Origin of the sequence: Nonomuraea ferruginea (assembly GCF_039540635.1) — a bacterium.
Classification (GTDB): domain Bacteria; phylum Actinomycetota; class Actinomycetes; order Streptosporangiales; family Streptosporangiaceae; genus Nonomuraea; species Nonomuraea ferruginea.
Map to the genome: position 1 here is coordinate 1 of NZ_BAABFD010000004.1, position 57,671 is coordinate 57,671.

The window sequence follows — 57,671 nt, forward strand, 5'->3', positions numbered from 1 at the left end:
ACTCATCTACCGGAGGCTCCACGCTCATCTCCGGCCTTCGACGACTCCTCCCGAAAGGCCCGATACGTCACCGCCTGCGTCCCAGAAATCCCCAATCGCCCTGAATTATTTCTCTGAGATCACCTCAGTGGCCGTTCTCTGGCCTGTAGCAGAAGGCATACGTCGATGCGCCGTTCACCAGTGCTCTTGTCCGCCGTACTCATCGGCCCCGCGGCGATGCTCGTAACGCCGGTTCCGGCCGAGGCCGCCATTCCTGATGTGGTGCGCGCCGTGCAGCAGCAGCTTGTCAAAGGCGCGAGTATGAAGTTCACCCAGTACGGCACCGTCACGTTCAACGGCAGAAACAGATCCGCCGACAACATGGCCCGCGTGTTCCGCTTCAACCCGATCCAGGACGGAAGGCTGCAACTGGGCAGGAACGGAGTCGCCGCGGTAGGGCTCACCCGCCGGGTGAACTTCGACAGGGAGAACCTCCCGCTCGCCAAGGAACACGCCGCCGAAGGCGATCTGGTCGCGAAAAGCCTGCTCACTCAGACTCGGCCGCACCGCTGGGTCAACACGAACGGCTGGTTCTACGACACGGGGCGGTTGTGGACCGCCGGCCTGCCTGAGGGAAAGACCTGGGCGCGGCGCGGAAAGGGCACCCCCGCGGCCACGGCTTTCCGTGACCAGGTCATCAACATCTTCGAGATCCGAACGCTCAAGACGCTGATTGCCGACGCCGACGAGCGGAAGTTCGGCCTGCCGAATCCGGCCGGCAAAACTCCGGCCATGAGGAAGACTGGATGGTATTCGGGCTCCATCACGTTCGGCGAGCTCTACAAATTGTCGCCCACATTTCGTGAGGTGGCCGGGAAGCGGCCTGACGCGAGTATCGCAAACAGGGCCGTCGGCTGGCGCATCATTTTCGATGCGAATGGCCTGCCCTTCCAGTTCGGGTCGGGCTGGAGTGTCGAGGACAAGCGGAAAGGGGCCGACGGCGGCGCTGTGATCAAGGCCGTGTCCTGGGGTTCCGCCACGACCATCGCACGGCCCAAGCCGGCTCAGGTCGGCGTCGTCCGCGCTCCCGCTGGAGGCCTGCCGGCGTTCGACACCATGGTCGACATGAACGAAGCCGCCCTGTAGCGCGGAATCGGATGCGGACGGAAGGCGTGCCGCTGCGCTCACGTCTGAACGCAAGGGATCGCGCGTCGGCGCGGCAACTTGCCGGCGTTCACCCCTTGGACGTGGTGCGGCGTCTGTCGGTCGTGCTTCAGCGCGGTCTGTTGGAGCGGGACGATCCATGGATAGTGGAGCAGTTCCGGCAGCGTATGCGCCTGCTGCGTGGGATGCCCGGCGCGGGCCACAGCAGGGTGGGCTCGTTGTAGAGGGGGATCTGGTGGAGGCCGGGCCAGTCCTCGATGGGGTTGAGCGCTGTAGAGGCGGGTCGCGGTCTGTTCGTCGGAGGCGGCGCTGCGGATGACCTGCGGGAGTCGGAGATCTTGGATGAGGTCGATGGCCGGCTGGGGACCGAGTTCGGGCCGAAGTCGCTGGAACGCACGATCGCGGCGATGGCAGAGCAGGTGATCGACCCCAACGAGGCGGCCCTGGTCGACTTGCGGAAACGCCTGTCCAAGTGTGATCGCAAGCTGGGTCAGTACCGCTCTGCCCTCGATGCCGGAGGGGACCCTATCGAGATCGCCGGATGGATCAACGAGACGAAGATTGAACGCGCCCACCTGGTGGGTGAGCTCAAGGCCGCCCCGGCCGCGCAGCGCATCAGCGTCGCGGAGATCAGGTCGATGATCGAGGAGGTCGGCGACCTGGTGCGGCTGGTCGGTGAAGCGGACCCGGACGACAAGGCCGCGCTCTACACCCAGCTCGGGCTGAAGCTCACTTTCTACCTGGAAAAGCAGTATGTGGAGGCCCGGATTGCTCCGGAGCCCCCACATGTGCGTTCGGTTTGTGTCCGAGGCCGGACTTGAACCGATCGCCTATCTCCTGAGTAACTTCGACGCTCCGTGGCTGGACGTCTCGTGCCCGGAATAGGCGTGCAGAAGGCCGCTCCCCGACCCACCCCAACGAGATCGGGTTCCACCGCGCGGCGCACGCATATTCACAGGGAAGTCCAGCACCTGCCCATCCGAGATCTTCAACAGCTAATCGCGCTGCGCCCGGACAGCGGCAGGACGGCGGCCAGGGCTCGGTGACTACAACACCGAACCCCGGCCTGTGACCCAGCACCCTGACCAAACCAGGAGCCAGGCCATGCGCCACCCTTCCACACAACCAATTGACGGCGAAACGATGTCCGCGAAAGCGGCCCCGCCCGAGCGCACCCGGCGCTTCTTCAGCAAGCTGTTCCAAGCCGATCGCGGAAAGACCGCGCCGGTCAGCGCACCCCCTTCCGGCCCCGGCACAGGTCGGCTCGGAGACCGGGTCATCCTCGGTTTCGCGGTGGCCGTCTTGCTGGCGGTCGCCGGCGCGGCCGCCTACGTGTCGTACCACCACTTCTACGCTCTGGCCATCGCTCTGGGGGAGCGGCACGACATGGCCATCCTCTACCCCGCGATGTCCGACGGAGTGATCGTCATGGCCTCCCTGGTGATGGTCTACTGCTCCCGCCGCCAGCTCCGTGTGCCAGTCCTGGCATGGGTCGCGCTCGCCCTGGGAGGGGCGGTGACCCTCGCGGCCAACGTGGCGCACGGCTGGTCCGGCGGACTCGGATCGCGCCTGATCAGCGCCCTGGCACCCGTGGCGTTCGCGGGAGCGTACGAGCTGCTCATGTGGATCGTCCGCAACACCCGACGTCCGGCGGACGAGTCCTCGGCCAATGAGCACGTGTGCCAGCCCGCCGAAACGGTCGTCGAGGTGGAACGCGCGGTGCCGGTCTTGCCCACTGACCGGTACGAGGCGGCCCGGCTCGCCTACATCGACAGCCTCAGCGAGGGTAAGCAGCGCCTTGGCCGACGCCCGCTCATGAACCGGTGGGGGCTGGAGCAGCGTGAGGCCGAAGAGATCATTGCCGAGGTGGAGCAGGAGCGGACTCAGGTGACCGAGACGAAAGGGGCCGAGACGTCAGAGGCAGAGGCCGCCGTACCACCGGCGGACGGTGTGCCCTTGGGCGAGGCGGCCGCGGCGTGAAGAACATCATCCACGCCATTCACGTGTGCCTATTCCTCCTCCATGGTGCGCGCGAGGCCACGCCGAACGTCCGGTGCACCGACCCGCAGTGGGGGGCGCCTGTGGATCGTCGGTCACTCGGGCGGAGGCGGAGGCGTGACGGTTACCGATGAGACGCGCGACAACGTCGTGGTCGCCTCCCCGGAGGAGATCGCGCCGGTCGACCGTGCGTACACCTGCGCGCCGGCCTCGGAGGAGCCGACAGGGGAGGTTGATAGCCAGAACGAGGTTCTTGAGGGCCGGGTTGTCCCGGTAGATCAGCCACATGAGTCCGGCCCGGTGGATGTGCTCGCTGAGCTGGCTGCACGCCGTCAGGAGCGCGCGCCGCTGGTCCCGGTGTGGCTGAGGTCGCGGGCGGATGCGGTGCAGGTGCTCGCGTGGCAGGCCGAGCACACCGGCTACGTGCTGGCCTATCACGCGCTCCGCCTCCCGAAGTACGCGGCCAAGCTCCTGGCCCGAACCCCGGCCGGTGCCTGGCGGGTGCTCGTGGAACTGGTCTCCTGGCTGTTCGATCTGGAAGGCCGCCCGGTCCGCCGAGCGGCCGTGTCGAAGGAGGAGTCCGCGGAGTACTTGGCGCTGTCGCGGCAGCGCGACAACCGGGTCAGAGCCCGGCTGTGGACCCTCCTCATCGGTGCCGTCACTCTGACGCTGGTGAGCATTTTCGTGGCGGTGGCCGCGCCGGCCTGGGCCCAGTGGGCGATCGTCGGCGTGCTCGTCGCTGCGGCGGGCCTGATCGGGACGCCTGCTGACCAGCCGCTGCTGGATCGGGCGGTCGTTCCGAGCCGGGTGCGGAAGCTCACCAGTGACCAGGTGCTGGACGCGCTCGGTTCACTCGGCATCTCCGCCATCAACCAGGCGCTCGGCAAGAAGGGACGCGGCATCACCTTTCCCGCTCCGATCATGCGGGACGGACCCGGCTGGCGGGCCGAGGTGGATCTCCCGCTCGGCGTGACCGTAGCGGAGGTGCTGGACAAGCGCGACAAACTCGCCTCCGGCCTTCGGCGCGCCCTGGGCTGTGTATGGCCCGAACCTGTGTCGGAGGAGCACCCCGGTCGCCTGGTGCTGTGGGTCGGCGATCAGGAGATGCGCAAGGCCAGGCAGCCCGCCTGGCCGCTGCTGAAGTCGGGCCAGGTCAGCCTGTTCGACCCGATCCCGTACGGCAACGATCAGCGCGGCCGGCCGGTGTCGATCCTGCTGATGTTCGCCAACGTGCTCATCGGCTCGATGCCGCGCTACGGCAAGACGTTCGCGCTGCGGGTCCTCCTGCTGGCTTGCGCGCTGGACCCGCTGGCCGAGCTGCGGCTGTTCGAGCTGAAGGGCACCGGTGACCTGTCGGCGCTGGAGAAGGTGGCTCACCACTACGCCAAGGGCGCCACCGACTCCGCGAAGGCGGCGTGTGTCGCCTCGCTGGCCGAGGTATACGCCGAGCTGGACCGGCGCGCAGAGGTCATCGACGGCCTGCCGCGCTATCAGGCGCCGGAGTTCAAGGTCACGCCCGATCTCGCGGCCCGCAAGGACCTGGGGCTGCACCCGATGGTGGTCGCGATCGACGAATGCCAGGAGTTGTTCGCCGACGACGAGTACGGCGAGGAGGCCGCCAAGTACGCGACCGCGATCATCAAGCGCGGCCCCGCTCTGGGGATCATTCTCATCCTGGCCACCCAGCGGCCGGACAAGGACAGCCTGCCCAAGGCCATCTCCGCGAACGCGGGCATCCGGATCTGCCTGCGGGTGATGGGCTGGCAGGAGAACGACATGATCCTGGGCACCGGTATGCACCAGGCCGGGGTCAAGGCCACCATGTTCACGCTGAACGACAGAGGCATCTCCTGGGCGGTCGGCATCGCCGAGGATCCGATCATCGTCCGCTCGGCCTACCTCGACGGCCCCACCTCAGAGCTGATCGCCGAACGCGCCCACCAACTCCGCCAGGCAGCCGGCACGCTGTCCGGACAGGCCATCGGTCAAGAACCGGCCAGGCGGGCCTCCTACGACCTGCTGGCCGACATCCTGACCGTGACCACGGCCAAGGAGGAAAAAGTCTGGAACAGCACGGTCGTGGACCGGCTGGCCGAGTTTCGGCCGGACGCCTACAGCCAGTGGGCGGACTTGGAGGACGACGCCAAGACCGCCACGCTGACCGCACGCCTCAAGGAATGCGGTGTCAGGACGGACGATACGTGGAGCCGCGACAGCTCGGGTAAAGGCCGCAACCGCAAGGGCTTCCACCGTGCCGACGTGGCCGGGGCGCTGCGCAAGAGGAAGATCTAGCGTTAGTCGCTCACGCTCTCCGGTGAACGCCTCTGGGCTCATCCAGGGGCGTTCGCATGGGGCGCTAGAACGCTAAACAGCAGGTGAGAGTGCGGGCCTTCCGCTAGCAGAGCCGCTAGACCTAGCGGGACAGGAGCTAGGTTATTTCGTAGAAGAGGCCAAGAGACGGGACTCAGTAGGCGGCCGCCACTTTGGGTTCGCGGGCTCCTCGAACGGCGCCCCTTCGCTGCGATCCTCGGCCGCCTCGAAGGGCGACCGCCACGCGGCGACCTTCGTGTTGGGGATGTGCAGGGTGCCGGAGTTGCGATCCTCGGCCGCCCCGGAGGGCGACCGCCACGGGCACCCAGTAGCACTTCGTGATACCGGGCCGGAAGTTGCGATCCTCGGCCGCCCCGAAGGGCGACCGCCACCGGAATCGGTGGTGGCCACGACTGACATCACCCCAGCGTTGCGATCCTCGGACGCCACGAAGGGCGACCGCCACCGTACCTGGTCACCCAGCACGTCTACGACCACCTGGAAGAGTTACGATCCTCGGCCGCCCCGAAGGGCAACCGCCACACATCACGGTGTACCGCGGGGTGCCGTCCGGGGTGTTGCGATCCTCGGCCACCTCGGAAGGTGACCGCCACCCCACTTGCCGCCGGACAGGTCAGCCGTCCACCCGGCGTTGCGATCCTCGGCCGCCCCGAAGGGCGACCGCCACCAGCTTCGTCTTCACGTCCCACACGCACGACGGGCAGTTGCGATCCCCGGCCGCCCGAAGGGCGACCGCCACCGAGCACCGCGTGCAGCAGGTCGTCGTTCGGGACGGTGTTGCGATCCTCGGCCGCCCGAAGGGCGACCGCCATCCGTGACCCTGGCCGCCTGGGGGTTCGGCAAGTTCGTTGCGATCCTCGGCCACCCCGGAGGGCGACCGCCACCCTCAGGGGCGGCCCAGCGTCCACGGAGAGCGGCGTTGCGATCCTCGGCCGTCCCGGAGGCGACCGTCACCGGAGACGACGCTCATGCAGGAGCACGAGGTGGCGTTGCGATCCTCGGGCGCCCCGGAGGGCGACCGCCACCCGACTCTCCTTGAACTCGATCACCACAAGACGATACGTTGCGATGCTCGGCCGCCCCGGAGGGCGACCGCCACTCGAGCAGGCCCCCGCCTACCAGGGTGCCGATCACGTTGCGATCCTCGGTCGCCCTGGAGGGCGACCGCCACGTGAATAGGTAAAGATCGTCGCCATAGCGTTCATAGTTGCGATCCTCGGCCGCCCCGGAGGACGACCGCCACCACAGCAGATGCAGCGTCCCGAAGACCGCAATCGCGTTGCGATCCTCGGCCGCCCCGAAGAGCGACCGCCACCCGGGCTGAGGGTGAGTTCCTCGCCGCAGTTTAGGCAGTTGCGATCCTCGGTCCCCCCGAAGGGCGACCGCCATGTCCAGCCAGCCACGATCGTCGTCAGCGTGTCGACATTGCGATCCTCGGTCGCCCCGGAGGGCGACCGCCACCAGTCGTTCCCGGGGCCTCGGGTGTCTTCCAGTTCTGGTTGCGATCCTCGGTCCCCCCGAAGGATGACCGCCACTTGGGAGCGGGGTAGCCGCCTTCGACTTCTTCGGCGTTGCGGTCCCGGCCTCCCCGACAAGCGGCCACACCTTCATCTCGTTCGGTGATCTCCCCTTCAGGGACGTAGTTGCGATGCTCGGCCACCTCCGGAGAGTGACCGCCACGTATCTGAATAGGGATTGCACTCCCTCGGCTGAGACAAAAGCATGTTCTCTGACTGAGAACTATATGGCCTGTTAGGCCGCCCTAGGAGTATCAGGGGCCCACCAAAGAGAGGAGTCCGGCGGCGTTACTGGAGGTGATCTTTCGGTGCCAGGCACACCTACGTGGAAAGTGCCTCTGATCTGCGTGGATAAGATCTAGGCAAGCCCTATCCTTCTAGATCAGAGGCACTTAAATGCGATCCATCGCCTGATGAAAGGCTCTGCGGGTCCCGCAGGTTAGCGGGCCCTCGTGTTCCATGCCATGCATAAGCCTCCAAGCGCGGTAGCAACCGTGACAAGTTCGCTGGGGCTGAGGCCGACGAGGGTGATCAGGGCGCCACCCGCAAGAAGAATCGCTATCAAGCCCGCCACGGCCGCCACGTCGGACGGGCGTCGATGCTCGGTGTCTGGGGGATACTTGGACATGGATCTCCTTGAGATCTGGGGCGCCGTCCGGCTTGAGAGGTGGGGCGGCGCCTCTTGGTTGGCAGGGACGAACGCGAGGCTACAGCCGCCAATCAGCCTCGTCTCGAAGTTGGCCAAGATGGTTCGCTCACTCCTAATAGACCCTCTCAGAACCAGAAGCCCCGTTGGCCTTCCCCAAAAGCCCTACTATTCGTAGCAGCGCAGGTTAGCCTGCTATATGGAGGCAGCGCGCTTGTGGAGAGTGCGCTGAGAATCGCAATTGAGACGGCCTCCCGGGCAATTACGGGAAGACTGTTTTCTGTTGCTGCGGGCTATTCCGGCCCGCAGCAAACAGAAGTTTCGGTTAGCCCGTGAAACCAGCTCCGAGTCTCGTAGGTTTTGTCGGTCGCCGAACGTAGAGTTCTCGGGCGGCAGTCGGTAGCCGATCGAATCGGGCTGTAATGGATGAAATGTGGGCACATAGTGCAAATCGAGCCGGAAGGCGACACGCCCTAACGGAACACCTTCGTGGTACATCGCTATTGGCAGGCGAATTCGCAGATGCGTTCGATGCGCGGAGCTTAGGGGCGTATCTAGGGCTGGTCCACGACGTCGGTAAGGCCGGGTGCGCCTGGCAGGAGGGATTGCTGAGGGCGGAAGCCGCGGGTGGACGAGTGGTTGATGCCGAGGGAAGGGGCATCGATCACAAGGCGGCCGGTACGTGGCTGGCAGCGCGCACAGCGGGGTTGGGCTTCTTTAGCATGCCGCTGCTTGGTCACCACGGCGGTCTTCCGGACACGCAGGACCTCAAGCGTTGTCTGTATCTGGCCGAGACCGAGGCGCGCGACCGGGTCCAGGAGGCGATCGACCGGGCTGCCGCGCTGATTCCTGAGATTCGTACGGCGCCGGCGCCGAAGATGCCAGCCTGGGTGGCCTCGGCCAACGACCTTCATGCGGTCGAACTACTGATACGGATGGCGTTCAGCGCCCTCGTCGACGCTGACTTCCTCGATACAGCTCAACACTTCAGGGGACGGTCATTGCCTGTAGCGACTTCTCTAGGCACGCTGTCCGAGCCTTTTGAAGAGGCACGGTCTGCTTACCTGAAACGGCGGATGGGCAGCTCGCCGACCCCGGTGGATGCGATTCGCGCAGAAGTTTATGAGCAAGCAGTTCAGACGGCGTTACAGCCGAGAGGCATCTTTCCCTTTCCTGCACCGACCGGCTCAGGCAAGACCATCGCTGCGGGTGGGTTTGCCGTGCATCACGCTGCTGAGCATGGGCTGCGTCGGGTAATCATCGCCGTACCCTACATGTCGATCACCGAGCAGAACGCTCAGGTCTACCGGGACCTATTCGGTGACACCCATGTACTGGAGCACCACAGCAGCATCGACCTGCATCGGCAGCCCCGCGGGAGGAAGTGGCAGAAGCTGGCGGCAGAGAACTGGGACGCTCCAGTCGTGGTCACGACCACGGTGCAGTTGTTCGAGTCGCTGTTCAGCCGTAAGCCGTCAGCGATGCGCAAGGTGCACCGACTGGCCGGCGCGGTGATCGTGCTGGATGAGGTGCAAGCCCTGCCCGACGCCATGCTGCTGCCGATCCTGTCGGCGCTGCGTCATCTGACCGAATACTTCGGGTCGAGTGTGCTGCTGGCGTCTGCGACGCAGCCGGCCTTCTTCGACCTGGACATCTTCCGCGGCTTGCAGGCAAGAGACGTGATTGCTAGACCCCAGCCGCTCTATGACCGGTTGCGCCGAGTCCGCTATCGCTGGTGGTGCGACCCAAAACCCACCTTCCGGCAAGTCGCCCAAGAGGCCGCTGGCGAGAAGCAAGTCCTGTTGATCGTCAACACCACAGGAGACGCTATGCGGCTGCATGAGGAGCTCGCCGCCGTTTGGCGACATGACGGACCGGTGCTGCATCTGTCGACCCGCATGGCGAGTGCCCACCGCCGGGCAGTCCTGGATTTGGTCCGCATGCGACTCGAGAACGGTCTGCCGGTCGCGGTGGTGAGCACGCAGTTGGTCGAGGCGGGGGTCGACCTGGACTTTCCGACGGTCTACCGCGCGATGGCCCCTGCTGAAGCGCTGCAGCAGGCTGCTGGGCGGGCCAACCGTAACGGCACTCTCAGCGAGGGCAAGGTCATCGTGTTCGACCCAGCCGACGGCAGTACTCGGGGCACAGAACTGGTCTATGGGGCCGCATTAGGTGTCAGTTGCTCCTACTTCGGACCGGACGGAGAAGATCCTGATCACCTGTCCACGCTGCGGATCTACTACCGGGACAGGTACGCGGTGAAGAACGTCGAGGGCAGCGGAACGGGCAGGCAGATACAAGATCGACGTGCCGAGTTCGACTTTCCGACCGTTGCCAAGCAGTTCCGCATGATCGACGAGCTGAGCGTTCCTATCCTCGTTCCGTACGGCGACGAGGCCGAACGCGACGAGTTGAAGGAACGCCTCCACAATCCGGAGCGCATCGAGCCGGCGGTCTTTCGCCGTCTTCAGCCTTACCTGGCCACCCTGCCCGCGCCCTTGGCCAAGTACGCCGTCGCGCGAGGACTGGCTGCCGAGCTCGTCGGTGACTTGTACGAGTGGCTCGGCCCCTACCACCCCGAGCGTGGAATCGAGTTCGCCTATCCGAAGCCGGAGGACTACAATAAGTGAGCGCACTTCAGCACCCGTACTATCCGCATCCTCCGCTGGTCGTCGAAGTAAGCGGCGACTTGGCCTGCTTCACCCGGCCGGAGCTCAAGGCGGAACGGTTCAGCTACGAGATCATGACCCCGTCGGCTGCTCGCGGCGTACTTGAGGCGATCTTCTGGAAGCCAGAGTTCCAGTACATCATCTGCAAGATTGAGGTGCTCAAGCCGATCCGTTGGTTCTCCATCCGCCGCAACGAAGTCAAGTCCGTGGTCTCCGAAGACTGGGTTCGTCGCGCCATGGTCGACCCCACGCTGCGCTATGACGTGGAAAACGACCGCGACCAGCGCAACACGGTCGCGCTGCGCGACGTCGCCTATCGCATCTACGCCCAAGTACAGCTGCGGCCGGACGTCCGCGACAGTGAGGTGAAGTATCGCGAACAGTTCCGTCGCCGCGTCGACAAAGGTGCCTGCTACTCCCAGCCCTTCCTGGGCACCCGAGAGTTCTCCGCCCAGTTCGGGCGCCCCAGTTCGGCCAAGCCGATCAAAGACGATCGGGACCTAGGAGTCATGCTGCACAGCATCGACTATCGGCCAGACGGCGAGGCCTACCGCTGGTTCCTGGCACGCCTTGACCTTGGCATCATGCACGTTCCCCCGCACGGCCTGGAGCTGCCATCCGCTGCCCCAGCCAAGAGCAGGACGTGAACCCATGCTCATCCAACGCCTGGCCGAACATGCCGAAACCGCGGTTGGTGACAAGACTCCCCGCTACTTCCGTAACCGCGCCGTGCGATGGGCCATCACACTCACCCGTACCGGGAAGCTCTCACTGATCAGCCGCGCCGACGCCGATCACAAGCAAGGCTCGCCCCTGCCTACGCCCTACCTGACCCGCACCAGCGGGGTGGCGGCAATGCTCCTAGTCGACACCCTCGAATATGGCCTGGCCGTCGCCAAGGACGACACCGACAAGGCCCAGGCAGGCGCCGACCGCCGCAACGACGCCTACCTCGACCTTCTTGAGGCTTGGGCTGAGGCGAGTGCCGATCCAATCGCCGAGCTGGTGTGGGAAACGTTCAAGGCAGAGCGGCACCTCGACCTGCTGCAGATCCTGCCCGAAGACGCGAAATCCTCTGACCTGATCGGCATCTTGGTCGATGGCGAATGGGCACACCTGCGCCCGTCTGCCATCGGCTTCTGGGCTCAGGTCGCCAGGGAGCGCAAGAGTTCCGGCCGCGCCGGCCTCTGCCTGGTCTGCGCGCAGGTGGGGCCGCTGCTGAAGACCATTCCGGAGATGGTCAAGAGCACCCTCATCCCCGTTGGCCTGGATCCGTCCGGGAGACCCAAACGCGGCCGGGACGCCGCACTGATCTCGGTGAATACTGCCGCGCAAGGCCGGATGAGCACCCTTCAGCTCGCCAACACCCCCCTCTGTGAACAGTGCGGCAGCGCGGCCATGGCTGGGCTCGCCGACCTGCTCTCGAACGATCAGCATCGACGCCGCGGTGACGATACTGTCCTCATTTGGTGGCTGCGCGACCCCGATCCGTTCAACCCACTCATCATCGACGCCCCGCACCTCAAGGACGTCGAACGGCTGCTCCAGGAGGTCTGGCGCGGCCGAACCGGAACGGTGGTCGACGACAACGCCTTCTATGCCGTGACTCTGTCAGCCAATCAGAGCCGCATCGTGGTGCGTGACTGGCTCGATGTTCCCCTCCCTGAGATCAAGAGAAGGATCGCCGCATGGTTCTCGGACCATGGCTCCACCCAGATGTGGGAAGACGGCGTGCACTATGTGCCCTTGCGGCAGATGGCCCGGGCGAGCGGCCGCTGGCACCGCGGGCGTAAGGCGTACGACCCAGGCAGTGCCGCCCACGGCCTGGAGCGCGACCTGCTGCACGCCGCCCTCCACCAGGCAGCGCTGCCCTCCAGCCTGGTACCGCACCTGCTTCACCGCATTCGTAACGACCACCACGTCGACTTGCCCCGCGTAGCCCTACTCCGGCTAGCGCTCAACCGGCCCCCGTACAAGGAGAACATCATGACGGGCCTTGATGAGACCTCCACAGACCCCGCCTATGTCTGGGGAAGGCTGTTCGCCGTGCTGGAGGCCATTCAGCGTCGGGCCTTGCCCGACACCAACGCCACCATCCGCGACCGCTACTTCGGTCTCGCCATGACCCAGCCCGCCACCACCATGCGCATGCTGCGCACCAACGCCAACGGCCATCTGAAGAAACTCATCGGCAAAGAGACAAGCCGTGCCGCAGGATTCGCACTCGATGGCCGGCTAGCCACCATCAGCCAGCTCATCGACCACCGGACCGGGCTGCCCGCCCATCTGGACGCCCGTGGGCAGGTTCAGTTCATCCTCGGTTACGACCACCAGCGCGCCCACGACATGGCCGCCGCCCGAGCGGCTAAGGCAGCCAAAGCCGCCACCGATGAGGCCCTCCAGTCCTGATCTCCCTGACTTCCCCGGAGAAGGAGCAACAGCTATGACCCAGCCGGTCCACCTCGACCCCACCCGCAAACACGACTTCGTGTTCCTCTTCGACATCCACGACGGCAACCCCAACGGGGACCCGGACGCCGCAGGCATGCCTCGCACCGACCCCGAGACCATGCAAGGCCTCGTCACCGACGTCGCCATCAAGCGCAAGATCCGCAACATGGTCACCCTGCTCGGCGAAGGCAAGCCCGGCTATGACATCTACGTCGAGGCTGGCGTCTCCCTCAACTCCCAGCACGAACGCGCCTACGAAGAACTCGGTCTGACCGACGGCAAAGCCGCTGAGGTGTCAGCTCAGCAGTGGATGTGCCGAACGTTCTTCGACGTGCGCATGTTCGGCGCCGTCATGGCCACGGGCACCAAACCCGCCGGCCGCGTACGCGGACCGCTCCAACTCACTTTCTCCCGCTCCATCGACCCCGTAATGCCGCAAGAACACGGCATCACCCGCGTCACCCGCACCCGGGAATCAGACAACAAAGAGACCGAGATGGGCGGCAAGCATGCCATCGCCTACGGCCTCTATCGCGGCATCGGCCACTTCAGCGCCCCGCTGGCCGCCCGCACCGGCGTTACCTCCGAAGACCTCGCCATGCTTTGGCGTGCCATGACGCTCATGTTCGAACACGACCGCGCAGCAGGTCGCGCCGAAATGGCACTTCGCGGCCTGTATGTCTTCACGCACCTGGACGGCTTCGGCACTGCCCCTGCCCACACTCTCACCGATTCGGTAAAGGTGGAGCGCGGCGCAGTCGATGGGCAACCAATACGCGACTTCGCCGACTACAAGATATGGGTTGACGAGGTAGCCCTCGCTGAAGGGGTAACCCTTACCCGGGTCGTCGCATGAAAGTAATCCAACAACCATTCACTAGTCGCACGTATGTGCTATTTATCGCCGGTTGGCGATTGCCCCCAGGTGATCGAGGATCGCAATAATCACACGGCGCCTGACGCCGATGCGACGGTGACAGCGTGGCGGTCACACCGGGGTGGGTGACCGAGGATCGCAACGCGCCCGTCGATGACCAGGCTGACAACCTATTTGACCACGTGGCAGTCGCCCTCCGGGGCGACCGGGGATCGCAACCAGTTTTGGGATGACATCACTGACAATGTTCCGAGGTGGCGGTCGCCATCTGAGGCAACCGAGGATCGCAACCGTGGTGAGCGGATCAATCCGGTCAAGTTGCGGATGGGTGGCGGTCGCCCTCCGGGGCGACAAGGATCGCAACAACGCGGATGCGACAGGGAGCGGCACCGCTGACTGACGGTGGCGGCCGCCCCCGAGGCGACCGAGGATCGCAACGCTGTGACGACCGAGGAGCTCACCCTCGAGATGAGTGGAGGTCGCCCCGGGGCGACTGAGGATCGCAACACCCGCGCCGCCCGGGAGCAGTCGAACCGTTCGTCGTGGCGGTCGCCCACCGGGGCGACAGAGGATCGCAACCCGCAGGTTCGGGCGATCCTGTGGCGGTACATCCGGTGGCGGTCGCCCTCCGGGGCGACCGAGGATCGCAACCGCACCCGGGCGTCGAACAGCTGGTAGGTGGACGTGGCGGTCGCCCTCCGGGGCGACCGAGGATCGCAACGGGTGGGAGTTGTCCGGGGTGGGGACGTTCACCGGTGTGGCGGTCGCCCTCCGGGGCGACCGAGGATCGCAACCGCGGTGACGGCGGCGCCCGCGTCCGCGTCAACGGTGGCGGTCGCCCTCCGGGGCGACCGAGGATCGCAACAGCTTGTCGATCTCCCGCTGAAGCATCTGGATCTGGGGTGGCGGTCGCCCTCCGGGGCGACCGAGGATCGCAACCCGGATGGGGACGTGGGGGCCGATCACAGGTGGCGGTGGCGGTCGCCCTCCGGGGCGACCGAGGATCGCAACGGCGTGATGGCCGTCTGGACCGCCATGGAGACCCGGTGGCGGTCGCCCTCCGGGGCGACCGAGGATCGCAACGACTCTTGCAGGGCGGCGGACTCCTCACCCCAGAAGGTGGCGGTCGCCCTCCGGGGCGACCGAGGATCGCAACTGTGCGAGGGCGCGGTGTCGTGGCGCGCATCCGTCGCGTGGCGGTCGCCCTCCGGGGCGACCGAGGATCGCAACACCTGGATTGGCCGCATGACGACCAAGGGCCTGGTCAAGTGGCGGTCGCCCTCCGGGGCGACCGAGGATCGCAACTGCACGCCGGGCCCGCCCAGCCAGTGCTTGTTGTACGTGGCGGTCGCCCTCCGGGGCGACTGAGGATCGCAACGTACAGGGCACGATGCCGGTGGTCGACGACGACGGGCAGGTGGCGGTCGCCCTCCGGGGCGACCGAGGATCGCAACGGCCACGTGGCCTACGTCGAGCAGTGGCTTAAAGCGGTGGCGGTCGCCCTCCGGGGCGACCGAGGATCGCAACAGCCTCACCGTGTCCGGGCAGACGCTCGGCACCACCCCGGTGGCGGTCGCCCTCCGGGGCGACCGAGGATCGCAACGGCCCCGTCATCACCAGGCCGCCGCCCCACCGCTCCGCGGTGGCGGTCGCCCTCCGGGGCGACCGAGGATCGCAACACCATGGGTTCGGATTATCGGAGCGTCTCTGCCCCACGTGGCGGTCGCCCTCCGGGGCGACCGAGGATCGCAACTACCTGACCGAACTGCGGTGGTGGGTCGAGGTGAAGTGGCGGTCGCCCTCCGGGGCGACCGAGGATCGCAACTGGACGTCTAGGACGTCTAGAGCATAAGTTCGAGGTGGCGGTCGCCCTCCGGGGCGACCGAGGATCGCAACCATGGGGTGTAGCGGCGCCGGGCGGGCCGGCGTCGGTGGCGGTCGCCCTCCGGGGCGACCGAGGATCGCAACAACCTGCTCTACACCGCCTCCCGCACCGTGGACGAGTGGCGGTCGCCCCTCCGGGGCGACCGAGGATCGCAACCCCCGAAGCGAGTGATGGAACTCTACGTTTGTGACCAGGTGGCGGTCGCCCTCCGTGGCGACCGAGGATCGCAACGAGATCAACACCGCGGTCACGTTGCCGATCGGCGGTGGCGGTCGCCCTCCGGGACGACCGAGGATCGCAACGCCGGACCGGCGCGACGAGCAGTGCCTGCGGGCGGGTGGCGGTCGCCCTCCGGGGCGACCGAGGATCGCAACGGCTGCTGGGCCGTCCACCACATCGCATGGCAGAGGGCGTGGCGGCCGTCCTTCAGGGCCGAGGATCGCAACCCCGAATACCGCGTCGCCGTCGACTTGAAGGACGGCAGTGAGCGCAGCGGCGGTGGCGCTGAGAGGGAAACGCGCGGCATTGGCCAGACCCGCGGTGCGTAGGTCGGCCGACATAGCGTGGTCGGTGCTGAGGCGGCGGAGGGCGGCGAGGTCGGCCAGGTCGGCGGCCAGCGCTGAGTCATTCAGGACTTCGACGAGGCCGGGCACCGGCCGATACAGCACCGGCAGGCCGCAGGTTTGGGCTTCGAGGGCGACCAGGCCGAAGGCTTCCAGCGTGCTGGAGGCATGATGAGCGCGTCGTGGTCGGCGAAGGCTTGCCAGAGCCGGTGCCGGGGCAGTCAGCCGAGATAGGTGGTGCGGCCTCTGGTACGTTCGAGCCCGCCCAGGCGTGCGGTGTACTCGGCGGGCGGACCGGCGATGCTCAGGTGCGGGCCGGGAATGCTGGTCAGGGTTTCGGCGCTGGTGTGGAGCCCTTTTTCGGGGTCAGCCGTCCGGCGTACAGAAGCCGCAACGGCTCGCAGGTGCGCGGTTGGGCCGGCGGCGGGGTGGCGAGGAGCGCATCGGGCACGCCCCAGGGGATGTGCTCGATGCAGGTGTGACCAGCGTGGGTGCCAGGTAGAGGAGGTGGTCGGTGATCGCGGTGGTGGGAACCACGATGGCGCGGCAGGCCCGCACGGTCTGATGCAGGACGGCGGTGCTGGGTGCGGCGGGCGGCGGCGAAGAGCAGGTCGGTGCCGTGGACCAGCGCCAAGCAGGGATGGTCAGGCAGAGCGTGGTCGCAGTCCAGATGAGTTGAGCTTCGGATCTTCCGAGCAGCGGATCAGAAGAGCCTGGCTAGGAGTTGACCGGCGTCGTCCAGATGCGGGTCTCGTTGATCCGTTCCTTGGCGCGCAGCTCTTCAGCGAGGTCGATCCCCGCGCGATTGGCGATGGCCGCGACATAGATCAAAACGTCGGCCAGCTCTTGGCCGACGGAGCCGACCTGGCTGGTCGGGTCGATCGACATGGCAGTCTGCTTACGCACCGCCTTGCAGACTTCGCCGGTCTCCTCGGCCAGCTTCAGGCACTGGTCGACGATGCTGCTGTGGGTGAAGCCCCGTTCCTGCTCCATCTCGGCGACGTAGCGCTGAAGTTCTTCCAGCGACGGTGAATGCGTGTTGGGAAGAGGGTGCATGGTGTTCCCACATGTGACGGATGAGAGCGCCACGCTAGCAGCAGCACCGGTTGTGGCTCGCCGGAATCCGCGATTTTCACAGCTGACCTGGTGCGATCCGGGGGCGGGGTGCGTGGTACAGGCCGGAGCACAGGACAGCCGTGTGCCGGGCGGCGGCTGCTCGAACCTCGGGGCGCCGGGCGGCTGGCAGCAGTCCAGGGATGAGCCGGTGGCGTACCCGCCCGGCGGAGGGGTCCCACCTCCAGGTGCCGACCACGCGGCCGTCCAGCACGATTGTGGGCAGGACCTCGCCGATCTGGTTGAACGCCGCCTGCTGGGCGAGGTCGCCCAGGTAGCGGCGCCGGGTCTCGAAGTACGCCTTGAGCGCGACATCTTCGTGCGCGAGGAGGTTCACCCCGCTGAGGTAGTCGGCGTCGGCGGCCACGGTGTACTCGGCGAACCGCTGGGCGCTCATGTACAGCGGACTGTGACTCCACGGGGTGAACAGCCGTACGAGCTTGACGCCCGACCGCTGCAGAGCTTCGGTCACGGCGGTGCGTGACAGTGCCGACCACCAGGTTGCGTCTTTGATGCTGATCGGGCCGTACCGGTCCAGGTAGGCGGCCATCAGGAGTTCGACCGCGGTGTGCGGGTCCAGCGCGGTGTCGAGGGTGGGGTAGGTGCTGGCAGTGAGCGTGAAGACGCGCACCTCACGGTTCCAGCCCGCGGCCTGGTTCAGGTAGGACAGGACGCCTCGCTCCCAGGCGAGCTTCAGCGCCAGTCGTGTCACCATCACCGGTGTCCCCGCCGCGCCCAGCTGGACCTCGATGGTGCGATGGAACAGCGGCCCTGACGCGCCCAGCAGCTCCACGATGGCGGCGGTGGCCGCGGTGATGGCGGCGTGGCCGTGGCCGGCGTTGACGATCGCGCGCAGGGCGTCTCGTTCGCGGAAACGCAGCGTGGCGGCGTGCGCGGCAGCGGCGAGGTCCAGGGGCAACGTGTGCAGGGTTTTGCGCATGCATCGCACGGTCAACAGCCGCGAGCGTACGGCGGGGTTGAACAGCTCCAGCGGGATGGACGGGTCGGCGGCGCGGGCCGCCACCGTGGCGAAGGGCGAGGGCAGCCGGGCGGCGTGCAGCCCCAGCCCTGCATCGGTGATCTCCTCCACCCCACTGCGGCGGGTGTGCGGGGCGAGTCCTTGGCGGGCCAGCACCCAGTTCCACAGTCGGCCGGCCTCCTGAGGGCTGAGGGTGTGGGTTTGCGCCGTCTCGGGGCCGGGGCTAGCCATGCGGGGCAGGCTAGCAACGGTCGTCATCCCTGCGGGCCCCATTCGTCTTCCACGAACCTGCGCAACTCTGCGTAGGACCGCTCGGTTTCGGCCCATGCCTCGTCGTCGCCCCACCAGCGGCGGGTGTTGTGGTGAATGTGGAATTTGCTCCAGTCGCCGTCCCAGTCCGGTTGCTGGTGGGTGCCGCGGATGCCGTGCAGCAGCGCGTTGGCGTACACCTCGGTGCCGGGCAGGGGCACGAAACGAAACAGCGACACCCGGCCGAGCATCGGCCGCAGCTCGCGCAGCAGGTCGATGGTCTGCCGCGTGGTCTCGATGTTCTCGCCGGGGTAGCCGTGGATGATGAACACCTTCGCCGAGATTCCGGCGGCCGAGGTCATCTCGACCGCGGCGCGGATCTTGGCCTGGGTGGTGTTCTTCCGCATCGCTTTCAGCAGGCGTTCGCTGCCGGATTCCATTCCGTACTTGATTTCGATGCAGCCCGAGGCGGCCATCGTCTCCAGCAGCGCCTGGTCGACGGTATCGACCCGGGACAGGGCCGACCAGCGCAGGCCCAGATCCGCGATCTGGGCGCAGATGGCGGCGACTTTGGTCTTGTTGACGATGAAGTTGTCGTCGACGATCGCGAATCCCTCGATGCCGTAGGCGTCGATCAGGTGGGCGAGCTCGACCCGGGCGCTGGCCCCTCCTCGGTACTGCATGCGGCGCTGGGCGACCGCGCAGAACGAGCACGGGAAGGGGCAGCCCCGGCTGAACATCACGTGCGCCATGCGCGTATCGGTCCCGGCGAGCCGGTCGGTCAGCACGATGTCCTCGCGCGGCAGCAGGTGTCGGGCGGGCAGCGGCAGGTGGTCGATGTCGCGCATGAGCCGGCGCTCTGGGCTCCGCGTGGTGCGGCCGTCGCGCGCGAACAGCACGCCCGGCACGCCGGTGAAGTCCCGGTCGTGGGCGTGGTCGAGGAGTTGGAGGATGGTGTCTTCGGATTCGCCGTCCGCGACGACGTCGGCGGCCAGTTCGTGCAGGACCTCGGTTGGGTAGAAGTTGGCGTGCACACCGCCGGCCATGACGAGTGTGCCGGGGTCGAGCTTGGTCTCGCGGCGGGCCTGGAGCATCAAGCCGTAGGTGGCGGAGGAGGCCAGGCTGAAGCCGACCGCGTCGAAGCCGGTCAGGTTCAGCGCGGTGTGGCCGGGGGCGACGCGGTGGATCTCCACCTGGTGTCCGGCCGCCTCGGTTACGGCCGCCAGGTAGAGCACGCCGAACGGCGGGAACTCCTTGCGCTGCTCGCGGAAGCGCGCCATGTCGTAGACCTCGGGGTACAAAAGTGCGACCTTCATGAAGTCACCTCGTTCGAGGTAAGGGGTGGGAGCGGGCGGCGATCGCCGTGGTGATCGGCTCGGCGACGGCTGCGGCGACCGCGCCGGCATCGGCGTGGCCGATCTGGTGGATCAGCGTTGGGGTGCCGGTGGCGCGGAAGTGCTCAGCGGTCTCGGTGAACAGGGCGCGCTCTGCTTCGGCGGCGGCCAGGTCGCTGCGGTGGAAGCGGCTGTAGGTGCCGCGCTGCTGGGCTCGGCGAAGGCACACTTGCGGGTCGCCGAGCAGGAACACCGCCAGGTCGGCGCGGCGGGCATGCCGGTACAGGTTGGTGATGAACGCGACGTCAGCGCCGTCGAGCCGGTCCAGAACGAACGCCGAGGGGACATACCGGTCGCACACGACGACTCGTCCGGCGCGCAGTTCGGGCTCTATCACGGTGGCGATGTGGTGGTAGCGGTCGGCGGCGACCAGGCACGTCAACGCCAGGTTGTGGAAGTCGTGGGTGCCGGAGCGGGCCAAGGCTCCGATCGGGGAGTCGGATGGCTGGGTGGTGCGGAGCACAGGCAGGCCCGATGCGGTGAGGATGTCGCGCAGGAGGCGGCTGCAGGTCGTCTTGCCGACACCGCTGGGGCCGTCCAACGTGATGAGGAAGCCTGGAAGATCTTCCGAGCAGGTAAGCGGCATGGCGCTTCCCTTCTCATGGGGTGTGTAGGCCGGGCGTGGTGCCGATGGTGGATCATCCATGGGGCTCTCCCCGCGATGAGAGGAAGAGGGTGCCCGGCACCAGCGAAAGACGGAGGGGCGGATACATGCCAGTCGCTGGGCCGTGAGGCTGCTGATGCCGCCCGCGAGTCGCCCGAGGCGACGCACTGATCTCCGCTCGCCGACTCTGGGCAGACACGACTGCCCAGAACGGCAGCGCGATCCACACACCGGCGCCCGCGCCGATGACGAATCCGCCGCCCCGAACAGCGCCGGCAGGAGCACCAGGCCGCTGCCCATGAGGGGATGGCGCATTCGGCGGACGGACGCCTCGCATATCTCCTGGAATCTGCTGCTGACGCGGTCGGCCTTGGTGCGGAGGCTCGCCGGGTGTGTGCCTGCGACGCGAGGTAAGCAGCATCGGCATGGTCAGCACTCCCGCTCGGGTGCCGGGCTGGCCACCAGCAGCGTCTGACCGCAGGGCAGGTGCGCGCACCGGTCGATGCTCAGCCCGGCCTGGTTCGCCAGCTCGCGCAGCTGCGAGACGCGGCGCACCCTGCCGCCCTGGAACAGGGACATCATCCGGATGTCGGTGCTGTACCAGGGGCTCGCCGTGCTCGGCCGCCGAGGCAGCGTCCCTTCGACGATCCAGACTTCTCCGCCGCCGTTGTCCTGCAGGGTCTGGCGTACGCCCGTCAGCAGGGTGACGCAAGCCTCGGGACCGTAGTTGTGCAGGATCGACGACAGCAGGTACCGGTCTGCGCCGCGGGGCACGTAGTCGAAGATGTCGGCCGCGATGATCTCGATCCGGCTGAGCAGGCCCTGCCCGGCCACGTAGGAGTGGGCGCGACCGGTGACGGTGGAGCGCTCGGCCAGGATGCCGCGCAGGTGTGGGTGGGCGTGGACGAGGGCGGCCAGGACGCCGCCCAGGCCGCCGCCGAGGTCGGCCACGAGCCGGACGTCGGCCCAGCCGTCGATGGTGGCCAGGTCCCGGCCGACAGGGGTGCTGCGGGCGGTCATGAACCGGTCGAACGTCTCGGCGAGCCCGTTGGTGAAGATCAGGTATTCGTACAGCGGATGGCCCTCTGGAGGATTGGAGTAGCCGCAGCGGATGGTGTCGGGCAGGTGGCCGAGCGCCTCCCGCCAGTACGTTGAGCCGGTGACCAGGACGGCGTGGCGCTGGGACGGGTTGGCATCAGCGGTGAGGACGTGGCCGTCCTCGGTGAGCCGGTATCCGGCGGGGTTGCCGGCGACGAAGCTGTGAGCCTGTAGCCAGCCCAGCAACCGGCCCATCATGGTCGGGTCGGCGCCGCAGGCTTCGGCCAGCTCGTCGCAGGTCATCGTCTCGGCCGCGAGTTCCTCGAAGACGCCCAGCTCGACGGCGGTGTACAGGGCGGCGAAGTCCGGCATGCCATTGAGCATCTTCTGGACGCGCTCGAAGCCGTCGATCGCGGGCACGGCGGGCGGGGTGTCAGGGCTCTGGTGGAGGGTCACGGCGCGGGCACCTTCGTCGCAGAGGGGACGGGCGTCGACGGGGTGGCCGGCGGGGAGGGTGGCGCCGGGGAGGCGACGATGTCCGGGAGCGGCATGAGGAACCGGCTGACGTCGAGTTCGGCCTTGATGTACTGATAATCCAGCATCATGTCCGCCACCCGCTGGATGCGGTCCGGGTGGAGGTCCATGGGGAAGGTGCCCAGGGTGATGGTCGCCGCCGTCGCGGGGCTGATCTTGGTGTAGGTGGGCAGGGTTTCCGTGATCACCTGCCGGTCCTGGGCGTCGGCCTGGGCCTTGAGGATGGCGCGCTGGAACGAGGTGACCTCGTGGGGGTGCTCCCTGGCGTAGTCGGCGGTGGTGGCCCAGCCGGCGATCGGCCAGCTCTCCGTCTGGCCCTGCATGACGTCGTAGAGTGTCGCGCCGCCGAGCATCTGGTAGGCGGTGATGAACGGCTCGGTCATCCAGGCGGCGTCGATGGTGCCGGCCTGCAGGGCGGGGATCATGTCCGGGAGCGGCATCTCGGAGATCCGCACGTCGTCAGCGGTCAGTCCGGCGATCTTCAGCGCCGCCTCGGTCGTGAGTGTGCCGACCGATTGCAGGGTCACGACCGCGATGTGCTTGCCCTTCAGGTCGCCCAGGCCCTTGATGGGCGAGTTCTTGCCGACCATGAGCTTGAAGGTGTTGGGGGCCGACTGGTAGGCGTCGGCGACGATGCGCAGGGTGCCGGGCTGGTTGGCCTCGGAGAGCACTGCGGCGGTGTAGTTCATGATCGCGAAATCCAACTGCCCGGACTTGAGCTTGGGCAGTGCGACGCCGCCGCCCTGCACGGTCTCGATCTTCACTTTCAGCCCTTCCGCCTTGAAGTAGCCCTTCATGTCCGCGATGGGGACGGTGGCGCAGTCGGGAATGGGCATGATGCCGACCTTGATGGTGCGCAGCGGGCCGCTGGTGGGGGCGGCGGGCAGCGGTGAGCCGCACCCGCCCACCAGCATTACCAAAAGCGATAAAGATACGACTCTGCGTAACTGTCTCATGGGTGTGAACATCCAACAGGACAGGGGGAGAGCAGGACACCGCCTGCCACCTCCCCAGGTGGGGGGTACAAGGGAACAGGATCAGAGGCTCGGGACACGCGAGGACGTGAACCCGGCCGCTCAGCTTCACGGGGGGCTGCTGAGCGGCCGGGCAGCTAACGTCCCCCGTCACCTTCAGGCGGATCAGGATCCCGCGGCTCGGCGCCGACACCCTCATCCGTGGACGTCTGCGCGGCGGGCTTACCCCGCGTGCGAACGCCGTCCCTGGTCAGCCAAGCCAGCGCAATGCCAGCGTCCATGAGTTCCCTCTCCTTCGGAGTCGGAGGAGAGGGCCGGCACGGTGGAGTGCTGCCCCGCCCTCCCTGCTGCGCGCCCGCGGCGTCCGACAGCGGGACACCGGCTGAATGGGCAGCGCAGGGCTCTGGATGGCAGCTCGTGGCCCGGCGAAGACCTCCCCTGCACCGGGCCACGAGCGCCTGGAGGCGGCGGAGCCCGTCAGGATGATGTCTCCCCGGGCGATCATCACGGGCGTGGGAGCGCACCCCGGGGAGTGACCGGCTCCGCCGCCAGTCTGGGTAGCCGCCGCCGGTCACTGTTCCGCCTTCCGGGCGGCGTCCAGCAGGAAGTACTGCCGGTTCTCGACGTCGTGGCGCACCTGGGCGGCAACGGCCATGAAGTACGGGGCGGGCGGGATCTGCGCGGGCCCGTACTCGTAGTCGGGGTGCCAGGCCGCGGTGGTGACGAGGCCGGGCCGCAGCGGGACGCAACCCGGTAGCACCAGATCGGCGATCTGCTGCACGCTTCGCAGGTAGAGCCGGGCCCCGGTCTGCTCTTCATAGGCCAGACGGGCGGCTTGGACTTGTTCGGGCTGGTAGTGGGGCTGGTCGCTCGTCGCGTGCGTGACCAGGAGGAGGCTGCCGGGCGCGAGGAAGTCGTCCAGCGCCTCCATCACCTGCTTCACCTCGTCGTCGGTGAAGAAGTGGAGGATGGCGCCGAGCACGACGCAGACCGGGCGGCCGGTCTCGATCACTGACAGCAGCTCATAGGTGCGATACAGCGCGTCGATGTCGCGTGCGTCGGCCTCGATCATGGTGACGCCGCCGCCTTGCAGTAGGGCGCGGCCGTGCGTGCACACCATTGGATCATTGTCGACGTAGATGAACCGCGCGTCCTTCACGGTGCGCTGGGCTACCTCGTGCAGGTTCGGCGGCTGGTCCGGCAGCCCGGACCCGAGGTCGATGTACTGGCGGATGCCGAGGTCCGCCGCGGTCGCGACCATCCGCCGCAGGCAGGCACGGTTGTCAGGCACGATGAGCCGCATTCCGGGCAGGATCTCGTCCAGCGCGGCAGCGTTGGTTTGGTCGACCTTGAAGTGGTCTTTGCCGTCACCCAGTGCCCCGTAGAGGCGGGCCGGCGTGGACGCTTCCGCGCTCAGCGGGGAAGCACCGGTGGTCTTCTCCTGGGGTTCATTGGTCATCGGGGCCTCGAAGAGTTTGTTTCGAGTGGAAGTGGGCGAAGCGGTATCGCGTGGGCATCTGTTCATTGGTCAGGTTCAGCTGCCGGACCCGCGTCGCTGCTGGCAGCCGGTCGACGAGTCGCCCGACACGTCCCGCGCGCTCTCTGGATTCGTCTGTGAGAGCTGACACGTGCTGGCGTGGCGAGTTTCGGCAGTCGCTCATCAGCGTCGGCTGCGCGTCGTCGCAGTCGATGCGTGCCTGGCCGTGCAGCCCCGCGATGCGAACGTTCCCGCGCGGCGATCAGCTTGGCGCGGAGTACTGCCTCTGACATGGCCCGGTCCCATCTGGTCGCTGTGACACTCAGATGGTTCTCCGGAGGCCGGAGCGGAAGTGACCCAGTAAGGGTCACCGGGATCAGGTGGCGTGACACCACTCGGCGAAGCTGGTCAGTTCTTCCGCACTAGCGCGCTTGAGCCTGCGCAGAGTCGCGGCATCCTCCCGCACCCACCGGTGGTCGCGCGCGTGCTGAGGGGCGGTCCGACGGGCGATCTTCAGCGACTCGAACGCGTCATTCGGGAAGCCAGACCACAGCTGGGCACGGGCCAGTTCGATGTAGAACCCGCTGCGCCGCTCCGCGGGCAGCTCAGGGGGCGGGGCCCACTCCCGGGCGACGTCCAGAGCGCGGTGGACGTGCGCGCTGCCGAGGCTGACCGCGACGGACACCTCGTGAATGCGCACCGACGACGGCCCGAAGGCCGTGCCGGAGTAGATGGCCTCGGGCACCTGGTCGCCCAGTCGGCGGGCCTCGGAAAGATGGGTGTCGGCAGCGTCGGCGTCTCCGGCACGGCCGGCGATGACCGCAGCCCGCATGTGTAGTGCGCCGCGTGCGGCGATGGCCGGCGGGGTGTCTGGAGGGCCCGCGGCGTCGAGGGCGAGCTCCAGCGCGCGCAGCCCCTTGGCGTGTGCGTCGCAGGCGAAGAACGTCTCGGTGCGGACATAGGCGACGCTGGCGGTCAGGATGGGGTCGTCGGCCTGGGCAGCGGCCCAGCGCATCAGCTCAACGAATCTGGCGGATAGGTCGTAGGCGCCGAACTTGAAGGCGACGGCGTCGGCCGCCCTGCAGGCGGACACGAGAAGTGCGGCCACCTCGCGATCGCGCTCGGGCGTGGCGCGGAACAGCTCCCCGAGCAGTTCGGGCAGCCGGCGGGTGATGCGCACGTACTGGGAGGCCAGCCGCCACGTGACCGCCTCGGAGACTGCAGCGCGGAGCTCCGGAAGCGGACGCACGGGTCCGTCGTCGGGCAGATCATAGGCAGCGATGGCCGCCGACAAGGCGGGGATCGCCGCCGCGATCCGCGAGCTGGCCTGTGCCCGATCAGCCACCAGCAGCGACGGGTCGATGCCGAGCGCGGCGGCGAGCGATTCCACAATGTTGTCACTGGCCCCTCGAGCTCCACGCTCGATCTTGCGAAGCGTGCCCACATGGATGCTGGCGGCGTCGGCCAGCTGTCGCTGGGTGAGGCGAGCGACGCTCCTGTGATAGGCGACACGCCCGCCTATCCCGCGGTGAGGGATTGTGGGCATGAGGGCTCCCAGTGTGCTCTTCTCGGACTGTAGCGAGCCGGTGACAGGTCTGCCCAGAGGTCCGCGTTACCCAGTGATGCCGACGAGTTCCTCCAGGCTGGTGATCCGCCAGTCGGCCGCGGCTGCGGCGGGATCGTCGGCCCACAGGTACCCCCACGGCCCGCGCCGTATGTGGGCGACGCAGAGGCCAGCTGCTTTGGCCGGGATGACGTCGTTGGCGGGGTGGTCGCCTACGTACACGATCCGCCTTGGGGGAGCGCCGGCGAACTCCACCAGGCGGGCGAAGAACGCCGGGTCCGGCTTGGCGACGCCCCACTCACCCGAGGTGGCGATCCCATCGGCCGGAAGGGCGAGAGCACGCAGCAGTTCGGCGACGCGTCGCGTCTGGTTCCCGGCGATGAGCACGCCATGGCCGGCCGCCCGCAGCGCGGCCAGCGCCGGACGGACGTCGGGGTAGAGGTCGGCTTCTTCGATGTGCTCACCGCGGCCCGCTGCTTCACGGGCGGCGTACTCGGCCCCGACATCGATGCCGGGTCGGACGAGTCGAAGGGCGTCGGCGTTGTCGCGGCCTTGAGCGACGACGGCGCCGACGAGCGCCGACAAGGTGTGTGTTGGTACGTCGAGCCAGTCGGCCCAAGATGCCCAGTAACGGTCGTCGCAGACGATGGTCTCGCCGACGTCGAAGACGAAGGTCTTGCTCACCGCCCGAGCCTATTGGCTCGGCTCGGACGCGAGAAGATGCCGGTGCTGGAGCTGCGCACACCCTGGATACCGTGTTCCCTGGCCCCAGGCAGATCCATCCGGGGCAAAGATCTGGATCCGCTAGCGCCCGTCCGCTGAGGTGAGCGGAGATTGCTTGCCGCCCGAAGGGTCAGTATCTGCACCCTCGCTCGAAGCCGACGAGTTGGGTATAACCCTCTGTGGAGCGACGCGTTCCTGACAGTGCGTTGTGGGCACGGGCGGCCCACGTGGCGCCGAAACGCCCACCTCGTGGTCATCTTCGCTCGTCATGACGGACGTTCTTGCATGGGTCGTTACATGGTCGTGCAACTGGCCTCGGCACCACCAGCGTCCGCTGCAGAACCGGCTCTCGCCTCGATTCCGGTCGGGCAGGTCGCCGTCGCCATAGTCATAGTCCGTCGAGGAGTAATCGGCCACGTTGTAGCCGATCACTAGGGTTATCTGCTGGCCTACCCGTAACCGCTTGCCCGCTTTCGGGGACTGCTTGATCACTCGCCGTTTATCGATCGGGACCTTCGAGCTCTCCCTCAGGTCCGTCTCGAAGACCTCCCCGATCGGCTCGAAGAAGCGGTCCACCTTCTCATCCGACCAGCCGACCACCTTCGGCATCTTCTTGTGGCGGTGGTAGAACTTCCGCTCCTCGGCAGTCAGGAACGTGACTGCCACCTCTTCACCGGTCCGGACTGCAGCGCCTGCTTTCGGCGTCAGCAAGTAACTTACGCGATCCGTAAGTTCCCTGGTGATATGGCTTGGCGCGAGATCGTCGGCCCCAGCTCGTACAGTGATGCTTATGTCGAGCGGCCTGGGCGGTAAGGGGTCTTGGACAAGAGAGCTCACGACGCTCTCTGAGATGCTGCTGCAGGTGGGCAACCAGCGCGCAGCACGGCTGTTGTCGCTGGTGCAAGACGCCGAGTCGGCGGACTCGGACCCCTGGGAACCGGACCAGACGCAGACCGTGGTGCTGCGAGTGCGTCCGATCTTCCTGGACTTGTTCCGGCCCGCTGACTTGCAGGCCATAGCCGCCCAGATGGACAAGATGGCGACCTTCAGCGGCGGTCCCCGCCATGAGGTGACGGTAGCCGCGATGCTGGCCGACCCCTTCGCCAAGGCCGAGTTGGGCGGCACCGGAACGCTGACCATTCAGCTGCGTGAAGCGGTCGCCGATGCACTCCATCCCGTTCGAGCGTACGACCTGCCGGCAATATGCCGAGCGTTCGGGCTCGAAGACGGCGACGGCGATGACGCGCACTACAGCAAGCGCGGGTACGTGCGCGCCCGCATCTCCGATTACAACCAGGACCAGCTGTGCGAGCTCGGGGCCCGTGTCGTAGAGGAGCACTATCTACCCCAACTCTGGGGGCTGCTGCAGATACTCACCGGCAAGCGGTCTGGGGTCAGCAGCACATTCAAGAACCTAATCTTTGCGGCGGACGGGCCGAAACCGGAGCTAGTGCTTGCTGACGCGGTCAGCAACACGATCGAGATCGTGGCTAACGCGCAGTTCTGCCTGGTGTACGACCGGCCACTCGCCGACTCCGGATTGACCTGGGCAGACCTGGTCACGTGGTGGGCGGAGACGCACGCACCCAAGGACATTGACGAGCAAGGTGCGGCGAACGGACTGTACTTCCGCTTACTCCGTTCGCTTGACGCCGGTCGTGCCGAGTCAGACGAGCCTGGCCCAGAGAAGCTGATGTTCCAGACATACGCCACGCTGCTCAAGCAGCACGGATTCCAGCTGCCGGCCCTGGTGCCGCAGGTGTACTTGCACTACGACCCCTACACCCGGGCACAACGGAAGACGGTGGGCCCGTTGCCCCGTCAGCGCATGGACTTCCTTCTCTTGCTCCGGGGCCGGCGACGGGTAGTCATCGAGATCGACGGCGTCCAGCACTACGCGGTCGGAAAGCAAGCCAGCCCCAAGTTGTACGGGCAGATGGTCGCCGAGGACCGGGAACTGTACCTGGCCGGCTATGAGGTGGTGCGCTTCGGCGGCGATGAGTTCCGCTCAGCGGATCGCGCGCGGGTTATGCTGCGCGACTTCTTCGAGCGGTTACTCACCGCACATGGGTACCTGAGTGAGAGTAAACGGGAGGCTGGCGCCTCCAAGTAATGGTTGGGCTGGAGAGCTGACTGTCGGCATGAATGCGTCTGTGGATCGTTCTGTGCCTGCTGCTTTCGGTCAGGCCCGGTTCTGGTCGGGCGGCGAGCCACCACAGGAGGGCTCGCTTGCTTCATGTCTGCTGATGATCGACCCCCAATCAGGGGGTGGAAACCGCTGAGCACTTTTATCCCGTATGGAGCAAGGCTTCCTCCAGCGCGGGGTAGCTGTAGTACTCACCTTCGCCCTCGATGGCCCGGACGCTGGTCAGGAACTCGCCGAAGACGGCGGCGCGTGCCTGGCCGAGATGTGATGTGCCCTGGAACAGGAGCACGGCGAGGCCTGGCATCTCCGCCGCCTGCCGACACTCCGAGTTGTCACACCATTTGCTCATTACATCGCGCAGGGTGTCGATAGTCAGGAAGGGAGCGTGCTGCACCAGGACTCGCCCAGCTTGCTCGCCCGAACGCCAGCTGCCCGCTTCCTGAATGAGTCGGAGCACCGCTGGAATGAAGTACGGGTCGGGACGCACAGTGGCTACGCCCAGCCGATGCTTCCACGCCAGCGTGGTGAACCGTGTTTCCAGCCCGGGCAGCCGGTCACGGGCGTACTGGCTCCGAACCAGGGCAAGGGCGGCGGCGGTAGTGGCGGGGAGGGGATCCCACTCCGCGGTGGCGGACAGCCTGTTCACCATCTCCTGGAGCCGTGTGGCCAGTGCCTGGTCCACCATGCTCCAGAAGAAGTCTTGATCTCCCAGCCGTGCCAGGGCACGCAACTGGGCCACGCCTTCCAATACTTGGAACCTCTCGCTTTGTGCGGCTACGGCGGTGCGGACCAACTCCCGGTCTCGCTGCGCGAAGGCGATCAAGGCAAGAGCCATCCGGTCGGCGTGCTCAGCGGCAGGCATGCGGCCGTCAGGATCGAGTTCCAGCAGGGCATGCTTGGCGGCGAAACCGATGATGGTCTTGCGAGTCGCGGTACGGACCCTGTCGAAAAAGGTGGCCTGCATGTGCGGGTGCGTTGGCACGAAGAACGGGTCGCAGATGTAAGCGCTGAACTCGTCGAGAACCTTGCGGCCCAGCGTTGGAGGATGGGTGAGCAGCGTCGTCAGCGCGACAGCCACATGTCCACGCGCGACTTCCGGGCGAGGCTCGTAGACGTCCCCGAGCATGCGCAGAGATGGATGCGCGCACAAATTCCGGTCCTCCCGGATGCGCTCCAGCTCACGCGAGCCGATCGAGTCGATGAGCTCGAACTCCACGGCCTTCTCCAGGAGACTCGCTTCAATCGCCTGCATGGCCCGCACGCCCTCCTTCGTCAGCCCTTTCTTCTGGGCCTCGGTAAGAGTGGTGCGAAAGGAGACGGCCTGGCCGTCGCCGTCGTCGGCCAGCCGCACGAGCTTGGTGATGATGTCTGCGGTGACCGCGCTCCAGGTCATGGTGATGCATGCGCGAGTAGCGCCGGCGTTGTAGCAACGCCAGGCCTCCTCCGCTAGCGGCCGTACATCTGGGCTCCACACCTGACCGATCAGGCTCTCTACGTCTGCCACTGCGCCATTCTTCACCGGAGCGCGCTGCACAAGGGACATCTTCTGGCATCACGCCCTGGTCCGTGATGTTGCCGGCGGCTCACGGGTGGTCAGTGGGGCCTCAGATCTTCGGTGTCACGGTGTCTGTGGTTTGCTTCGCGCCCCTTGCGGTCGGGCTGGTTCCGGTCGGGCGGCCAGCCAGCGCAGCAGCCGGAAGGCTCGCTCGCTCCTTTGCGTCGACCCGAAAAAGGCCACCCCGACGACTACCGTCACCCAGAGCATCTCCACAACGAGGATGGACACTCCGGGCGCCGGATGTACTCCCAGCCAGCTGCCGATCGGTGCACTGGCCCCCGCCAAGACGACAACCGTGCCGGGGGCGGCCTTGTAAGCGCCTATTCATAGGGGAGTCCGAGCCTCATGCCGTCGGTTCGCGGCTTGGAGCGGGCAGCGAATCGGCCTGCTCGGCCTTGCGGCGCCGGCGAAGCTACCGCTGCGCCTGGGCACGCGCACAGTCGCGTGAACAGTAGAGAATCCCCGAGGTGCGGTGCTGGCCGAATTCGGCCCGGCCGCGCTGACGGACGAAGGTCTTCCCGCACGGCTCGTTGGCGCACTGCCGGAACTCGACTTTCTCCACCAGGTGGTTGTACAGCTGCAGGAACGACACCGAGTACGCCCTGGGCCAGCGCGAGCCCAAGGGACGGAGCCCGACGCTGAACTTGCTCAGCCCGTCGTCGATGACCTCTCCCAAATCGCCCAGCCGGCTCCGCAGGCAGTAGAGGCGGAACTCCGTCATGGATGCCAGCTTGTTGTCGGCGTTGAACCGGACCAGTGCTTCTTCGGTGGCTTCCTCCTCGGGCAGTTCCTCCAGGCCGGTGGGTCGTTGGATCGCGATCCAAGTGGTGACGCCGTCTGCGCGGCCTCAATGTGCAGGGCGAGGAAGTCCCGGTGAACGCCGAGGTGGGCGACTCCGTCGATCCTTTCGTAGAAGTGGCGAGGGATCGCCGCGAACTCGGCGAGAGCTTACGCGCCGTAGCTGCTGGGAGCCGGTGCTGTTGATCTCCTTGCCGTCCGTGTCGAACAAGCGGCCGTATTGACGCATCAGCGCGGGGCCGCTTCCAGATCGCCAAGGGGAAGGTCCATGAGTTCTTGCAAGTAGAAGTCCTCAGGAAGCCCCACACCAGGGTCGGACGGCGCTGGCTCCGCAGACTGGGGCAACGACATGGTGACCGGCCAAACGATCCACTCGTCATCCAACACCCAGACGCCGGGCATCGGATGGAGGCGAAGGGGCGGGATCGGCACCCCCGGCTACGGCGTAGGACGAAATCTCGGATCAAGGTACGCGCTCACACTCCGGGAGTGTAGAGCACGCACGAGACTCATGGCGTACTACGAAGAACTAAGAATTCGTACTACGCGCGCCGCCGCGCCGGGTTCCCCGGATAAGGCCCCTTATCCGGGGAAACCCGCTACGATTCCCCGGATAAGAATGCTCATTGTGTGACTTTGAGTTTTTAATGGCGTCATAGTTTCGGGCATACGTGCCGTGTCAGGTCCAGCCGCTGATCAATGCGTGGCGCCAGGTTCGGCATCCATGGTCGTCGGCGAGTGCACGAACTGGTCCCCACTCTATTCCTTCTGCGTCGTTGGGGTGGGCAGCGCGCGGGTTTGCGTCCATGATGGCGACATGGTGGGGGTTGGAACGTCTTGGCGTAGATCGTTACTGCTGGCCGCCTCGGTGCTGTTGCCGGTCGCGGTGGCGGTGGCTAGCAATCAGATCCTCAACGATGGCGTGTGGAACTCGTGGTGGATCGTCATCGCGGTGGCGCTGACCACGATCAGCGCGCTAGTCACTTATGCACTGACACGCGCGGCCACGAGTGGCATGGGACAGGACGACCCCCCTCAGGCTTCGCCCGCGGGTGACCAGTCGCCATCCGTCGCGCCGCCGGTCCAGCTTCCGCAGGCACCGGGCACGCAGATGCAGCTGAACATGCCAGGCGCGGGTGGGATCGTGAACGCGGTCCAGGGCGGCACCATGAACATTACCCCCTCAACCCCACCGGCCCAGTCTCCTGGTGGTGGCGGGGGTTCGTCCTCGTGACCGAGCCGCCCCCGCCCGCCGCGTCTTCCGCCGTGGGCGGCGACCCTGCCGTGCCGCAGGACGCCAGTCAGGTGCAGGTGAATGTGCCGTGTACGGGCGGTGTGGTCAACGCCGTCCAAGACGGGGTGCTGAACGTCTATCAGTGGAAGCCTGCCTACCGAATCGAGGAGTTCCCTGCGGCGCCGCGGCCGGTATGGCCGGCCCGCGTGCGGGCACAGCCGTCGATGCTGTTGCGGGCCGGCTCTCGGGTGGTGCCCTTCACCGGCCGGGGCGAAGATCTGCAGAAGCTGACCGACTGGCGTGACGATAAGGCCATGCCCAGGTTGGGGATGCGGTTGCTGCACGGGCCGGGGGGTCAGGGCAAGACCCGACTGGCTGCTCATTTCGCTGAGCTGTCGCGCGAGGCCAGGTGGCAAGTGTGGCAGGCCGGCACTAACCCGCCGGGCGCCGCGCCGATCGACGCTACGGCGGAGGCGGGTGAGCGCGGGCTGGGGCTGCTGGTGGTAGTGGATTACGCCGAGCGCTGGCCGGTGCCGGCCCTGTATGAGTTGCTGCAGGAGCGGGTCCTGCATGCAGGGCGGGTGCGAGTGCTGCTGCTGGCTCGTCCGGCCGGGGTGTGGTGGGATAGCATCGCCACCTGGGTCGAGCGGGTGCTGGACGTCGATGCCGACGCTCAGGCGTTGCCACCGCTGGTCGCCGAGCCAGCGATGCGGCAGCGCCTGTTCACCGAAGCCCGAGACCACTTCGCCGCCCACCTCGGCCTGCCGCCCGAACAGGCGGCGACGATCGCTGGGCCGGCCGACCTGGCCGACGATGATGAGTACGCCCAGGTGCTGACCATTCATATCGCGGCGCTGGCCGCAGTCGACGCTCACCGCCAGGGCGAGCAGGAACCGGCCGATCCGGCCCGCGCCTCGGCTTATCTGCTGCGGCGTGAGCGCGAGCACTGGGCCGAGTTGCATCGTCGTCTGCCTGAGCCGCTGGCCAGCGACCCCATCGCCATGGGCCGGACGGTGTTCACCGCAACGTTCACCCGGCCGCTGGGCCGCCCGGACGCCCGCCAGGCCTTGCGGCACGCCGATCTGGCCGAGACCGTTGAGCGGGCCAACACCCTGCTCGACGACCACGCGTATTGCTATCCGCCGGCCCAACTCGGCACGGTGCTGGAGCCGCTGTATCCGGACCGGCTCGCCGAAGACTTCGCCGCCCTGGCCATCTCGGACCCCGCCTCGGCCGAGGCCGCCGGTGATGACTGGGCCGATCACGCCTTGTCCGGCTTGCTTCCCGACCTGGCCGGACAAGCCGGCCAGGCGCAGGTGCCGCCGTGGACTCGGCCAGCCCTGACCATGCTGATCGAGACCGCTCGCCGGTGGCCACATGTTGCTGCCATGCAGCTGTATCCACTGCTCGCCGCCCGGCCCGGGTTGATGTGGCACGCCGGCGGGGCCGCCCTAGCCCGCCTGGCCACCCTGCCTGACATCGAACCAGCTCTGTTGCAAGCCATCGAAGCCCACCTACCGGCCGACCGGCATATCGACCTGGACATCGGCATGGCCGCGCTGTCCACCCGCCTGACCGCGCTCCGCCTGGCCGCCACCACTGACCCCGCCCAGCACGCCAGGCTCCACGCCGGCCACGCCGTGCGCCTGGCCAACGCCGGCCAGCACCAGGCCGCCTCGGACGTTAACCAGCAGGCCGTCAAGCTGCTCCGGCGTCTGACCGAGCTTGACCGGGACGCCTACCTGCCCGGCCTGGCCATGTCGCTGAGCAACCACGCCGCTGGGTTGGCGCAGGCGGGGCGGCAGGCCGAGGCGTTGCCGATCTCGCAAGAGGCCGTCCAACTACGCCGGGAACTGGCCGCGCTCAACCGGGACGCCTACCTGCCCGGCCTGGCCATGTCGCTGAGCAACCACGCCCTCCAGCTGGCGGAGGCGGGGCGGCGGGCCGAGGCGTTGCCGATCTCCCAAGAGGCCGTCCAACTACACCGGGAACTGGCCGCGCTCAACCGGGACGCCTACCTGCCCGACCTGGCCATGTCGCTGAGCAACCGCGCCGTCCTGCTGGCGGAGGCGGGGCGGCAGAGCGAGGTGTTGCCGATCTCGCAAGAGGCCATCGAGCTGTACCGGCGTCTGACCGAGCTCAACCGCGCGGCCTACTTACCTGACTATGTACGCAGTCTCGCCGTCCGAGGATGGACTTTGAGTCAGGCACAACGATACGGCGAAGCCGTCGCCCCGTTCGCCGAGGCCTTGTCCGTCGGACAGGAGTTGCCGGAATACACCGGTGAACTCCTCAAAGCCGTCGTTGCGCTCCTGCACGAGGCGCATGAGGCGAGTCCCGAAGAGGTGGACACAGCCTTCAAGGCCAACATGGGTGAGACCTTCAAGAAGTGGATCAACGCATGAGTCACCGCCTCATTGGGAGTTGAGGCTGTCGCTGACGGGGGTGTCGGAAAATCGAACGTTTCTCGGCAAGATCATCAAAGAGTCGCGAGCGCGATGTCGACCTCGCCAGAGTGTCCAAAGAACGTGTCGAAAAGTCTGAGCGTTCAACAATCTTCCCGGGACCGTATCTCAAACAATGAGGCGGTGACGATCACTCCGTCGGTCGCCGGAAACGCCGACGCTCCCGCTAATGATCTTGTCGTTGACGATCCGTTGGCCGCCGAACCCGCCAACTCCTCCGGCGCTCTCATCGGTTACGCCCGCGTCTCGACCGCCGGCCAGCTTTTCGACCGACAGATCACCGCGCTCAAGGCGGTCGGGTGCATGCGGATCTTCTCCGACATGAAGTCCGGCAAGAACGCCGAACGCGACGAAATGGCCAAGGCGCTGGACTACCTGCGCGGAGGCGACACCCTCGTGGTGGGAACCTCCCCCCGAGGTGTGGACACCTTGAGTACCGGATGATGGAGATCCGGAGACAAGGAGTTCCACGTGGCGATGAAGTCGTATCCGCCGGAGTTCAAGGCGGACGCCGTCGCGTTGTACCTGTCCGATCCGGACCGGACGTTGGCCTCGGTGGCCGAGGACCTGGGGATCAGCCGGGAGACGCTGCGTAACTGGGTGCGTCAGACGCAGGCGTCCTGCACCGCTGGCGCGAAGGAGCGGGACCCGGGCAAGTGGCCGGCGCGTGGCCCGCTATCGTCCGACGACGTGCTGGAAGAGGAGAACAAGCAGCTCAAAGCCCGAATCCGGGAACTGGAGCTGGAGCGCGACATTCTGCGCCGGGCGGCCAAGTATTTCGCGGGAGAGACCAACTGGTGAGGACCCGTCAACTAATTACTGCCTGATTTGATGTTGTTCTCGTAGATGTTGATCGCGTTCTGGAGGGCTTCGATCGCGCGGGGCGGGTGGGTCCGCCGCCGGGGCTGGGCGAGGACGGCGACGAGGTCAGGGGTGGCGAAGGCCAGCAAGGGCATGGTCCGGTGGGCGTGGTAGCTCAAGGTATTGCGGTCTCGGCCGAGTAACCGGGCTGCCAAGGTCAGCGTCACGGTGTTGCGGTGGCTCAGGACAGCGGCCAGGACACGGTGGCGGTGGTCGAGGAAGCCGAATCCGGGGTTGTATCCGCGCCGGTTGATGCCTTTCCTTTTCTCGCGCTCGGCCTCGGCCAGAGTCCGGCGCCACGGCTCGAGTTCTTCCACGAGCCGGGCGAACTGGTCGCGGGACATACCGGTCAGGGCGGGGTGGGTGAGCAGGTGAGTGGCCTCGGCCGGGATCGGGGGCGCCTTCGCTTGTTCCGGCTCCAGCGGCGGTGCCTTGCTGGGGTCGTAGGGGGCGATGGTGTAGTTCCATTCGCCATGGAAGTCGTCGCGCTGGACGCGCTGAAGGAGCGCCTTGCGCTGCTCCTTGGTAAGCGTGCGGCCTGTTGGGTAGTCGTTATCGTCCAGGACGGCGCTGACGGTCAGTCCGGTGCTGGTGCGGGTGGCCGAGATGCTCTGCAGCAGCACTTCGTAGCTGTTCAGGGGCCGTCCGCGCAGGCTGTGGGTAATGCGGGAGAACAAGCGGTGCTCGACCTTGTTCCACTTCGAAGCCCCGGGCGGGAAGTGCAGGACGGTGATGGCCAACCCACACTCATCGGCGAAGGCGGCCAGGTCGTTCTTGAACAGGTGGGAGTCGGCGGAGTTCGCACCTCCAGAATCAGCGGTGATCAGTAGCCGGGTTGCGTCGGGGTAGTCGCCTCGGCCTTGCTGGTTCCACCAGCGGCGGATGGACTCCACCGCGAACGCCGCGGTGTTGCGGTCGGTGCCCACGTTCACCCAGCCGACGTCCTGCCCCAGGTCATAGACGCCATACGGGATCGCGACCGGGGTATCAGCGAAGGTGAAGTCGTGATCTGGGGCTGTGATCGGCTTTCCCCTGGGGCGGTAGGTGCGACCTGCCCGGGCGAAGTCACCGATCGGTTCCTTCTTCTTGGCGTCCACGCTCACCACCGGCAGGCCGCGGGCCAGGAACTGCTCGACCGTGGTGTTGATGTGCTGGAACTGGGCGTCTCGGTCAGGGACCTGGCTGCCAGCACGTCTCTTGGCCATGCCCTGGAGACTGAAACCCATCGAGCGCAGCAGATCGCCCACCGCTGGGGCGCTGATCGGATGGCCCGCCGCGGTCAGCTCCCTGGCCAGGTCCCGCAACGAGGCCGTAGTCCAGCGCAGCGGAGAAACCGGATCGCCGACCTCTCGTGGCTCGATCAATGCCTCGAGTGCCGGCATCAGGCCAGGGTCACGCTCAACAGCCGACTTGCGCCCGCCACCGGGACGGCGCGCCCGCCCCAACACCAGTGCCCCGCCCGCGAGCTCGAGACGTCCCCGCGTGACGGTCGACTCCGATACCTCTGCTAGCCTGGCCACCACCGCGATTCCGCCGTGCCCGAGCGCATCGGCTTCTGAAGCCAGATATAGACGACGCTGCCGCTCGTCCAGATGTGGCAGCACGGCCGCGAACTTCACATCCAGGACCGCCAGGACCGCCTCTGATATGGCCATGGAAGTCCACCTAGCACGCCACTCACCGAAGTTGCACTGAAACCGGCAGTAATTGTCTTACGGGTCCTGAGCCGCTTCGAGTTCGTCGAGGACCATCAGGGCGCCTTCGGCGTGAAGCGGCTGTGCCGGGTGCTGAAGGTGTCCCGTTCGGGGTTCTACCGGTGGCGCAAGGCGGCGCCGGCCCGGGCGGAGCGGGCCGCGGCCGATGCCGTACTCGCCGCGGAAATCAGGCAGTCCACGGGGAGTTCGACGGCGCCTACGGCAGTCCGCGCGTCACCGCCGAGCTGCGGGCACAAGGTCGCAGGGTCAACCACAAGCGGGTGGCGCGGGTGATGCGCTGCTTCGGCATCGTCGGGCTGCACCTGCGTAAGAAGGTGCGCACCACGGTGCCGGAACCCTCGCATCACAAGGTGCCCGACCTCATCGGGCGGGACTTCACCGCGCCGGCTGCGAACCTGCGCTACGTCGGCGACATCACCTCATGGGAGAGCCACAGGGTTGATCGGGCAGGGTGCAGGTCGAGCTGTCGGCGGGTGACCACTCAGACATCACGGACTTCCGGTAGAGGTCTTCATGTAGACGGTGGCCCCGTCGGCTGCTGGGTCTGCAGCCAGCTGGTGAGGTGTCGCGCCATGAGCGCTATCCATGAGGGTGCTGCGCAGGCCCTGTGCTCGAACGTCCGTCACATCGCTGAAAGAGGGGCCTGATGCGGATTACCTGCGGAATCGACTGGTCGGAGAAGCATCATGACGTCGCGTTCATGAACGCAGACGCCGTGATCGTGGCACGCGCCAGGATCAGCGATGACCTCGCGGGCTTTCGGAGGCTGATGGAGCTGCTGGCCGAGTACGCAGGAGAGGAAGGGCCGACCAGCGTCGAAATCGCCATCGAGACCGATAAAGGACTGCTGGTCGCAGCCTTGGCCGCGGCCGGTTTCACACTGTTTCCGATCAATCCGCGGGCGGTGGCTCGCTATCGAGAACGGCATGGTCAGGCGGGTGGGAAGTCCGACCCCGGAGATGCTGCGGTGCTGGCTGACGTTCTGCGAACCGATCGGCATCAGCATCGGCCGCTGCCCGCGGACAGCACGCTGGCCCGCGGGATCAAGGCAACTGCTCGGCAACATCAAGAGGCCATCTGGGCACGTCAGCAGACGGTCAACCGGCTGCGTTCGCTACTGCGTGAGTACTATCCGGCGGCTCTGACCGCCTTCCCGGTTTTAACCCAGCGGACAGCCCTGGCGGTGCTTCGGGCCGCACCCGATCCGCGCAGCGCGGCCAAGCTGACGCCTGGGCGGATGGAGGCCCTACTGCGCAGGGCCGGTCGACGAATCGACGCCGGTCTGCCCCAGCGTCTGTCGACCCAGCTCCGCCAGCAGCAACTCCGTCAGCCTGAAGAGGTAGAACATGCCTTCGGCGTCGCCGTCGCGGGCCTCGTAGATGTCATCAAGGCCATGAGCGGCGCCATCGATGCCCTTGAGGAAGAGCTGGCTGACCTGTTCGCCCGCCACGAGCAGGCCGCGATCATCACTAGCATGCCCGGTCTGGGCACCGTTCTCGGCGCTCGCATCCTGGGCGAACTCGGTGATGACGAGCAGCGGTTCACCGACGTCGCAGGCCTGCGTGGCTTCGCCGGCACTGCTCCGATCACCCGAGCCTCCGGCAAGATGAAGATCGTCTCAGCCCGGTATATCCGCAACCAGCGGCTGGCCGACGCCTGCCACTGGTGGGCCTTCGCCGCCATCACCAAATCACGCGGAGCGCGAGCCCACTACGACCAGCGACGAGCCACCGGAGACAGCCACAACGCAGCCCTAAGGAACTTGGCCAACAAGATGCTGGCCAAGCTCTGGCATTGCCTCCGCAACGGCGTTCCCTACACCGAAGCCATCGCCTGGCCCCGACCCTTTGAGGAAGAAACCCCTACCGCCGCTTGACATCTCACTCGCGTGAGGTGTCTACCTGCCCGTCGGTGACGGTCGGTTCCTGTATCTGGCGACCGTGCTGGACTTGGGCTCCCGCCGGCTGGCGGGCTGGTCGATCGCCGATCACCTGCGCATCGAGCTGGTGACCGACGCGCTGCGGGCCGCAGCCACGACGCGGGGCAGCCTGCACGGGGCGATTTTTCATGCCGATCATGGGGCGCAGTACACCTCGGCCGAGTTCGCCAAGGTCTGTGCTGAGCTCGGGGTGCGCCAGTCCATGGGAGCGGTCGGCTCGTCCCTCTTAACCGGCTAATGCGATTGTTTCCCCAGGTCAGTGACACGCCGTGATCTGGTACCTCCTGGCCGGATGGGGCCATCGCGGATACATCTGTTCTCATGATCGAACAAGGACTCCGGCTGGAAGAGCGTGAGGGCAGCTGGATGCTGGCAGGACCGTCCGCCGGGCAGTTCGTCCTGGTCGATGAGTATCTGGCGTATCTGGCCGACCGGAACTACTCGCCCAAGACCGTCCGCGCCTATGGCTATGACCTGCTGGCGTTCTGCCGCTGGCTGGCGGGCGAGGACGTGTCGCTGGGCGAGGTGACGACCGAGACGCTGCTGAAGTTCTTGCACGCCTGTCGTGAGGCCAAGGTTCCCGGGCGTCGCGGCGGCCCGAACGTGGTCACCTTGTCGGGCCGTCGGATGGATCAGTACGCCGCCACGACGATCAACCGGCGACTGGCGGCCATCTCGGGGCTGTTCACGTTCGTCACGATGCGCGACCCGGAGTCGATCAACCCGGTCCCGAAAGGACGCGAGGCGCGCTGGCGGGTGGCCGGCGAGCGGTCCGGGATGCTCGCGCACACGATCCGCCGCCCCAAGAATCGCTCCTCGCTACGGCTGCGTGAGCCCCGACGCCTGCCCAAAGCACTGTCCCAGACCCAGGCGGCGGAGCTGTTGGCCAGCTTCCACACCTGGCGCGACCGAGCGATCGCGGGCCTGATGCTGTATTGCGGGCTGCGCTCGGCCGAGGTGCTCGGCTTGAACGTCGCCGACGCCGACATCGGTGGCCGCTGGGCGAGCGTGCTCGGCAAGGGTGATCGGCAGCGGCGCGTCCCGTTGGACGCCGACGTCGCCTCGGTCATCCAGGTATATCTGCTGGCCGAGCGTCCCGAGTCGACCGAGCAGCGGCTGTTCCTGGTGGTCAAGGGCCCCAACCGGGGACGACCGCTCACGGCGGCAGGGCTGCGCACGATCTTCCGTTATCACCGCGCCGTCAGCGGGATCACCGCAGGTCATCCCCACGCGCTGCGGCACACCTTCGGCACCGCACTGGCCGAAGCCGGAGTCGACCTGGCGGTGATGCAGGCGTTGCTCGGTCACGCGCACGTCGACACCACCGCCCGCTATATCCATCTGGCACCCGCCCACGTGAAAGCCGAGTTCGATGCCGCACACAGCCGCATCCGCGCCCAGCAATAGCCTCCACGCCGACTACCTCGACTATCTGCGCCGGACCGGGCGAGGCAACCGTCCCTATCAGCAGGCCGCGCGAGTGTTCTTCGAACGTTGGCCCGACCCCGGTCGCTGGGCCGCCGAACCGCTGGAGATCCGCTTGTCGGCCGATGCGCACACTCGGCCGATCATCACCTTCCTCATGCTGCACCGCGGACTACGACCCGGCTACGACTATCTGCTGGAACGCAAACTGTCCACGTTCTGGCGAGAGATCGAGGACTCGCCCATCGCTGCGGGAGTGCAGCGCTTCATGACCGCCGCCGAGCACCTCGGCTTCTCCTTGCGCGTGCGTCTGGCCACCGGCTCTCAGGTGCCGGCCCGGCTGCTCATCCAGGCCGGACCCGTCCTCCAACAGCTCACCCTGGCCGACCTGGAAGAGTTCGCCGCCGCCTGCGTCGCCCGCAGCGCCCGCACCGGCAAGGACCACCGCCACTACTTGTCCGCGCTCAGCAACGCCCAGCGGGTCCTGTTCCACCTGGGCATTATCGACACGCTGCCGAGGACGGGCGGGCCGGTCCCCTTCGAGGAGCGGCTGGCCGAGGTGGCAGAACCGATCCGCACCACGATGATCGCCTACCTGGAACGCAAGCGCGCCACTTGCCAGCCCAAGACCGTCTCCGCGATCGCCACCCGGCTCAAGCACTTCGGCCTCTTCCTCACCCACATCGATCCCGGACTCACCTCGATCGCCAAGCTGGACCGGCAACGTCACATCGAGCCCTACCTCACCGCACTGGTCGACGCACCGTCGCCGACCGCTCCCGCCGGGTGATCGCGCTGACCGGCTTCCTCACCGACATCACCGAGTGGGGCTGGGCCGAGGCTCCCGCCCGCAAGCTGGTGTTCCGTGATGACAACCCCAAGCTCCCGCAGGTGCTGCCCCGCTACCTGCCCGTCGATGCCGATCGCCGCCTGACCGAAGAGCTCCGCGACCATCCCGGCAACCAACTGGCCGCCTGCGCCCTAAGGTTGCAACGCGCCTGCGGGCTGCGCATCGGGGAACTCCTGGACCTGGAGCTCGACTGCGTCCATGAGGTTCCCGGCCACGGCAGCTGGCTGAAGATCGGCCTCGGGAAGCTGGAGACCGAACGCATGGTCCCCCTCGATGAGGAGATCCTCGACCTGATCGACCGCATCATCCAACTGCGCACGCACGGCAGACCCATGCCGCATCCCCGCTACCGGCGTCCGGCTCAGTTCCTGTTCACCCACCACGGCCGCCGCCTGGGCCAAGGCGCCGTCCGCGCCGAACTCGATCGCGCTGCTCAGCAAGCCGGACTCGGTCACATCACCTCCCACCAGCTCCGCCACACCTACGCCACGGCCCTGGTGAACGCCGGGGTCTCGTTGCAGGCGCTGATGGCGCTGCTCGGACACGCCTCCGCAGAGATGAGTCTGCGCTATGGACGGTTGTTCGACACCACCGTCCGCGCCGAATACGAACGAGCCCTCGACCTGGCCAAACAACAAGCCCGCACCCCGGCCCCCGGCCGTGTCCACCTGCCCCTGGCCGACATCACCGGCGGCAAGGACTGGAAGGACACCCCGCTGATCAAATCCAGAATGGCCGGCGGCTTCTGCCTACGCGCACCCGCCCAGGGCGCCTGCACCTACGCCAACATCTGCGAGCACTGCCCCAGCTTCCACACCGAACCCAGCTCGCTGCCCATCCTCGCCGCCCAGCGTGTCGACGCAGACGCGCTCGCCCAAGACGCCGAAATCGAGGCTGGATCGCCGAAGCCGAACGACACCGGCGACTCATCACCCGACTCGACCACCTGATCAGCGAGGCCCACGCCGGATGACCACCAGCGACACCCTCCACCGCGTCGAGAAGGCATGCGCCCAGCTCCACCGCGACGGCCAACCCGTCACCTTCACCGCCGTGGCCAGCCTCACCGGGCTGGGCCGCACTACCCTCTACCGCAGCCCCAGCCTCCGCGCCGTCATCGAGGAAAACCGTCACCGCGCTGCCACCAACGGCACCCTCACCGGCCTCCTGGACGAGATCCACACTCTCCACACCGCCTTGGAAGCCATCGCCGCTCGGGTCCGTCACCACGAAGAGCAACTCCGGCGACTCGCTACTCGGGTCGGCTGAAAGCGTTAACCGGCCAACGCCGGCAACCGGGGCCATTAGCCGGTTAAAGCGCCGACAATGCCGCGGCGGAGGCGTTCAACGCCACCCTGAAACGCGAGACGCTGCAGGGAGCCACGCGGTGGTCCTCGGCGCGTGAGGCCCGCCTGGCGGTGTTCAAGTGGATCACCCGCTACAACACCCGCAGGCGGCACTCCGGCATCGGTTACCTCAGCCCGATCGACTACGAGCAGCAGACCATCGATAGGGTGCAGCTCGCCGCATAACGACCGGTGTCCACACTTCGGGGCGAGCCCCCGTGCCCTCCCTCGACCGGCTCGGCCGCTCCCTGCAAGACCTCATCGCGATCGTCGCCGAACTGCGCAAGCGCGGCATCGGCTCCCGCTCCCTGCACGAAGCCCTGGACACCACCGCCCCCGCGGCCGGCTGGTCTTCCACGTCTTCGCCGCCCTGGCGGAGTTCATCCGCGAACTCATCGTCGAAGGCACTCGTGAAGGTCTGGAGGCCGCTCGCGCTCGTGGCCAGCGCCTGGGCCGCCCGCCGGCCATGACGCCCGAGCAGATCCGCCACGCCCGTGACCTGCTCACCCACCCAGGTAACAGTGACCACCGTTGCCGTTGACGGCTGGGTCAGTGGCTGGAGCCTCGGACCAGCGTGGATAGGAATCGAATCGAGTCTTCGACGCGGTGCTTGATCGTGCGAAGGGTGGGGATGTCGAAGCGTCCTGCCGTGCCGTGTGTGCCCTTGTTGAACTGGGAGAATAGATTCATTATGTCGTTGATGTTGGTCTCTACGAAGTCGCCCAGGGCCTCGTAGCTGGCGCCGTTCAGCCTGAGCAGGTAATTGATCTTCTCTCGCCGCGCGACCGCCTTGCCATCCGGTCCTCGCTCGCAGTTCGGCTTGGCTTGCAGCACCGCGGCGTCGGGAGCCTTCATGTTGATCAGCTCCACGATGACCTCGCGGGCGCTGGTGCAGAAGTGTCGCGCAGCGTCGGGGTTTCGCGGATTGATCGCGAAGCGGGCGCCCTCCCAGCGTTTGTGCAGGTCTAGTGATAGGGCGGACAGTTCGTCGGTGAGCGACGTTTCCTCGGTCTCCTCCGCGTCGGCGGCTGTCTCGCCCAGGAGGGTGTTGGCGACGTGCGCGCTGTTGGCCGTCTCGGCTTCCGCCAAGTCGGCCAGCTCTTGGCCGCGCTCGTTCCACAGTTCGGACTGCTCGTCGACGTGGGAGTACGCGGTGTGCAGCGCGATGGTGGAGGTCTGCACCGTGACGTAGCGGGTCGTCGAGCGCTGGCGGTTGAGTCGCGCGATCTCGGCGTTGAGCCGCTGTTGATTGGAACGCACGCGCGCGTTGTGCGCGCGCACGTCGCGGTTGTAGTCGTCGATGGCGCGCTTCACCTTGCGGTTGTGCGCCGCAGCCTCACGGTTGTGTTTGTCGACGGCCTGCTTCAGCTTACGGTTGTAGGCGTCAACCATGCGCTTGTACTGGGCCGGGGTGACCTTTCGTGGCAATTCAACCTCCGCGCGCAAGCGAACCGATCAGGACCACCTGCGATTTCGTGTGCGATGCCGTCTGTGGGCGGGGGTCGCGGGGGGATTCGCCCATGACGGCATTCTTCCGTACGGGGCGGTGAACTCCGCCGGTGTCACGACCCGGCCGCGGGCCTGGCGCGGCCGTCCGGCCCTGACTCCTGGTCGTCGAGGGTGAAGCCCTCCTGCGCGCGGCACGTCGTCGGGCGTGCTTGCCAGCGCGCTGGCGCCGTGCCCATTCCTGGCGGTCTTGGCGGCGGCGGGCGATGGCCAGGGCTTGGGCGAGCATCGCGCGGTCGGCGGCGACCTTCTAAGGCGTCCGGCGGCGCGTTCGGGGTGAGCGCGGAAGTGACGGTGTGCAGGCAGGCCTGCGGCAGTGAGAGCCCCATGCGGTGCTCGGCGAAACGTACGCGGGCGGCGACGGCCTGGCAGCTGCCCCAGTCCGGCCGCATGACCGTCAGCAGGCTGACCAGGCTGTCGCGTATCGGGTGGGCGTGGCTGTCCTCGGCCGGGTATGGCAGAGCGGTGTCCATACTGTCCATTCGTCTGAGCCTTCTCGCTTTCCGAGCCGAGCCAGTGCCGGACGGTAGAGCAGACCTGGAACGTCGCCCTGTTCCCTGTGTTTGCGCGCCGCCTGGAGTCGAGGAGGGCGCACCATACGCGGCTCAATGTGGCGCCCCGCAGATCCAGGCCAGTGATCCTTGCTCAGTTCCGATAGAAACCGATGTATATCCCAATACGTTCATACGGCCACTTCACGACCAGCCGCATATGCACTGGAACTCTCTAGTGCATGTCGACAAAATATGTCAAACTACATGACAAGATCGTTTTACACGGTAGACGAAAGGTATCTGCGATACGTCTTGGGGCTGCTGCCGCTGTCTGAACGGGGGACCGCATGGCCTGGGTGAACGCGCTCGGCCCCTGCATCGAGCAGGTGGATTACCGATTACAAGAGGGCGCTGGCTGCGGCGTGCCGCACGCTGACGAGCACGGCCACGAACCCCCTGAAGAGCCGGACAGGCAGCTGAGCTACCGGCTGGGCGGCGGCCGCGCCCTGGCATGGATTGGCGAAGGACTGCGCGAGTTCGGCATCGCCCCTGGCAGCCCGCTGGCGGCCGACCAGCATGACAAGGCGCGGGCCCTGATGAGCGGTGAGGACCCGAACACCGGCGAGCTGCTGATGAAGGCCAAGCACGTTGTCGATCCACGCGGCAAGCTGCCCGTGGCCCCGCTGCACGAGGCGCTGGAGACAGCCGCAGCCGAACGCGGCACCACCGTTGCGAGCCTGCTGGCCGACCGCCCGGCGATGGTCAAGCGGGCGGCGCAGATGGCGCGCGGTGTCGCCCGGCAGGGTGAGGCGCACCTGGTGCGCATCGGCGATCTGGAACAGCTGGCCCGCGCCGCCGGCGCCGCCGGCGTCGACCTAGCCGAGGCGTACGAGCCAGAGGCGTTGGCGTACGCGCGCAAGTGGCGCGATGCCCGGGTCAGGATCGGCAACCGGGGCTATGACCTGACGCTGGACGTGACCAAGAGCATGTCGCTGCTGGCCGGCATAGCCGAGCCGGACCTCGCAGCCCGTCTGGAAGGCATCGTCGTCGACGCGGCGTTCGAGACGGTCGCGGCGGTCGAGCAGTGGGTGGGCTATGGGCAGCGCGGCCACCAGGGCGACGGCAGGGTGGCCGGGCAGATGGCCGCGACGGGCTTGCTGGGCTGGATGATGATGCACCGCACCGCGCGGCCGGTCGGCGCGGCGGCGCCGGATCCCCACCTGCACGCGCACATCGTCATCGCCAACGCGGTACGTGGCCTGGACGGGAAATGGTCGGCGGTCGCCTCCGGCGGGCGGGACCTGTACCGGCACGCGCACGCCGCCGACGCCTTCTTCAAAGCGCGGATACGGCGCGAGATGATCGACCGCGAGGCCATCGCCTGGATGCGGGATCCGGACAACGGCGCGTGGGAGATCGCGGCCATCCCCGCCGCGGTGCGGGCGCTGTTCTCCAAACGCGACGGCCAGGTCAAACAGATCCTGGCCCGCCTCGGCTTCACCGCGGGGGAGGCCTCGCGCCAGGCCAAGAAGGTGGCCTCGGCCGAAAGCCGCCAGCACAGGATCGACCCCGGACAGGCCGAACTGCGGGCCGACTGGTACCGCCAGCTCGCCGCGGCCAGCGTGGACGCCGCCGCGCTGGTCGAGGCCTGCCGCAGCGGCGCAGGATTGCCCGCCCGGCCTTCTCCGGCGCAGATCGCGGCATGGATCTGGCGGCCCGAGGGCGGGCTGACCTCGCATCGCAAGGAAGTCTCCCGGGCCGATGTGCTGGCCGCGGTCCTGGACGCCCTGCCCGACGGCATAGCCAGCCTGGCAGAAGCCGAGGCGCTCACCGACGAGGTACTGACGCTGGCGCCGGCGGTCCGCCTGCCCGACGCCGGGGCGCGGCACATGGCCAACTCCGCCCGCTACACCAGCACCGACATCCTGCACGCCGAACGGATGCTCCTGGCCAGCGTGCGCCGCCGGTACCACCGGGGCGTGGCCGTGCTCGACGCCGACGCCGTACGCCTGGCCCTGGACACCTTCCAAGTCGGCCACCAGCTCACCTTCACCGCCGAACAACGCGCCGTGCTGGAGCGCATCCTGCACGCTGGGCATGGGGTGGAGGCGATCATCGGGGTTCCCGGCGCGGGCAAGACCACGTTGATGGCCGCTGCCCGCACCGCGTACGAGAGCCGCGGCCTGGTGGTGCGGGGCGCGGCCACCGCGGCGGTGGCCGCCGCCACGCTGCGCGCCGAATCCGGCATCGGCACCGACACCATCGCCACCTGGCTGCTGCGCATCCAGGGCGGTGCGGGTCTGGCCGGAGTGGACGTGCTGGTGGTCGACGAGGCCGCGATGGCCGACGACCGGCAGCTGGCCACGCTGCTGGCCGACGCCGAACGGCACGGCACCAAGGTGGTACTCCTGGGCGACCCCCAGCAGTTGCGTGCGATCGGGGTCGGTGGCGGGTTCGCCGCCATCCATCGCCAGGTCGACGGGCTGGTGCTGCGGCACAACCGCCGTCAGCGTGATCCGCTCGAACGCCGCGCGTTGGAGTTGTTCCGCGCCGGTCAACGTCGCCAGGCTCTGCACACCTGGGCGGCGGGTGGCCGCGTCCGCGCGGAGGCCGGCGCTGACGACACGATGGCGCGTCTGATCGCCGACTGGGCGACCGCCCGGCAACCGTACCGGAGCTCCGAAGGCCTCCGGACGCATGACGAGTTGGCCGACCTGCTGGTGCTGGCGGGAACCAACGAGGCCACCCACCGGCTCAACCTGGCCGCCCGGGCGATCCGCCGCGAGCTGGGCGAGCTGTCCGGTCCCGACCGCGTCTACCACCTGGCTGGCGGCGCCACCATCGCCCTGGCCGTCGGGGATCACGTACGGGTACGCAAGAACGACTACCGGGCCCGCCGCGGCGAAGGCCCGGTGGACGTGCTCAACGGCTACCGCGGCCACATCACCGCCTTCGACCCCCGGCGCGGCGTTCAGGTCGCATGGCGCCGGACCGGGCCGGACGGGTCCGCCCTGGCACGCGAATGGGTCAGCCCCGCCTACATCGCCGCCGGCGGCCTGTCGTACGGCACCGCGATGACCGTGGCCTCCGCCCAGGGCATGACCAGCCAGTACAGCCTCATCTACGGCCTGGGCCTGGACCCGCACACGCTGTACACGGCCATGAGCCGCGACCGGCACAGCGCCCGCCTGTACCTACCGCGCGAGCTCCTGGAGAGCGACGCCGACCGGCTCCGGCACGGTCCCGTCCACGGCCCGGCCGACGAACTGCAGCGTGCCCTGGCCGCCTACGCCGCGACCCTGCACGGCGACCGCGCCGACCAGCTCCTGACCCCGGAACCCGCACCCATCGCCCACCAGCCGAAACCCACCCCACGCGCCGGCGAGACTCCTGAAGGCGAGCTTGAGCGGGCACAGGCCGAGCTGCAGGCCGCCGACGGCGAAGCTCACCAGGCGGTGCCACGCCCGCGCCCCCTGCGGTCCCTCACCGACACTCCGTACGGTGTCGGGCTGATCAGCGACGCCGAACTGCATCAGCGCATGGTCCAGCTCGCCAACCGGCTGTCCGCGACGGCCGCCCACATCGAGGCCGCCGACCAGAGCACGCGACGTCTCACCGTCGAGGGCGGCGGTCGCCACGAACGCCGCCTGCTGACCGAGCGCGCCGACCTTGAGGAACAGAACCACCGGATCGAGACGGCCGAGACCGCCGCCCACCGGCTCCGGCAGGCTCGCCAGATCCTCGCGGAGGGCCGCCAGCGTCTGGCCCGGCTGCGAGGGCGAGAACGCGCCATCGAGAGGGAGCTGGCCGATCTGCGCCCCTGGCACCGTGCCCGCCGACGCACCCTGACAACCGCCCTGACCGATCTCCACGAGCAGCAGGACCGCCTCACCCAGCAACTGGGGCCAATCCTCGCGCAGGCTGCGGAGCTGGAGGAGTACGCCCGCCAGACCGCCACACAGGCTCCGCCCCGAGGTGCTTGGCCACAGGTACGGAGCCGCCACTCCGAACTGACGCGCACCTTCGACACCGCCCTGCGCACGGCACGAGAACGCGATGTCGCGGTTACGCGGATGCTCGCCGCTGAGCACCGCCGCAAGCTTGCCGCCGCCCAGCGCGAACTCACTGCCTGCCAAGGCGAGGCCGTGCTCCGCATGGACCTGATCCCGGACCAGCGCAACCTCGAACAACTCCTCCGAGCCGGATACGCGGCCCGGCGCACGGACGCGCGGCAGAAGCCAGGCCAGCGCATGCGTGATGGTGTCGAGCAGCGCGGCCAGTCGCAGGGGTACCAGCCACCCGGCCACCGCTCCGACAGCGAATCCCATCATGGGCAAGGGCTCAGCCGATAGGCAGGGATCGGGCAGCCCCGGGCTGGCGAAGGCGTCGGTCCCGTTGGTGAGTCAAGAGCCGGGTCGAGGCCGGCTTCGCACGTCATTTCCGTGAGCGGGCGGGATACGGGAAGAGGATCGAGGGCACCCGTCCTTCCTCGCAGGCCTGATTATGGCCGTCGCTCGCCGCGCTTCCAGGTAGTCGGCCCTCGCTGCGCTCGGTCCGCTCCACCTGGACCCGCGCCTTCTCGACGGCGGATCGGCAACTGGCGAGGAAGGATCACAGGAAAGAAGGCCTGTGCGGCGTCGGGAGCGTGAAGGTGATCAACGGTCTTCGAGTTCCTTCACACGGACCTCCAAGCTCACAAGACGCTCGGTCAGCCGCCGTACCTCGTCCATGACCTGTTGCAGCTCGGCAGGCGGCTCAAGTTGATCAGGAGTCTTGACCACATAGGTACCACGCGTTGACTGCGTACTGATCAAGCCGTCACGCGTGAGTTCGTCCAAGGCGCGACGGATCGTCTCGACAGCCACGCTGTAGCGCTGGGCCAACTGCCGTCGAGCCGGCAGTCGCTCACCCACCTTGAGCTGCCCTTCCGTGACCTCACGACGCAGGTCGTCGGCGATCTGAAGGTACGCAGGCTGGGGATCGCTGAAATCAGGCACTGACACGACACCAAGGCTAAGCCCTCTAGCTGAACCAGGAAAGCAACATTGAACTAGACTTATCTTGTACTAGTACAATAGTCTTCAACCAGTCTCGTTGGCCTGGGAGAGATGCAGGCGCTGTGTGTTGAGGTGAGATCCGCCCTTGCGGGTCGACGGCGCCAGCCCGGACGTCAAGCCGCAGGTTGGGCAAGAATTTCTGACAGTTCATTCAACTCCAAGTAATGGCCACTGTGTAATCATGGGGTTGATGCATCCTCAATCGACCCGAAACGTGAGGGGTGAGACATCGGGACAAACGCCGCTGGCTGTGGCGCGGAGAGATGGCAACGCCGCCGATGAACAGCCTTTGGCCGAACCCCAATAAGGGGATCCTCTGCAACCTCATCACCAGGGAGGACCCGGCGCCACGTTGCTTGGCGGCTCGGGCGCCGGGCCTCCTCGTCAGACCTACTCGAAAGGAGTTGGTCATGTTCAGCATGCCATCTCTTCTCACGGGCTGTCTTCTCCACTCTGACTTCCGAAGGGGCCACTTGACAAGATCTTGGTCACCCCAGTCAGGGTCGGTTGCCGAGATAGCGCAGTCCTCGTCGGCCCGCCCTAGTGCTCACGGCAACCCCTCCGAGGCCCGCACCTCCTCCTTTGCGGCGCGAATGTTGGCGGCCCAACAACTGGGCTCTGCTCATGGTGGCACCGTCGGTCGACTTGACACGGCCTTGTCAGAACTGGCTGCACCTCGTAAGACAGTTCGTATCTGCTCGGCCCGCATGGATTGCCTTCGCAACGCCGCCGTCAGCATGCACATGACTGGTCGAAATCAAGCTTTCACCGGCGCTGTTGGGGACCGGAACGGCTCGGCCACCCAGTTCACCGTAGGAGAGCGGGGATGAGTCTCGAAGCGCTGAATTGGGCACTCAACCTTGCCCCTGTCCCGATGGACTCCAACGGCAAGCCCAGTCCTTCGTGCGCGTCGGTGCTGGTCGGACTGGCCAACCATGCTGCTCCGGACGGTACAGGAGCCTTCCCAAGCACCAGGCGGCTCGTGCGCTACACCCGCCTGAGCGAGCGCACCGTCCGCACAGCCCTGGACCGTCTCGAAGCCGATCACATCATCAGCCCCTGTAATCCGGACATCGTGGCCGCGTACATCAGTCGCTCGGACCGGCGTCCGCAGGGTTGGGATCTGGCGATGGAGCGTGTACGTACTGATCTGGATGCCGTTGACCTCAAAGCGCTGGAGGTCCAGTTTCCCGGCATCTCTGCTCGTGTGGCCGCAGCGAAGGCTGCGGAAAGAGAGGTCTCTGTGTACTTCTCTCAGCATGCCGGGGATGACCATGAAGACGAGGTGCAGCCGTTGCACCCCGGGGCAACGGGGTGCAACCAGCATTCGAACGGGGTGCAACCAGCACGGTCACGGGGTGCAGAGGCTGCACCCGAACCGTCCAAAGAACCAGACAACGAACCACCACCTCCCGCGAAGGCTCGGGCCCGCCCCAGCGTGTCCGGCAACAATCTAGGGCCTGGCGGCGGGTCTCCCAACAGTCGGCAAGAGCCACGCCACGTCACCTTGATCAAGCAGTTCTTCGCTGATCTTGGTTCGGGCTGGCCGCTGTCGGATAGGCAGGCGCGTCGTCTAACCCCCGCCATCTCGGATGCGCTTGCCAACGGGTGGGATGCCACCGTTCTCGCCGAGCACGTGGGAGGCAACAGCAGAGGAGTTCGTAACCCTTACGCCGTCCTATCGGCACGCCTCGCCGATCTTCCTGCTCCACCGCGCAAACCGCCGGGAAGTCCACATGGTCGAACCGTGGCAGAGGCAACCACTCCTGTCTGCGCACACGGCGACCCTCGCCCAGGAGAGTGTGCCCTGTGCCGCCGTGGGATCGCTCCTGAGGATGTCCCATGAAAATCCGCCCGAGGCGTGCACCGTCGCCATTCGTGTGCAAAAGCGCCAGCTATGTCCTGGGCCTCTTCGCCGAGGTACGGCTTACAAACGGCCCCGACGCCCATACCGCCAAGCATGTCGCCGGGGCCGCACTCCTACCGCCCAGCAACGAACGCATAGGAGCGCCTCCCATCATGACCGCATCCAGCACCCGTAACCAATCGACTCCGCGCGTTGTCGTTCCCAGCGGACCGCCGCGCCTGACGCCCGGCGCAGCCGCCGAACTGCTCGCCCTGCTGTTAGAGGCTCACCGAGACAAGCCGGCCAGCCGTCCGAATGCCGCGTAAGGAAACCATGGACCCCATCCCCTTCGCCTTCTACGGCCGGGTCTCCACTGAGGACAACCAAGACCCCCAGTCCTCGCGGGCCTGGCAGATCACCCGCTCCCGCGCGCTCATCGAGGCGCGCGGGGGCGTGATCGTCGCCGAGTTCTTCGACATCGACAAGTCCCGTTCGATCCCCTGGCAGCGCCGCCCGCACGCGGCGGCGCTGCTCACCGCACTGCGCAACCCTGATCGCGGCTTCGACGCAGTGGTGATCGGTGAACCACACCGGGCCTTCTATGGCAACCAGTACGGCCTGACCTTCCCCGTCTTCGAGCACTTCGGGGTCCCGCTCTGGGTGCCGGAGGTGGGCGGCCCGATCGATCCGACCAACGAGGCTCATGACCTGGTCATGAGCGTGTTCGGCGGAATGAGCAAAGGCGAGCGCAACCGCATCAAGGTCCGTGTGCGCACCGCCATGTCCGCCCAGGCCCAGATGGAGGGCCGCTTCCTGGGAGGTCGGCCACCTTACGGCTACCGGCTGGCCGACGCGGGTCCACACCCCAACCCGGCCAAGGCCGCCGACGGCAAGCGTGCCCACCGGCTGGAACTCGATCCCGCCGCCGCGCCCGTGGTGGAAGAGATCTTCGCAGCCTTCCTCGACGGCTACGGCCTGTTCGCCATCGCCGAAAGATTGACCCACAGCGGGATTCCATGCCCGTCAGCTCACGACCCTGGCCGGAACCGCCACCGCTCCGGCATCGCCTGGTCCAAGAGCGCGATACGGGCCATCTTGACCAACCCCCGCTACACCGGCCATCAAGTGTGGAACCGCCAGCGCAAGGACGAGGTCCTCATCGACGTCGACGATGTCGGCCTCGGCCACACCACGAAACTCCGGTGGAACTCCAAGCATGAGTGGGTGTGGTCGGAGACAGTCGTCCACCCGCCGATCGTGTCCAAGGGCGACTTCGACGCCGTGCAGGCGACGCTGACGGGGCGCGGCGACCGGCACACCGACAAGACCCGCAAACGCACCCCGAAGCCGTACCAGCTCCGGGGACTGTTGTACTGCGGGGTCTGCGACCGCAGGATGCAGGGCCAGTGGGTCAACGACGCGCCCTACTACCGCTGCCGCTTCCCCGAGGAGTACGCGCTGGCCAATCGCGTCATGCATCCCCGCAACGTCTATCTGCGAGAGGACCGGGTCGTCCCGCGGCTGGACCGCTGGCTCGGCCGGCTGTTCGCGCCACACAATCTCGACCGGACCCTCGACGCTCTGACGGCCGCGCAGGATCTGGTCCCGCCGGAGGCTCATGCATTCGCTGGGGCACGCCGGCAGATCGCCGAATGCGATCGGAAGCTCGCCCAGCATCGGGCGGCCCTTGAGGCGGGCGCCGATCCGGCGCTCGTCGCGGGATGGATGCAGGAAGAACTCGATCGCAAGGCAGCGGCTGAGCAACGTCTCCAGCGCGCGCACGTCCCGCCGCAGCAGAAGCGGCTGGGCCGTGACGAGATCGCGGAGATCACGCATAGGCTTGGAGACATGGTGCGAGTCCTGTCGAACGCCGACCCGCTCCGGAAAGCCAAGATCTATGCGGGCATCGGGATGCGGTTGACCTTTCATCCCGTGAAACAGAAAGTCCTGGTCACGAGTGCTCATGACCAGGACCCCATAGGCGACCGGTTTGTGTCCGAGGGGGGACTTGAACCCCCATGCCCCGCAAAGGGCACTAGCACCTCAAGCTAGCGCGTCTGCCTATTCCGCCACCCGGACGTGGTGCCTGCACGCGAGACCGTCATCCCGCGTCGGCTCCGTAAGGTTAGCAAACCTTTCGGGGTGCGTCATACCAGCTATGGGGAGAGACGCCATGCGTGACGCACAGGTCGCCGGGAGCAGGCCGTGTCATGGGGGGCGAGGGTGGTTCGAGAGGGTTTGGGCGGGCGAGCTTGACCAGTTGCTGGATCTCCGGTGAAAAGCGCTTGCGACAACCTTGAGTACTGCTACGGTTACGGACCGTTGAGGGGTTGTCATGCGACCGGCCCTTGCGCCGGTCGTCCTTTCGGGAGGTCACGTGGCACGCATGACCGCACAGCGGCAGAGGGAGCGGTCCCTCGCTGTGCGGAGCGTGCCCACCGGCGCCCGCCGGGTTGACCGGATGGCGCGGTTCGCGGCCGTCGCTCGTCGGGTCCTGGTGCGTGCGGTTGCAGTCGGCGGTCTTGTGGCCGCCGGCTGGCTGCTCGCCGTGATCTTCCAGATGCTCACCGCCGCTCCCGCGGCCGCGGATTCCATCGCGGCGACAGGGACGGCGATAGGAGCGGCGTCAGGAAACGGCTCATCCCTCGCGGTCGTGGCGTCCGACGACGCCGAGGCCATGGCGGGGCTGACGGTCGACGGGCTCACCAGCCAGTCGGACCACGGTCTGCCGTCGCCCGGCCCCACCGGCCAGATTCTCGACACCGACGGTCTGGTGCCCACCGGCGGTGGCAACGGCCCGTTCGGGCCGAGCATGGGGGATGTCACACGGTACGGGTTCGACCCGCGGCTCGATGTGAGGCGCGTCGTTCCCGCTTACGTGCGACCCCCTGTCGTCCGCGCAGCGGCGGACGACCCTTCTTTCTCACCTGACTAATCCCCGCCACAAGGTTCCGGCCCTTTTCCGGCCGGCGGCGGAGCGTGGCCGAGTTCCCCTCCGTCAGCGGGTGACATGTCGATCACTTCAGCAGGTTCGCGCTCCCCGGGGTTTCCGCTGTGCTCTCGCATGGCTCCGGGCCGGCCGCGGGCTGTCAGGTAATTCCCCCCAAACATCAGTAGGAGCATTCTCATGCGTACATGGGCGAAGGCTTCCACCCCCGCGGCTCTGCTCGCCGTGGCGGTCCTGTCGTTCGGCGGCGGCACGGCTTCGGCCGACACCGACGGCGACCACTCCATCGGCGGCGGCAACCAGGTCAACCTGCCGGTCTCGCTGCCGATCGACATCAGCGGCAACGCCGTCGGCGTGGCCGGCGACTCCACCGCCACCTCGGCGGGCGGCGCGTCCGTCGTCGACCAGGGCAGGGGCGGCATCTCCGACCGGACCTCCGGCGAGTCGAGCGTGCTCGGCGGCAACCAGATCAACGCGCCGATCAGCGCGCCGGTCAACGCCTGCGGCAACGCGGTCTCGCTGTTCGGCAACTCCGACGCCGGGTGCAAGGGCGGCGCGACCGTGCGCAAGTCCGGCAAGGGCGGCGCGGGCGGCAACCGCACCTCCGGTGACCGCAGCATCATCGGCGGCAACCAGATCAACGCGCCGATCTCGGCCCCGATCAACGCCTGCGGCAACGCCGTGGCGATCTTCGGGGACGCGGCCGCGGGCTGCCAGGGCGGGGCCTCGGTGCGCAACACCGGTACGGGAGCGGGCGGCAACACCACGTCGGGCCGCGGCTCGGTGCTCGGCGGCAACCAGGTGATCGCGCCGATCAGCGCGCCGGTCAACATCTGCGGCAACTCGGTGGCCGCGTTCGGCGACGCGTTCGCCGGGTGCCGGGGCGGCGCGTCCGTCACCAACGACGGCGGCCGCCGCCACCAGAGCCACGGCTATCAGCGCGGCTCCACCGGCAACGACACCGACGGCCGGTTCGGCGCGGGCAGCGGCAACCAGGTCGTGGCCCCGATCAACCTGCCGATCACCGCCTGCGGCACCTCGGTCGGCAACGCGACCTCCGGGTGCAAGGGCGGGGCGAGCGTGCACAACAAGGGAGGCAGCTCCGGCGCCGGCGGCAACAGGACGTCCGGCCGGTCGGGCGTGCTCTCCGGCAACCAGATCGTGGCCCCGATCACCGCCCCGGTCAACGTGTGCGGCAACGCGGTCGCCGTGGCGGGTGACGCGTTCGCCGGGTGCGTCGGCGGCGTCTCGGTGAAGAACGGCGGCAAGGGCGCGGGCGGCAACAGGACGTCCGGCCGGTCGGGCGTGCTCTCCGGCAACCAGATCGTCGCCCCGATCACCGCCCCCATCAACGCCTGCGGCAACGCCGTGGCGGCGCTCGGCAAGTCCGAGGCTCACTGCAAGGGCGGGGCGAGCGTGCACAAGAGCGGCGGCTCCGGCGCGGGCGGCAACAGGACGTCCGGCCGCTCGGGCGTGCTCGCCGGCAACCAGCTGGTCGCGCCGATCACCGCTCCGGTCAACGTCTGCGGCAACGCCGTGGCCGTCCTGGGCGACGCCGCCGCCGGGTGCCTCGGCGGCGCCCACGTGGGCCGCCCCGGCCCCGGCAAGGGCTACCGCCACAACACCCCGCTGGCCGGCAAGGCGCGCCAGAGCGGCGGCGGCATGGTTCCCGCCCTGCCCGTGCTGCCCGCGCTGAGCGGCGCGCAGGGTCTCGGCAACGCCTCCCAGCAGATGAGCGGCGGCGGCCTGCCGGTCGTCGGCGACGTCGTCGGCCAGCTCGGCCTGCCGCAGGTGCCCGGCATGCCCGGCCTGCCGTCGACCCCGGCCACGCCCGCCAAGTCGGCCAAGCCTGCCAAGCCGTCCAAGAAGCACACCGCGGGCTCCGCGAACCCGGCCACCGAGCTGGTCGCCGCCACCCCGGTCGGCGGCACGGTCAAGTCGCTCACCCGCGGCCTGCCCGCCGGCGACCTGGGGCTGATGAGCGCCGCCCAGCCCGCGGGCGTCACCGGGATGTCCGCCGCCTCGCTGCTGGCCCTGGCGCTGGGCGGGCTGTTCGCGGTGACGGCGACCCTGTTCGCGGCCACCCGCCGGTTCCGTCCCACCAGCAAGTGACACCCGCTGAGCGACCCGCGCCTCGGATAGCTCATAGGTAGGTGTCCGCATACGGCCGCTGCCCCTGGAAGCCTTCCAGGGGCAGCGCGCGCTGAACGCTTTGCCCGTTCCGGGGGCGCGGCCCGGGACGGGCAAAGCCATGCCCGGGTGTTCAGCCTGGGCGTGCGAGGGTGCTGCGCACCCGTACGATCTTGCGTCGGAGGCGTACGTGCCTGCTGCCGTCCGCGTGCTTGCGCACTCGGGCGAGTTCCCACTTGCCGTACTCTGCGTGCTCGGTCAGCAGCTGACGTGCGGCTTCTCGGGAGAGGTCGCGCGGGATGAAGAGATCCATGTAGGAGTAGTCGAGCACAACGATTAGTCTCCAGGGTGAGTCAGGGCGCCATGCCGCTCGATGGGCCCTATTCTGCGTGCTCGTGGATGGACCCGGAAGCCAGTGGGTAGCCCGGGGGAAGGAAATTTCCGAGCGAGGGGTTACCTTTCAGATCTATGCCGGACGTCCGGCAGGGGGACTGCAAGCGAACAGCGAGGTAGGAAGCAGCGTGCCAGCCAACAACGGCAGTGCCGGCGGAAGACGTCTGGTGATCGTCGAGTCGCCCGCCAAGGCGAAGACCATCGGCGATTACCTCGGCGCCGGCTACATCGT

39 protein-coding genes, 1 tRNA gene, 7 pseudogenes and 1 CRISPR repeat array (1 of these 48 running past the window's edge) are annotated in these 57,671 nt (G+C 67.4%); of the genes and pseudogenes, 29 read left to right on the forward strand and 18 right to left on the reverse strand.

What is annotated here, in order from left to right:
• Nucleotides 1-186 precede the first annotated feature (186 nt).
• The 8 genes from ABD999_RS08835 (at nucleotide 187) to cas7c (ending at nucleotide 13,611) form a co-directional block, all read left to right on the forward strand.
• A complete protein-coding gene (locus ABD999_RS08835) occupies nucleotides 187-1,125 on the forward strand; it encodes a hypothetical protein (RefSeq protein WP_345482647.1) in 939 nt (312 codons plus the stop codon).
• Between the two features lie 356 nt (nucleotides 1,126-1,481).
• Nucleotides 1,482-1,964, forward strand: a complete 483-nt coding sequence (locus ABD999_RS08840; RefSeq protein ID WP_271279762.1) for a hypothetical protein — start codon at nucleotides 1,482-1,484, stop codon at nucleotides 1,962-1,964.
• A 283-nt stretch (nucleotides 1,965-2,247) separates the two neighbouring features.
• Nucleotides 2,248-3,123: a DUF2637 domain-containing protein gene (locus ABD999_RS08845; RefSeq protein ID WP_271279763.1), complete on the forward strand. Its 876-nt coding sequence runs from the start codon at nucleotides 2,248-2,250 to the stop codon at nucleotides 3,121-3,123.
• 135 nt (nucleotides 3,124-3,258) lie between these two features.
• Complete coding sequence (locus ABD999_RS08850; RefSeq protein WP_271279764.1) at nucleotides 3,259-5,433, forward strand: FtsK/SpoIIIE domain-containing protein; 2,175 nt, start codon at nucleotides 3,259-3,261, stop codon at nucleotides 5,431-5,433.
• A gap of 2,624 nt (nucleotides 5,434-8,057) precedes the next feature.
• Nucleotides 8,058-10,265, forward strand: a complete 2,208-nt coding sequence (cas3, locus tag ABD999_RS08855) for a CRISPR-associated helicase Cas3' (RefSeq protein WP_271279765.1) — start codon at nucleotides 8,058-8,060, stop codon at nucleotides 10,263-10,265.
• Entirely contained in the window at nucleotides 10,262-10,951 is a 690-nt protein-coding gene (cas5c, locus tag ABD999_RS08860; RefSeq protein ID WP_271279766.1) for a type I-C CRISPR-associated protein Cas5c, read from the forward strand. The genes cas3 and cas5c overlap by 4 nt, the downstream gene beginning before the upstream one ends.
• A gap of 4 nt (nucleotides 10,952-10,955) precedes the next feature.
• A complete protein-coding gene (gene cas8c, locus ABD999_RS08865) occupies nucleotides 10,956-12,713 on the forward strand; it encodes a type I-C CRISPR-associated protein Cas8c/Csd1 (protein ID WP_271279767.1) in 1,758 nt (585 codons plus the stop codon).
• A gap of 34 nt (nucleotides 12,714-12,747) precedes the next feature.
• A complete protein-coding gene (gene cas7c / locus ABD999_RS08870) occupies nucleotides 12,748-13,611 on the forward strand; it encodes a type I-C CRISPR-associated protein Cas7/Csd2 (RefSeq protein ID WP_271279768.1) in 864 nt (287 codons plus the stop codon).
• A 563-nt stretch (nucleotides 13,612-14,174) separates the two neighbouring features.
• A CRISPR array of direct repeats spans nucleotides 14,175-15,601; the repeat unit is 37 nt; unit sequence GTGGCGGTCGCCCTCCGGGGCGACCGAGGATCGCAAC.
• Between the two features lie 551 nt (nucleotides 15,602-16,152).
• On the opposite strand, the pseudogene ABD999_RS43875 reads toward cas7c, so the two are convergent.
• From ABD999_RS43875 to ABD999_RS08920, 11 genes and pseudogenes are all read right to left on the reverse strand, one after another.
• Nucleotides 16,153-16,305, reverse strand: a pseudogene (locus tag ABD999_RS43875) (glycosyltransferase); the annotation flags it as partial.
• 492 nt (nucleotides 16,306-16,797) lie between these two features.
• Nucleotides 16,798-17,136, reverse strand: a complete 339-nt coding sequence (locus tag ABD999_RS08875) for a MazG nucleotide pyrophosphohydrolase domain-containing protein (RefSeq protein WP_271275220.1) — start codon at nucleotides 17,134-17,136, stop codon at nucleotides 16,798-16,800.
• A 76-nt stretch (nucleotides 17,137-17,212) separates the two neighbouring features.
• A complete protein-coding gene (locus ABD999_RS08880; protein WP_271275221.1) occupies nucleotides 17,213-18,403 on the reverse strand; it encodes a DNA glycosylase AlkZ-like family protein in 1,191 nt (396 codons plus the stop codon).
• Between the two features lie 23 nt (nucleotides 18,404-18,426).
• The gene (locus ABD999_RS08885) at nucleotides 18,427-19,737 is read right to left on the reverse strand and encodes a B12-binding domain-containing radical SAM protein (protein ID WP_271275222.1); all 1,311 of its coding nucleotides are present in this window, start codon (nucleotides 19,735-19,737) and stop codon (nucleotides 18,427-18,429) included.
• A 4-nt stretch (nucleotides 19,738-19,741) separates the two neighbouring features.
• A complete protein-coding gene (tmk, locus tag ABD999_RS08890) occupies nucleotides 19,742-20,401 on the reverse strand; it encodes a dTMP kinase (RefSeq protein WP_271275223.1) in 660 nt (219 codons plus the stop codon).
• Nucleotides 20,402-20,848: 447 nt separating this feature from the next.
• Nucleotides 20,849-21,913, reverse strand: coding sequence for a methyltransferase (locus tag ABD999_RS08895; protein ID WP_271275224.1), 1,065 nt, complete (start codon nucleotides 21,911-21,913; stop codon nucleotides 20,849-20,851).
• Nucleotides 21,910-22,905, reverse strand: a complete 996-nt coding sequence (locus ABD999_RS08900) for an ABC transporter substrate-binding protein (protein ID WP_271275225.1) — start codon at nucleotides 22,903-22,905, stop codon at nucleotides 21,910-21,912. The genes ABD999_RS08895 and ABD999_RS08900 overlap by 4 nt, the downstream gene beginning before the upstream one ends.
• 631 nt (nucleotides 22,906-23,536) lie before the next feature.
• Nucleotides 23,537-24,424 carry an SAM-dependent methyltransferase gene (locus ABD999_RS08905; protein WP_271275226.1) on the reverse strand — a complete coding sequence of 296 codons (888 nt, stop codon included), beginning with the start codon at nucleotides 24,422-24,424 and terminating at the stop codon, nucleotides 23,537-23,539.
• A gap of 394 nt (nucleotides 24,425-24,818) precedes the next feature.
• Nucleotides 24,819-25,988: a helix-turn-helix domain-containing protein gene (locus tag ABD999_RS08910; protein ID WP_271275227.1), complete on the reverse strand. Its 1,170-nt coding sequence runs from the start codon at nucleotides 25,986-25,988 to the stop codon at nucleotides 24,819-24,821.
• A 66-nt stretch (nucleotides 25,989-26,054) separates the two neighbouring features.
• Nucleotides 26,055-26,690 carry an HAD family hydrolase gene (locus ABD999_RS08915; RefSeq protein ID WP_271275228.1) on the reverse strand — a complete coding sequence of 212 codons (636 nt, stop codon included), beginning with the start codon at nucleotides 26,688-26,690 and terminating at the stop codon, nucleotides 26,055-26,057.
• Nucleotides 26,691-26,810: 120 nt separating this feature from the next.
• A complete protein-coding gene (locus ABD999_RS08920; protein WP_345482648.1) occupies nucleotides 26,811-27,395 on the reverse strand; it encodes a PASTA domain-containing protein in 585 nt (194 codons plus the stop codon).
• A gap of 184 nt (nucleotides 27,396-27,579) precedes the next feature.
• On the opposite strand from ABD999_RS08920, the gene ABD999_RS08925 reads away from it, so the two are divergent.
• Nucleotides 27,580-28,842 carry a hypothetical protein gene (locus ABD999_RS08925; RefSeq protein WP_271275230.1) on the forward strand — a complete coding sequence of 421 codons (1,263 nt, stop codon included), beginning with the start codon at nucleotides 27,580-27,582 and terminating at the stop codon, nucleotides 28,840-28,842.
• 175 nt (nucleotides 28,843-29,017) lie between these two features.
• Here the strand turns inward: ABD999_RS08925 and ABD999_RS08930 are convergent, their stop codons facing one another.
• Together ABD999_RS08930 and ABD999_RS08935 are read right to left on the reverse strand one after the other, a co-directional pair.
• A complete protein-coding gene (locus tag ABD999_RS08930; RefSeq protein ID WP_271275231.1) occupies nucleotides 29,018-30,379 on the reverse strand; it encodes a hypothetical protein in 1,362 nt (453 codons plus the stop codon).
• A gap of 466 nt (nucleotides 30,380-30,845) precedes the next feature.
• On the reverse strand, nucleotides 30,846-31,154 hold the full coding sequence (locus ABD999_RS08935) for a hypothetical protein (RefSeq protein WP_271275232.1): 309 nt from the start codon (nucleotides 31,152-31,154) through the stop codon (nucleotides 30,846-30,848).
• 801 nt (nucleotides 31,155-31,955) lie between these two features.
• Between ABD999_RS08935 and ABD999_RS08940 the strand changes: the two genes are divergently transcribed.
• From ABD999_RS08940 to ABD999_RS08955, 4 genes and pseudogenes are all read left to right on the forward strand, one after another.
• Nucleotides 31,956-32,465 (forward strand): hypothetical protein, encoded by a 510-nt coding sequence (locus ABD999_RS08940; protein ID WP_271275233.1) that lies wholly within the window; start codon nucleotides 31,956-31,958, stop codon nucleotides 32,463-32,465.
• Entirely contained in the window at nucleotides 32,462-34,870 is a 2,409-nt protein-coding gene (locus tag ABD999_RS08945) for a tetratricopeptide repeat protein (protein WP_271275234.1), read from the forward strand. Before ABD999_RS08940 ends, ABD999_RS08945 begins: the two co-directional genes overlap by 4 nt.
• Nucleotides 34,871-35,053: 183 nt before the next feature.
• A complete protein-coding gene (locus ABD999_RS08950; RefSeq protein ID WP_271275235.1) occupies nucleotides 35,054-35,374 on the forward strand; it encodes a recombinase family protein in 321 nt (106 codons plus the stop codon).
• 27 nt (nucleotides 35,375-35,401) lie between these two features.
• Nucleotides 35,402-35,748 (forward strand): annotated as a pseudogene (locus ABD999_RS08955) (transposase); the annotation flags it as partial.
• Here the strand turns inward: ABD999_RS08955 and ABD999_RS08960 are convergent.
• Nucleotides 35,743-37,446, reverse strand: a complete 1,704-nt coding sequence (locus ABD999_RS08960; RefSeq protein WP_378525209.1) for an ISAzo13 family transposase — start codon at nucleotides 37,444-37,446, stop codon at nucleotides 35,743-35,745. The pseudogene ABD999_RS08955 and the gene ABD999_RS08960 overlap by 6 nt on opposite strands.
• A 63-nt stretch (nucleotides 37,447-37,509) precedes the next feature.
• Between ABD999_RS08960 and ABD999_RS08965 the strand changes: the two are divergent.
• The 10 genes and pseudogenes from ABD999_RS08965 to ABD999_RS43885 form a co-directional block, all read left to right on the forward strand.
• A pseudogene (locus ABD999_RS08965) lies at nucleotides 37,510-37,925 on the forward strand (IS3 family transposase); the annotation flags it as partial.
• A gap of 227 nt (nucleotides 37,926-38,152) precedes the next feature.
• On the forward strand, nucleotides 38,153-39,382 hold the full coding sequence (locus tag ABD999_RS08970; protein ID WP_271275236.1) for an IS110 family RNA-guided transposase: 1,230 nt from the start codon (nucleotides 38,153-38,155) through the stop codon (nucleotides 39,380-39,382).
• A gap of 22 nt (nucleotides 39,383-39,404) precedes the next feature.
• Nucleotides 39,405-39,668, forward strand: a pseudogene (locus tag ABD999_RS08975) (transposase); the annotation flags it as partial.
• Between the two features lie 98 nt (nucleotides 39,669-39,766).
• A complete protein-coding gene (locus ABD999_RS08980; RefSeq protein WP_271275237.1) occupies nucleotides 39,767-40,852 on the forward strand; it encodes a tyrosine-type recombinase/integrase in 1,086 nt (361 codons plus the stop codon).
• A gap of 73 nt (nucleotides 40,853-40,925) precedes the next feature.
• A complete protein-coding gene (locus ABD999_RS08985; RefSeq protein WP_271275238.1) occupies nucleotides 40,926-41,660 on the forward strand; it encodes a hypothetical protein in 735 nt (244 codons plus the stop codon).
• Nucleotides 41,657-42,670, forward strand: a complete 1,014-nt coding sequence (locus ABD999_RS08990; RefSeq protein WP_271275239.1) for a tyrosine-type recombinase/integrase — start codon at nucleotides 41,657-41,659, stop codon at nucleotides 42,668-42,670. Before ABD999_RS08985 ends, ABD999_RS08990 begins: the two co-directional genes overlap by 4 nt.
• A 19-nt stretch (nucleotides 42,671-42,689) precedes the next feature.
• Nucleotides 42,690-42,989 (forward strand): DUF6262 family protein, encoded by a 300-nt coding sequence (locus tag ABD999_RS08995; RefSeq protein WP_271275313.1) that lies wholly within the window; start codon nucleotides 42,690-42,692, stop codon nucleotides 42,987-42,989.
• A gap of 47 nt (nucleotides 42,990-43,036) precedes the next feature.
• A pseudogene (locus ABD999_RS09000) lies at nucleotides 43,037-43,252 on the forward strand (integrase core domain-containing protein); the annotation flags it as partial.
• A 32-nt stretch (nucleotides 43,253-43,284) separates the two neighbouring features.
• Nucleotides 43,285-43,343 (forward strand): annotated as a pseudogene (locus ABD999_RS43880) (hypothetical protein); the annotation flags it as partial.
• A gap of 105 nt (nucleotides 43,344-43,448) precedes the next feature.
• Complete coding sequence (locus ABD999_RS43885; RefSeq protein WP_271275310.1) at nucleotides 43,449-43,607, forward strand: hypothetical protein; 159 nt, start codon at nucleotides 43,449-43,451, stop codon at nucleotides 43,605-43,607.
• 8 nt (nucleotides 43,608-43,615) lie between these two features.
• Here the strand turns inward: ABD999_RS43885 and ABD999_RS09010 are convergent, their stop codons facing one another.
• A complete protein-coding gene (locus tag ABD999_RS09010) occupies nucleotides 43,616-44,458 on the reverse strand; it encodes a pPIWI-associating nuclease domain-containing protein (protein WP_271275240.1) in 843 nt (280 codons plus the stop codon).
• Between the two features lie 955 nt (nucleotides 44,459-45,413).
• Between ABD999_RS09010 and mobF the strand changes: the two genes are divergently transcribed.
• The gene (gene mobF, locus ABD999_RS09015) at nucleotides 45,414-49,418 is read left to right on the forward strand and encodes a MobF family relaxase (RefSeq protein WP_271275241.1); all 4,005 of its coding nucleotides are present in this window, start codon (nucleotides 45,414-45,416) and stop codon (nucleotides 49,416-49,418) included.
• Between the two features lie 303 nt (nucleotides 49,419-49,721).
• On the opposite strand, the gene ABD999_RS09020 is transcribed toward mobF, so the two are convergent.
• Nucleotides 49,722-50,069 (reverse strand): GntR family transcriptional regulator, encoded by a 348-nt coding sequence (locus tag ABD999_RS09020; protein ID WP_271275242.1) that lies wholly within the window; start codon nucleotides 50,067-50,069, stop codon nucleotides 49,722-49,724.
• Nucleotides 50,070-50,997: 928 nt separating this feature from the next.
• Between ABD999_RS09020 and ABD999_RS43890 the strand changes: the two genes are divergently transcribed.
• Together ABD999_RS43890 and ABD999_RS43895 are read left to right on the forward strand one after the other, a co-directional pair.
• Complete coding sequence (locus ABD999_RS43890; protein WP_378525221.1) at nucleotides 50,998-51,969, forward strand: helix-turn-helix domain-containing protein; 972 nt, start codon at nucleotides 50,998-51,000, stop codon at nucleotides 51,967-51,969.
• Between the two features lie 333 nt (nucleotides 51,970-52,302).
• Nucleotides 52,303-53,382 (forward strand): annotated as a pseudogene (locus ABD999_RS43895) (recombinase family protein); the annotation flags it as partial.
• A 580-nt stretch (nucleotides 53,383-53,962) separates the two neighbouring features.
• Here the strand turns inward: ABD999_RS43895 and ABD999_RS09035 are convergent.
• A tRNA-Leu gene (locus tag ABD999_RS09035) sits at nucleotides 53,963-54,048 on the reverse strand.
• A gap of 382 nt (nucleotides 54,049-54,430) precedes the next feature.
• Between ABD999_RS09035 and ABD999_RS09040 the strand changes: the two genes are divergently transcribed.
• Both ABD999_RS09040 and ABD999_RS09045 read left to right on the forward strand, forming a co-directional pair.
• A complete protein-coding gene (locus ABD999_RS09040) occupies nucleotides 54,431-54,904 on the forward strand; it encodes a hypothetical protein (protein ID WP_271275245.1) in 474 nt (157 codons plus the stop codon).
• 192 nt (nucleotides 54,905-55,096) lie between these two features.
• Nucleotides 55,097-57,028: a chaplin gene (locus ABD999_RS09045; protein WP_271275246.1), complete on the forward strand. Its 1,932-nt coding sequence runs from the start codon at nucleotides 55,097-55,099 to the stop codon at nucleotides 57,026-57,028.
• A 151-nt stretch (nucleotides 57,029-57,179) separates the two neighbouring features.
• Here ABD999_RS09045 and ABD999_RS09050 read toward each other — a convergent pair whose 3' ends face one another.
• Nucleotides 57,180-57,377 (reverse strand): DUF5703 family protein, encoded by a 198-nt coding sequence (locus tag ABD999_RS09050; protein WP_148035686.1) that lies wholly within the window; start codon nucleotides 57,375-57,377, stop codon nucleotides 57,180-57,182.
• A 190-nt stretch (nucleotides 57,378-57,567) separates the two neighbouring features.
• Here ABD999_RS09050 and topA point away from each other — a divergent pair, with 190 nt between their 5' ends.
• A protein-coding gene (gene topA, locus ABD999_RS09055; protein WP_271275247.1) for a type I DNA topoisomerase crosses the window boundary here: on the forward strand, nucleotides 57,568-57,671 show its start. 2,593 nt of this gene lie beyond the right edge of the window; the window shows 104 of its 2,697 coding nt (coding positions 1-104); its start codon is at nucleotides 57,568-57,570; its stop codon lies beyond the right edge, outside the window.

Excerpts from the sequence above, each read along its gene's own strand:
- ABD999_RS08935 (WP_271275232.1), bottom strand. The coding sequence starts at position 31,154 with ATGACGGAGTTCCGCCTCTACTGCCTGCGGAGCCGGCTGGGCGATTTG.
- mobF (WP_271275241.1), top strand. The coding sequence starts at position 45,414 with ATGGCCTGGGTGAACGCGCTCGGCCCCTGCATCGAGCAGGTGGATTAC.
- ABD999_RS09045 (WP_271275246.1), top strand. The coding sequence starts at position 55,097 with ATGCGTACATGGGCGAAGGCTTCCACCCCCGCGGCTCTGCTCGCCGTG.
- ABD999_RS08875 (WP_271275220.1), bottom strand. The coding sequence starts at position 17,136 with ATGCACCCTCTTCCCAACACGCATTCACCGTCGCTGGAAGAACTTCAG.
- tmk (WP_271275223.1), bottom strand. The coding sequence starts at position 20,401 with ATGCCGCTTACCTGCTCGGAAGATCTTCCAGGCTTCCTCATCACGTTG.
- ABD999_RS08995 (WP_271275313.1), top strand. The coding sequence starts at position 42,690 with ATGACCACCAGCGACACCCTCCACCGCGTCGAGAAGGCATGCGCCCAG.
- ABD999_RS08905 (WP_271275226.1), bottom strand. The coding sequence starts at position 24,424 with ATGACCAATGAACCCCAGGAGAAGACCACCGGTGCTTCCCCGCTGAGC.
- ABD999_RS08960 (WP_378525209.1), bottom strand. The coding sequence starts at position 37,446 with ATGGCCATATCAGAGGCGGTCCTGGCGGTCCTGGATGTGAAGTTCGCG.
- ABD999_RS08845 (WP_271279763.1), top strand. The coding sequence starts at position 2,248 with ATGCGCCACCCTTCCACACAACCAATTGACGGCGAAACGATGTCCGCG.
- cas7c (WP_271279768.1), top strand. The coding sequence starts at position 12,748 with ATGACCCAGCCGGTCCACCTCGACCCCACCCGCAAACACGACTTCGTG.
- cas8c (WP_271279767.1), top strand. The coding sequence starts at position 10,956 with ATGCTCATCCAACGCCTGGCCGAACATGCCGAAACCGCGGTTGGTGAC.
- ABD999_RS08940 (WP_271275233.1), top strand. The coding sequence starts at position 31,956 with ATGGTCGTCGGCGAGTGCACGAACTGGTCCCCACTCTATTCCTTCTGC.
- ABD999_RS08900 (WP_271275225.1), bottom strand. The coding sequence starts at position 22,905 with ATGCTGGTGGGCGGGTGCGGCTCACCGCTGCCCGCCGCCCCCACCAGC.
- cas3 (WP_271279765.1), top strand. The coding sequence starts at position 8,058 with ATGGATGAAATGTGGGCACATAGTGCAAATCGAGCCGGAAGGCGACAC.
- ABD999_RS08910 (WP_271275227.1), bottom strand. The coding sequence starts at position 25,988 with ATGCCCACAATCCCTCACCGCGGGATAGGCGGGCGTGTCGCCTATCAC.
- ABD999_RS08880 (WP_271275221.1), bottom strand. The coding sequence starts at position 18,403 with ATGGCTAGCCCCGGCCCCGAGACGGCGCAAACCCACACCCTCAGCCCT.
- ABD999_RS08970 (WP_271275236.1), top strand. The coding sequence starts at position 38,153 with ATGCGGATTACCTGCGGAATCGACTGGTCGGAGAAGCATCATGACGTC.
- ABD999_RS43890 (WP_378525221.1), top strand. The coding sequence starts at position 50,998 with ATGGACTCCAACGGCAAGCCCAGTCCTTCGTGCGCGTCGGTGCTGGTC.
- ABD999_RS08925 (WP_271275230.1), top strand. The coding sequence starts at position 27,580 with ATGCTGCTGCAGGTGGGCAACCAGCGCGCAGCACGGCTGTTGTCGCTG.
- ABD999_RS08980 (WP_271275237.1), top strand. The coding sequence starts at position 39,767 with ATGATCGAACAAGGACTCCGGCTGGAAGAGCGTGAGGGCAGCTGGATG.
- ABD999_RS09010 (WP_271275240.1), bottom strand. The coding sequence starts at position 44,458 with ATGGTTGACGCCTACAACCGTAAGCTGAAGCAGGCCGTCGACAAACAC.
- ABD999_RS08885 (WP_271275222.1), bottom strand. The coding sequence starts at position 19,737 with ATGAAGGTCGCACTTTTGTACCCCGAGGTCTACGACATGGCGCGCTTC.
- ABD999_RS09040 (WP_271275245.1), top strand. The coding sequence starts at position 54,431 with ATGGCGCGGTTCGCGGCCGTCGCTCGTCGGGTCCTGGTGCGTGCGGTT.